45 protein-coding genes and 1 pseudogene are annotated in these 52,434 nt (G+C 70.5%); 27 read left to right on the top strand and 19 right to left on the bottom strand.

What is annotated here, in order from left to right; translation table 11 throughout:
* Positions 1 to 162: 162 nt before the first annotated feature.
* Together AIIKEEIJ_RS15710 and AIIKEEIJ_RS15715 are read right to left on the bottom strand one after the other, a co-directional pair.
* Entirely contained in the window at positions 163 to 3,021 is a 2,859-nt protein-coding gene (locus AIIKEEIJ_RS15710; protein WP_161996054.1) for a BTAD domain-containing putative transcriptional regulator, read from the bottom strand.
* Between the two features lie 48 nt (positions 3,022 to 3,069).
* Positions 3,070 to 3,687 (bottom strand): YrhK family protein, encoded by a 618-nt coding sequence (locus tag AIIKEEIJ_RS15715; RefSeq protein WP_006930360.1) that lies wholly within the window; start codon positions 3,685 to 3,687, stop codon positions 3,070 to 3,072.
* 157 nt (positions 3,688 to 3,844) lie between these two features.
* On the opposite strand from AIIKEEIJ_RS15715, the gene AIIKEEIJ_RS15720 reads away from it, so the two are divergent.
* On the top strand, positions 3,845 to 4,285 hold the full coding sequence (locus AIIKEEIJ_RS15720; protein WP_006947898.1) for an OsmC family protein: 441 nt from the start codon (positions 3,845 to 3,847) through the stop codon (positions 4,283 to 4,285).
* A 79-nt stretch (positions 4,286 to 4,364) separates the two neighbouring features.
* Here AIIKEEIJ_RS15720 and AIIKEEIJ_RS15725 read toward each other — a convergent pair whose 3' ends face one another.
* The 3 genes from AIIKEEIJ_RS15725 to AIIKEEIJ_RS15735 all read right to left on the bottom strand — a co-directional run bounded on the left by AIIKEEIJ_RS15725 (position 4,365) and on the right by AIIKEEIJ_RS15735 (position 7,617).
* The gene (locus AIIKEEIJ_RS15725; RefSeq protein ID WP_161996055.1) at positions 4,365 to 4,868 is read right to left on the bottom strand and encodes a DUF1990 family protein; all 504 of its coding nucleotides are present in this window, start codon (positions 4,866 to 4,868) and stop codon (positions 4,365 to 4,367) included.
* Between the two features lie 10 nt (positions 4,869 to 4,878).
* Positions 4,879 to 5,205 carry an antibiotic biosynthesis monooxygenase family protein gene (locus AIIKEEIJ_RS15730; protein ID WP_006947900.1) on the bottom strand — a complete coding sequence of 109 codons (327 nt, stop codon included), beginning with the start codon at positions 5,203 to 5,205 and terminating at the stop codon, positions 4,879 to 4,881.
* A gap of 126 nt (positions 5,206 to 5,331) precedes the next feature.
* Complete coding sequence (locus AIIKEEIJ_RS15735; protein ID WP_161996056.1) at positions 5,332 to 7,617, bottom strand: NACHT domain-containing protein; 2,286 nt, start codon at positions 7,615 to 7,617, stop codon at positions 5,332 to 5,334.
* 285 nt (positions 7,618 to 7,902) lie between these two features.
* On the opposite strand from AIIKEEIJ_RS15735, the gene AIIKEEIJ_RS15740 reads away from it, so the two are divergent.
* The 3 genes from AIIKEEIJ_RS15740 (at position 7,903) to AIIKEEIJ_RS15750 (ending at position 11,571) form a co-directional block, all read left to right on the top strand.
* Positions 7,903 to 8,880, top strand: coding sequence for an ISAs1 family transposase (locus AIIKEEIJ_RS15740; protein WP_238406422.1), 978 nt, complete (start codon positions 7,903 to 7,905; stop codon positions 8,878 to 8,880).
* Positions 8,881 to 8,962: 82 nt separating this feature from the next.
* The gene (locus AIIKEEIJ_RS15745) at positions 8,963 to 10,591 is read left to right on the top strand and encodes an IS1634 family transposase (RefSeq protein ID WP_161996057.1); all 1,629 of its coding nucleotides are present in this window, start codon (positions 8,963 to 8,965) and stop codon (positions 10,589 to 10,591) included.
* 239 nt (positions 10,592 to 10,830) lie between these two features.
* Positions 10,831 to 11,571, top strand: a complete 741-nt coding sequence (locus tag AIIKEEIJ_RS15750; protein ID WP_161996058.1) for an alpha/beta fold hydrolase — start codon at positions 10,831 to 10,833, stop codon at positions 11,569 to 11,571.
* Here AIIKEEIJ_RS15750 and AIIKEEIJ_RS15755 read toward each other — a convergent pair whose 3' ends face one another.
* Positions 11,572 to 12,462: an A/G-specific adenine glycosylase gene (locus AIIKEEIJ_RS15755; protein ID WP_006947902.1), complete on the bottom strand. Its 891-nt coding sequence runs from the start codon at positions 12,460 to 12,462 to the stop codon at positions 11,572 to 11,574. It abuts the gene before it with no gap.
* Between the two features lie 95 nt (positions 12,463 to 12,557).
* Here AIIKEEIJ_RS15755 and AIIKEEIJ_RS15760 point away from each other — a divergent pair, with 95 nt between their 5' ends.
* Both AIIKEEIJ_RS15760 and AIIKEEIJ_RS15765 read left to right on the top strand, forming a co-directional pair.
* Entirely contained in the window at positions 12,558 to 13,184 is a 627-nt protein-coding gene (locus tag AIIKEEIJ_RS15760; protein WP_006947904.1) for a carbonic anhydrase, read from the top strand.
* Positions 13,185 to 13,242: 58 nt separating this feature from the next.
* Complete coding sequence (locus AIIKEEIJ_RS15765; protein ID WP_161996059.1) at positions 13,243 to 14,004, top strand: hypothetical protein; 762 nt, start codon at positions 13,243 to 13,245, stop codon at positions 14,002 to 14,004.
* Between the two features lie 42 nt (positions 14,005 to 14,046).
* Here the strand turns inward: AIIKEEIJ_RS15765 and disA are convergent, their stop codons facing one another.
* A complete protein-coding gene (gene disA, locus AIIKEEIJ_RS15770; RefSeq protein ID WP_006947908.1) occupies positions 14,047 to 15,132 on the bottom strand; it encodes a DNA integrity scanning diadenylate cyclase DisA in 1,086 nt (361 codons plus the stop codon).
* A gap of 97 nt (positions 15,133 to 15,229) precedes the next feature.
* Between disA and AIIKEEIJ_RS15775 the strand changes: the two genes are divergently transcribed.
* Positions 15,230 to 15,790 carry a PaaI family thioesterase gene (locus AIIKEEIJ_RS15775; protein WP_006947909.1) on the top strand — a complete coding sequence of 187 codons (561 nt, stop codon included), beginning with the start codon at positions 15,230 to 15,232 and terminating at the stop codon, positions 15,788 to 15,790.
* Positions 15,791 to 15,799: 9 nt separating this feature from the next.
* Here the strand turns inward: AIIKEEIJ_RS15775 and dinB are convergent, their stop codons facing one another.
* From dinB to AIIKEEIJ_RS15790, 3 genes are all read right to left on the bottom strand, one after another.
* Positions 15,800 to 17,047: a DNA polymerase IV gene (dinB, locus tag AIIKEEIJ_RS15780; protein ID WP_161996060.1), complete on the bottom strand. Its 1,248-nt coding sequence runs from the start codon at positions 17,045 to 17,047 to the stop codon at positions 15,800 to 15,802.
* Between the two features lie 25 nt (positions 17,048 to 17,072).
* The gene (gene radA, locus AIIKEEIJ_RS15785) at positions 17,073 to 18,491 is read right to left on the bottom strand and encodes a DNA repair protein RadA (RefSeq protein WP_161996061.1); all 1,419 of its coding nucleotides are present in this window, start codon (positions 18,489 to 18,491) and stop codon (positions 17,073 to 17,075) included.
* A 92-nt stretch (positions 18,492 to 18,583) separates the two neighbouring features.
* Positions 18,584 to 19,222, bottom strand: coding sequence for a hypothetical protein (locus AIIKEEIJ_RS15790; protein ID WP_006947912.1), 639 nt, complete (start codon positions 19,220 to 19,222; stop codon positions 18,584 to 18,586).
* Between the two features lie 287 nt (positions 19,223 to 19,509).
* Between AIIKEEIJ_RS15790 and carD the strand changes: the two genes are divergently transcribed.
* The 6 genes from carD to AIIKEEIJ_RS15820 all read left to right on the top strand — a co-directional run bounded on the left by carD (position 19,510) and on the right by AIIKEEIJ_RS15820 (position 24,192).
* Positions 19,510 to 19,998, top strand: a complete 489-nt coding sequence (gene carD / locus AIIKEEIJ_RS15795) for an RNA polymerase-binding transcription factor CarD (RefSeq protein WP_003935974.1) — start codon at positions 19,510 to 19,512, stop codon at positions 19,996 to 19,998.
* A gap of 27 nt (positions 19,999 to 20,025) precedes the next feature.
* A complete protein-coding gene (gene ispD, locus AIIKEEIJ_RS15800; protein ID WP_006947915.1) occupies positions 20,026 to 20,718 on the top strand; it encodes a 2-C-methyl-D-erythritol 4-phosphate cytidylyltransferase in 693 nt (230 codons plus the stop codon).
* Positions 20,719 to 21,195, top strand: a complete 477-nt coding sequence (ispF, locus tag AIIKEEIJ_RS15805) for a 2-C-methyl-D-erythritol 2,4-cyclodiphosphate synthase (protein ID WP_029540770.1) — start codon at positions 20,719 to 20,721, stop codon at positions 21,193 to 21,195. It begins immediately after the preceding gene.
* A gap of 11 nt (positions 21,196 to 21,206) precedes the next feature.
* A complete protein-coding gene (gene cysS, locus AIIKEEIJ_RS15810) occupies positions 21,207 to 22,601 on the top strand; it encodes a cysteine--tRNA ligase (protein ID WP_161996062.1) in 1,395 nt (464 codons plus the stop codon).
* Positions 22,601 to 23,563, top strand: a complete 963-nt coding sequence (gene rlmB, locus AIIKEEIJ_RS15815) for a 23S rRNA (guanosine(2251)-2'-O)-methyltransferase RlmB (RefSeq protein ID WP_029540775.1) — start codon at positions 22,601 to 22,603, stop codon at positions 23,561 to 23,563. The genes cysS and rlmB overlap by 1 nt, the downstream gene beginning before the upstream one ends.
* A gap of 143 nt (positions 23,564 to 23,706) precedes the next feature.
* Complete coding sequence (locus AIIKEEIJ_RS15820; RefSeq protein WP_029540778.1) at positions 23,707 to 24,192, top strand: hypothetical protein; 486 nt, start codon at positions 23,707 to 23,709, stop codon at positions 24,190 to 24,192.
* 12 nt (positions 24,193 to 24,204) lie between these two features.
* Here AIIKEEIJ_RS15820 and AIIKEEIJ_RS15825 read toward each other — a convergent pair whose 3' ends face one another.
* Both AIIKEEIJ_RS15825 and AIIKEEIJ_RS15830 read right to left on the bottom strand, forming a co-directional pair.
* Complete coding sequence (locus AIIKEEIJ_RS15825; RefSeq protein ID WP_161996063.1) at positions 24,205 to 25,074, bottom strand: 5-oxoprolinase/urea amidolyase family protein; 870 nt, start codon at positions 25,072 to 25,074, stop codon at positions 24,205 to 24,207.
* A gap of 49 nt (positions 25,075 to 25,123) precedes the next feature.
* Positions 25,124 to 25,555 carry an STAS domain-containing protein gene (locus AIIKEEIJ_RS15830; RefSeq protein WP_029540784.1) on the bottom strand — a complete coding sequence of 144 codons (432 nt, stop codon included), beginning with the start codon at positions 25,553 to 25,555 and terminating at the stop codon, positions 25,124 to 25,126.
* 268 nt (positions 25,556 to 25,823) lie between these two features.
* Here AIIKEEIJ_RS15830 and AIIKEEIJ_RS15835 point away from each other — a divergent pair, with 268 nt between their 5' ends.
* Complete coding sequence (locus AIIKEEIJ_RS15835; RefSeq protein WP_006947935.1) at positions 25,824 to 27,089, top strand: MFS transporter; 1,266 nt, start codon at positions 25,824 to 25,826, stop codon at positions 27,087 to 27,089.
* Here the strand turns inward: AIIKEEIJ_RS15835 and AIIKEEIJ_RS15840 are convergent.
* From AIIKEEIJ_RS15840 to AIIKEEIJ_RS15855, 4 genes are all read right to left on the bottom strand, one after another.
* Positions 27,077 to 30,733, bottom strand: a complete 3,657-nt coding sequence (locus AIIKEEIJ_RS15840) for a hydantoinase B/oxoprolinase family protein (protein WP_102800432.1) — start codon at positions 30,731 to 30,733, stop codon at positions 27,077 to 27,079. The genes AIIKEEIJ_RS15835 and AIIKEEIJ_RS15840 overlap by 13 nt on opposite strands.
* Before the next feature lie 52 nt (positions 30,734 to 30,785).
* Complete coding sequence (locus AIIKEEIJ_RS15845; protein WP_006943426.1) at positions 30,786 to 31,700, bottom strand: metal ABC transporter permease; 915 nt, start codon at positions 31,698 to 31,700, stop codon at positions 30,786 to 30,788.
* Complete coding sequence (locus AIIKEEIJ_RS15850) at positions 31,697 to 32,509, bottom strand: metal ABC transporter ATP-binding protein (RefSeq protein ID WP_202917110.1); 813 nt, start codon at positions 32,507 to 32,509, stop codon at positions 31,697 to 31,699. The genes AIIKEEIJ_RS15845 and AIIKEEIJ_RS15850 overlap by 4 nt, the downstream gene beginning before the upstream one ends.
* Before the next feature lie 135 nt (positions 32,510 to 32,644).
* Positions 32,645 to 33,685, bottom strand: a complete 1,041-nt coding sequence (locus tag AIIKEEIJ_RS15855; RefSeq protein WP_006943424.1) for a metal ABC transporter solute-binding protein, Zn/Mn family — start codon at positions 33,683 to 33,685, stop codon at positions 32,645 to 32,647.
* Between the two features lie 156 nt (positions 33,686 to 33,841).
* Between AIIKEEIJ_RS15855 and AIIKEEIJ_RS15860 the strand changes: the two genes are divergently transcribed.
* Positions 33,842 to 34,951 (top strand): LacI family DNA-binding transcriptional regulator, encoded by a 1,110-nt coding sequence (locus AIIKEEIJ_RS15860; RefSeq protein ID WP_006943423.1) that lies wholly within the window; start codon positions 33,842 to 33,844, stop codon positions 34,949 to 34,951.
* Here the strand turns inward: AIIKEEIJ_RS15860 and otsB are convergent.
* The gene (gene otsB, locus AIIKEEIJ_RS15865) at positions 34,939 to 37,536 is read right to left on the bottom strand and encodes a trehalose-phosphatase (protein ID WP_029540798.1); all 2,598 of its coding nucleotides are present in this window, start codon (positions 37,534 to 37,536) and stop codon (positions 34,939 to 34,941) included. The two genes, AIIKEEIJ_RS15860 and otsB, sit on opposite strands and share 13 nt — an antisense overlap.
* Positions 37,537 to 37,630: 94 nt before the next feature.
* Positions 37,631 to 38,296: a cholesterol catabolism transcriptional regulator KstR gene (gene kstR, locus AIIKEEIJ_RS15870; RefSeq protein WP_006943416.1), complete on the bottom strand. Its 666-nt coding sequence runs from the start codon at positions 38,294 to 38,296 to the stop codon at positions 37,631 to 37,633.
* A 92-nt stretch (positions 38,297 to 38,388) separates the two neighbouring features.
* Between kstR and AIIKEEIJ_RS15875 the strand changes: the two genes are divergently transcribed.
* The 10 genes from AIIKEEIJ_RS15875 (at position 38,389) to AIIKEEIJ_RS15920 (ending at position 48,956) form a co-directional block, all read left to right on the top strand.
* On the top strand, positions 38,389 to 40,533 hold the full coding sequence (locus tag AIIKEEIJ_RS15875) for an acyl-CoA dehydrogenase family protein (RefSeq protein WP_161996064.1): 2,145 nt from the start codon (positions 38,389 to 38,391) through the stop codon (positions 40,531 to 40,533).
* Positions 40,534 to 40,598: 65 nt separating this feature from the next.
* On the top strand, positions 40,599 to 41,657 hold the full coding sequence (locus AIIKEEIJ_RS15880; protein ID WP_161996065.1) for an acyl-CoA dehydrogenase family protein: 1,059 nt from the start codon (positions 40,599 to 40,601) through the stop codon (positions 41,655 to 41,657).
* Positions 41,642 to 42,793, top strand: coding sequence for an acyl-CoA dehydrogenase family protein (locus tag AIIKEEIJ_RS15885; RefSeq protein ID WP_006943410.1), 1,152 nt, complete (start codon positions 41,642 to 41,644; stop codon positions 42,791 to 42,793). Before AIIKEEIJ_RS15880 ends, AIIKEEIJ_RS15885 begins: the two co-directional genes overlap by 16 nt.
* A gap of 14 nt (positions 42,794 to 42,807) precedes the next feature.
* On the top strand, positions 42,808 to 43,845 hold the full coding sequence (locus AIIKEEIJ_RS15890) for a bifunctional MaoC family dehydratase N-terminal/OB-fold nucleic acid binding domain-containing protein (RefSeq protein WP_037201386.1): 1,038 nt from the start codon (positions 42,808 to 42,810) through the stop codon (positions 43,843 to 43,845).
* Positions 43,842 to 44,249, top strand: a complete 408-nt coding sequence (locus AIIKEEIJ_RS15895) for a MaoC family dehydratase (protein WP_161996066.1) — start codon at positions 43,842 to 43,844, stop codon at positions 44,247 to 44,249. Before AIIKEEIJ_RS15890 ends, AIIKEEIJ_RS15895 begins: the two co-directional genes overlap by 4 nt.
* Positions 44,246 to 45,418: a thiolase C-terminal domain-containing protein gene (locus tag AIIKEEIJ_RS15900; RefSeq protein WP_161996067.1), complete on the top strand. Its 1,173-nt coding sequence runs from the start codon at positions 44,246 to 44,248 to the stop codon at positions 45,416 to 45,418. The genes AIIKEEIJ_RS15895 and AIIKEEIJ_RS15900 overlap by 4 nt, the downstream gene beginning before the upstream one ends.
* A gap of 81 nt (positions 45,419 to 45,499) precedes the next feature.
* Positions 45,500 to 46,219 (top strand): TetR/AcrR family transcriptional regulator, encoded by a 720-nt coding sequence (locus tag AIIKEEIJ_RS15905; protein ID WP_043797593.1) that lies wholly within the window; start codon positions 45,500 to 45,502, stop codon positions 46,217 to 46,219.
* Positions 46,220 to 46,276: 57 nt separating this feature from the next.
* On the top strand, positions 46,277 to 47,095 hold the full coding sequence (locus AIIKEEIJ_RS15910) for an SDR family oxidoreductase (protein WP_029540809.1): 819 nt from the start codon (positions 46,277 to 46,279) through the stop codon (positions 47,093 to 47,095).
* 77 nt (positions 47,096 to 47,172) lie between these two features.
* Positions 47,173 to 48,156, top strand: coding sequence for an ATP-binding cassette domain-containing protein (locus AIIKEEIJ_RS15915; RefSeq protein ID WP_161996068.1), 984 nt, complete (start codon positions 47,173 to 47,175; stop codon positions 48,154 to 48,156).
* Positions 48,153 to 48,956, top strand: coding sequence for an ABC transporter permease (locus tag AIIKEEIJ_RS15920; RefSeq protein ID WP_006943393.1), 804 nt, complete (start codon positions 48,153 to 48,155; stop codon positions 48,954 to 48,956). The genes AIIKEEIJ_RS15915 and AIIKEEIJ_RS15920 overlap by 4 nt, the downstream gene beginning before the upstream one ends.
* Positions 48,957 to 49,065: 109 nt before the next feature.
* On the opposite strand, the pseudogene AIIKEEIJ_RS15925 reads toward AIIKEEIJ_RS15920, so the two are convergent.
* Positions 49,066 to 49,419 (bottom strand): annotated as a pseudogene (locus AIIKEEIJ_RS15925) (pyruvate kinase alpha/beta domain-containing protein); the annotation flags it as partial.
* 135 nt (positions 49,420 to 49,554) lie between these two features.
* Between AIIKEEIJ_RS15925 and AIIKEEIJ_RS15930 the strand changes: the two are divergent.
* Both AIIKEEIJ_RS15930 and AIIKEEIJ_RS15935 read left to right on the top strand, forming a co-directional pair.
* Positions 49,555 to 51,162 carry a DASS family sodium-coupled anion symporter gene (locus AIIKEEIJ_RS15930; protein WP_161996069.1) on the top strand — a complete coding sequence of 536 codons (1,608 nt, stop codon included), beginning with the start codon at positions 49,555 to 49,557 and terminating at the stop codon, positions 51,160 to 51,162.
* 337 nt (positions 51,163 to 51,499) lie between these two features.
* On the top strand, positions 51,500 to 52,434 hold a 935-nt coding region (locus AIIKEEIJ_RS15935; protein ID WP_161996070.1), incomplete at its 3' end, for an HAD-IA family hydrolase.

A 52,434-nucleotide genomic window follows, 5' to 3' on the forward strand; every position in this document is an offset into this window, starting at 1 on the left:
CCGGCATGTTCACCGGGAACGAGCTCGAACGCCTCTACCGCGACGTGCGGTGCGGGGGATTCCACCCCGGCAACGACGCGCTCACCCACGAACTCGTCGGCAAGTCGCTGCTCGGCATTCTCGGCGAACAGCCCAGGTGGTGAGGTCGCGGCTCCCGGGCGGTCACAGCGCGCGGAGCGCATGCTCGGCGGCGGCCTCGCCGTCGAGCATCGCGCCGTGTCGTCGCGCCGCCTCGTACGCGTCGTCGCCGAGCGCGGCGCGCAGTCGCGCGCCGAGCTCGTCCAGGGCCACCTCGTCGGCGCCGAAGATGCGATGACCGGCTGCGGTCGCGCGCACGGCCCCCTCGAGCACCGCGGCGTCGCGGTAGCGGTCCAGGCGTTCGAGAAGCCCGGCGATCGAGCGCAGCATCGTCCACTGCGTCGACCACATCCCGGCGCGCCGCCAGTGCGGGATCAGGCGCCGGTACTCGTCGGCGGCGGCCGCCGGGTCACCGATCCGGGCGTCGATGGACGCCTTCGACGCGCCGGCGAGACCGGTCACGAACGAGGCGTTCGTCTGTTCCGCGATGTCCAGTGCCCGAGCGAAGCGCGCGCGGGCCCGTTCGACGTCGACTGCCAGGTCCGCCTCCCCGGCGCAGTGCCAGACATACGCGGCGTGCGGGGTGCGTGCGTCGGCGACCTCGGCGAGGAGGGCCTCGGCCTGCTCGACGGCGGCCGGGTCACCCGCATAGCCCAACGGCAGCAGCTCGGTGGCACGCGCCATGAGCCGCTGCGCCGGGTCGTTCGCGGCGGCCGCGGCGGCCCGCCGGTACCAGGCGGCGGCCTCGTCGAGATGCCCCTCGAACAACTCGTAGCTCCCGCGAACGGTCATCGCCTCCGCCGCCGGCTCGGTCTTCGCCCGCTCGACGGCGCGCAACGCAGCGGCGCTGAGCCGGCCCGTCTCGGCCACGTCGCCGGACATCCATGCCGCGTAGGCGGCCACCACCCGCACGCGCGCGGCGAACGGGCTCCGGCCCTCCGGATCGGCGTCGATCACCAGCCGCGCCCAGCCCAGCACGTCCGGTCGCAGCCGGAAGATCCCGTAGTCCAGCAGGGCATTGACGAGACGACCCGCGAGCGCGACCTCGTCGTGGTCGAGCAACCAGCCGAGCGCGCTGCGCAACTCCGGTACGGCGGCATCGATCTGCGCCAGGACCGGCTCGCCCGGCTGCAGCAGTCGTGAATCCGCCCGGTCGACCCAGTCGGCCAGGTGCCGGGCGTGCCGTTCCGCGACGAGGTCGACCCGGCCCTCGCGGGTGAGTTGTTCGGCGCCGAACGCCCGCAGCGTCTCGAGCAGCATGTACCGGCGGCCGGGTATCCGCAGCACCAGCGAGCGCTCCACGAGGTGTGTCAACGCCGCGGTGACCGTCCCCGGATCCGTGCCGCAGACCGCCGCGGCGTCGGCCGCGTCGAACGAGCCCGAGAACACCGACAGTTCCGCGAAGGTCCGCTGCAGATCCTCCGTGAGCAGCCCGAACGACCACGACACCGCCGCGGCCAGCGACCCGTGCCGCGGCGACGTGCGGTACCCCGACGCCAGCAGCTCGAAGCGGTGGTCCAGGCCCGCGGCGACCTCCGCGACCTCATGGGTGTGCAGGCACGCGGCTGCCAGCTCGATCGCCAACGGCAACCCGTCCAGGCGCCGCACGATCTCGGCGATGCAGGCGAGTTCTCGCCCGTCCGGCTCGAAGCCCGGGACGACGGCCCGCGCCCGCTCCTCGAACAACCGCACGGCCGGTGCGTCCTCGCCGTCGTACGACAGCGTCGGCACCTGGCGGACGTGCTCGCCTACGACTCGGAGCCGCTCCCGGCTCGTCGCCACGATCCGCACGTGCGCGCAGGTGGCGAGCAGGCGTTCGACGACAGCGGCGATCGGATCGAGCACGTGCTCACAGTTGTCGAGCAGCAGCACGAGCTCGGTGTCGCCCAGCACGTCGGCCACCCGCTCGGCGAGGGAGGTGCCGGGACGGGCGTCGATCCGCAGGGCGGCGGCGGCCACGTCGACCGCGGAGTCCGGGTCGGCAGTGGCCAATTCGCACAACACCACCGGCCGATCCGGTCGGGCGGCCCGGAGCCGGTGCCCGACCTCGAGGAGCAACCGGGTCTTGCCGACCCCGCCCGGACCGACCAGGGTCACCAGGCGCCCGGACTCCGCCAGCTCGGTCACCGCCACCGCCAGGGCGTCCCGGCCGATGAGCGACGTCGCCGGAACCGGCAACCGGCCCACCGGCGCCCACGCCCGGTCGGCGGCACCGGCGAGCAGTTCCGCGTGGTGAGCCGCCAGTGCCGGCGACGGTTCGATGCCCAGCTCGTCGCCGAGCAGCCGCCGGAAGTCGTCGTAGACCCGTAGCGCCTCGGCCCGGCGTCCGGTCGCCGCGAGCGCCGTCATCAGCAGCGCGCGCGGCCGTTCCCGCAGCGGCTGCGCGTCGGCGAGCGCCACCAGTTCGGCAACGAGGCCGTCGGTGTCGCCCCGTCCGAGCCGCACCTCGGCCCGGACCTCGTGGGCCCGGGAACGCAGCTCCTCCAGCCGCGTCGCCTCGGCCCGGGCCTCGTCCACCTCGTCGAGTTCGGGGTAGGCGGGGCCCTGCCAGCGCGCGAGCGCGGCGTCGATCTCGGCCGACACGCCCGCACCCCCCGTCGCCCCCGCGCTCAGGGCCACCACGAGCCGGTCGGCGTCGACCTCGACACCGGCCGGATCGAGCCGATAGCCCTCACCGACGGACTCGATCAGGCCGTCGGGCAGACCACGGCGAAGCCGGAACATGTGGTTCTGCAGGGCGGCGGCCGGATCCGCCGGTCGCCTGGACGGCCACAGGGCATCGACGGCGGAGTGCGCCGGCACCACCCGGCCCCGCCGGAGCACCAGCAGTGCCAGCAGGCGTCGCTGCAGCAGCCCGTCGGGAGTGATGTCGCGCCGATCCGCATCCAGCACGCGGAGCGGGCCGAGTACCTCGACTCGCGCCCGGTCGCCACCCGTGACCACGGAACCATTGGACCACTCCCGCCGGTCTCCTGCCGAGACCCGGGGCCTTCACGTGCGATGCGGTTCCGGCGGATCGGCGGGCCGCATCCACAGCGCCGCGACGAGGAAGCACACCGCCCCGACGAACGTGCCGAGGTCCGCGAGCCGCGGCGCGAGTGTTTCGCCGGCCGGATCGATGTGGGCGCCGACGGCCGAGGCGCCGAATGCGAGCGAACCGAGCATGTTCAGCCACGTGCTGCGCCAGTTGCGGGCGTGCGGATCCCACAGCGCATCGGTGTCGGTGGTGGCCACCACCGCCAGTGCGCTGCTGACGAGGAAGCACACCGACCCGACGGCGTCGGGCCGCCACACCAGGTTCCGCTCCTCCGACGCCGTCAGGCCGGCGACGAGCGCGAATCCGGTGCTCACGTTGAACGCGAGTGTGCCCGCCCACTGCACCGCGGCCGACCACCAGTCGTACCGGTCCACGCGCGTCGCCGCGGGCGGGCGGTGCGTCAGCAGCAGTTGCACGGTCGCTGCCGCGGTGAAGAACCACGAGCCCACGAAGTAGAGCAGATTCGAGGTGGCGGCGGGGAGGACGAGCACGCCGCCGGAACCGGCGGCGAACAGGGCGGAGCCGATGACGAACAGCCGCGACTCGCGGCGCAGCGTCGGCCGGGTGAACACACCCGCGAACCTAGCGGGCGCGGCCCGCCGCCGTGCAGCAGGGGCGGCCCGCCGCCGTGCAGAGGGGCGGCCCGCCGCCGTGCAGAACCGGAGCCGGGCCGCGCGACGTGGCGTAGGTTCGGCGGGGGAGGACACCCCACGACGAAGGGACCGATCGATGCCCACACGTACCGCTCGCACCGCCTGGAACGGTGGCCTGCAGGACGGCGCCGGACAAGTCGAACTCACCAGCTCCGGCCGCGCCACGTTCGACGTCTCGTTCCCCAAGCGGGCCGCCGAGGACGCCGGTGGCACCACCAGTCCGGAGGAGCTCATCGCCGCGGCACACTCGTCGTGCTACGCGATGCAGCTCTCGGCGCTGATCGCCGAGGCCGGCGGCACGCCGCAGAGCCTCGACGTCACGGCCGACGTCTCGCTCGGCCCCGACCCGGACGGCGGTTTCCGGCTCACCGGCATCAAGCTGACGGTGCGCGGCGAGGTCGACGGCCTCGATGCCGACGGGTTCGCGAAGGCCGCGCAGGGGGCCAAGGAGGGCTGCCCGGTCAGCAAGGCACTGACCGGGGTGGACATCACGCTCGACGCGGCACTCGAATCCTGAGCGATTCCACCACCGCGGGTGCGCACCCGCTGCGGCGACGACCGTGTCGTCCCCGGCACCCGCGCACCCGCGGTGTGGGTCACCGTCCGGCGAGCGCGTCGAGGTAGCGGCCCATCATCCACCGCTGAGCGAGCGGCAGGACCGGCGCGCCGAGGCGGGTGAACCATCGGCCGGGGCGGGAGACGGCGCTGATGTGGCCGAACACCGCGCCGTCGGGCCGTCGCTCGACGACGAACGCCTCCTCACCGCTGACGGGGTGACCGTCGAGGGTGCCGTACGCGAAACCGCGGCGATCCGGCTCGTCGACGACGTAGACCACGCGGCACCACGCATCCCAGCGCGCCGGACCGAACCGTGGATCCAGCCGTACCTCCAGCCCCGCCCGCGGCCGCGGAGTATTCGCATCGACGCGAAACCCCGCATGCCGCTGCATGTTCCAGCTTTCCAGTGCCCGAACGGCGGTGCGGAACGCGACGTCGCCCGAGCCGAGGCGGCGGGTGAGGTGCGCGTGCCGGAACCCTGCCGGAACCCTGCCGCGCGTGGCGCCGACGTGCGGGTAGTTGAACGAGCGCTGCGCGTTCACGGCGGCGCGCTCAGCCCTGATCGGTGTCCTCGCCGGCGGCCTTGACGTCGAGCACGACCTCGAATTCGAGCAGCGACGCCCCCGACGCGACCGGCCGCTTCGCCTCACCGGCGTGCGCCTGCCGGGCCGGGCCGTCCCGCCATGCCGCGAACGCCTCCTCCGACTCCCACTGGGTCACCACGAAGTAGCGCGTCTCGCCCTGCACCGGCCGCAGGAGCTGGAAACCGAGGAAGCCCGGCGAGTTCTCCACGGTGTGCGCGCGGTGCGCGAAGCGCGTCTCCAGTTCCGGGCCCGCGCCCTCGGGGACCTCGATTGCATTGATCTTCACCACTGCCATGGCGGCGAGCGTACCCGAAGTCACGCCCGCCAGGGCGCCGCTCATCCTCCTTCTTGTTCAATTCCGCTTAACGTATCTCCAAAAGAGCCTTGATGATTTGTTCGATTCGTGCAGCCATCCGTCAATTCAAGGATTAAGACGGAAATCGCCCGGCTTCTCCAATGCCTTCAGGACCTCCCCTCGTCTGCTCTTTACTGGTAAATACACAATATTTCGGCTTGATGAACTTCGGGTAACCAGACCGTCCGTCTGGAGAGCGGAAAGAACTTCTGGCACAAGCAACTGGCTAGCCTGGTCGAGGCCGCGTCGTAGAGCGCCTGCTTTTCTTCCAGATCCACGCTGGGCGTATATTTTCTTCAAGATTGTTAGGGCGACTCGAAGCCGGGGGTTGATATCGAGTTGCAGGATTCCGGCGGTAGTGCTTGACGTATTCGAGAACTCCTCGAATGTGCAGTCCTGAAAATTCTCCACCACCCAGGACGGGAGCGACGCGGCGCCTTCAATATATCCAAATATGCAGCTCTGGAAGTGTGAGAAGGTGGAACCTTCCTCGGCGGCCGAGATATCGAAATGCTGGATCAGGCAGTCTTTGTAAATAATATTGCCTGATATGGCATCTGAATTTGCCTCTAAGTGCTCAATCGCGACTCCCTCTATCGTATAGGTTTTTCGGGAATTGGGACTCGCCGAGTCGTCCAACTTGGAGGCGCATTGCAGAATATCGCACAGCACCGCATCGAATTGACCTTCATTCTGACGTTGGTCGGCAGTTTGAAGTACTTGTTTGAGGGGAATCCTTCTCTCTTCAAGTGCGAGTGCCGCTACCTCGGTGCCGAGTCGCCCTGCTGAGTAGAGCCAAGAGGAGACCCTCTTTAATGGATGGTCGTTGTAGTAGTTGGATATGTACTCCGCGAGATCTTCGCCGTAGGCAGTCTCAGCTAGGTTTGCATCGACGAAATAGCGCTCTTCGTTTGCACTTCCCGTAGTGCCTTCAACTGTTGCCAGTCCTGGAAGGCGAAGAAGCAGCTGAATTCCCTCCTCGTCCGGACGTCGGTTATTGACCGCGACGAACGCCTCCTCCATTAATGGCATTCCTATTGGACCGGTCGCGGTGCTCTGCTCCCTTACGAGTGTGGCAACTCGGGCGAGGATGCTCTTAATGACAGCGGGACGGACCGCTGTGAACATCCGGGCCTCGCGCTCGCAGATTGAGGTGAAAAAGAGGCGCCACGATTCGGCCTCGCCGGCGATCTCAGCGCCATCCTCCGGTATAAGACTCTGGCTAGAGACGAGGTAACCGATTAATAGAGGCCGTCCAGGTATCCACTCCGGGATATCTGCTCTCACGCCTGCTGCCCGCAGGTATTGAGTTATCTGTTCCTGTGAGAAGTCATGCAGAGTGAGGATTTCTGACATTGAATTGAATCCTAGGGTATCCATCATTTCCGACTTTGAGGAGAAGTAGTGCGCTCGCCCACAGACAGCGATTCCTGTTCCGTGGGGAGTTTCTTCCACAAGTCGTCGAATCGGCGCCAGCGCCTCCCAGCGGACATTTTTTAAATCGCCTGCACTGCCCATCCATCTAGTTGGAACAATTTCATCGAATCCATCAAGTAAGAGAACGCATGCTCCTGCGCGCCAGGCCGATATTAGGCTCCGATCGTTGCCGAATCCAATGTCCTCCGAGTGCCTACGTAGTATTTCCGCTGGGGATTTCAATCCAATGCAATCCCGAAGGTTTATGTGTACAGGGAAAGGGGTCAGCCGCTTTCTTCTAAAGTGCTCTTTCCGGATCAGCCGATATATCTCGCGTAAAGCGTGGCTTTTTCCTACGCCGAAATCTCCTACAATCAAAGCTCGCTTCCCGGCAATGAGTTGTTTGCTCAACTCTTCATTGGATAGACGTGTCCCTGTGCCTTCAAATTCGACCTTGACCGACTCTGATACCTGCGCGACTTCCGACGAGTAGGATGTGCTCCCAAACGTGGCGGCGTCGCGGCAACGTAGGTATTCATCGGAATTGCATAGTCTGTTCTGGAGTGTGGAGATGCTGATTGCATGAATATTTATTCCGCTTTGTTTTGATACCCGCTGAACAGTTGTCCTCTGTTCCGCTGTCGGCTCATGGCGAGTTACAAACCAACCGGTGGGTGCCTTATATCGGTGGTTAGGTTCATTGTGAAGGTCTTCAAGTATTTCTCGCAGCTTTTCCGCATCTTTCTCGGCCTTCGCCTTGCGGGTGTCCATTGTAAACTCGTACGCATTTATTGCGTCTTCGGATATGAAAAGGCCATCCCTTTCGCGACCCCTGTACATGACTGCGCCCTGTGTCTCGTTAGGGTTATGCAGTGAGCGTGCGAGTTTAAGTCCGCGCTCTTCAAATTCCTGAGGGCTCTCATGTGGGTCAATCATGGAAGGAGCTTCGCAGGTGGGCGATTGGTTCGCAATAGTCGAATTCGAGCGCGGGCGGCACGAGGGTCGGGATTTCTGGGCGCGTTGCTCCTTAGCGCAGAGAGAAGGATGGGCAGGGCCCCGGCAAAGTCGTGTGTTATGCCCGCTGATCTGCGGTTTCAGGGTGAGATGATGCTGGACGGCGAGCGTGGATTGGAGCGGGCACGACCGTCTCGGTGATGATTCAAGTTCCTACACCAGCACCACAACCAGGAACGAGTCGTGCCCGCAACCCCATCTTCTCCCATGCCCGTTCCGGTGCCGGACACCGGGATCCTCGAAGTCCTCGACCAGGTGCCCGATCCCCGGGCACGGCGCGGGGTCCGACACCGACTCGCGGCGATTCTGGCGGTGGCACTGTCCGCGGTGTGCGCGGGGGCGCGCTCGTTCACCGCGATCGCCGAATGGGTTCACGATGCGCCGGCCGAAGCACTGGGCCGGCTGGGGATCGAGGGCCGGCCGCCGTCGGAATCGACGATCCGCCGCACCCTCGCCCGCCTCGACGCCGCCGTGTTGGACCAGGTCATCGGTGCCTGGGCGTGGCTGCGGACCCGGGTGATCAACGGACGACGGGTGATCGCGGTGGACGGAAAGACGTTGCGGGGAGCGAAGGACACGGCCGGGCATCTGACACATCTGCTCGCCGCTCTCGACCAGGGCAGCGGGGTGGTGCTCGGGCAGGTCGAGGTCGGCACGAAGACGAACGAGATCCCGCCGATCACCGACTTGCTCGACCCTCTCGACCTCACCGATGTCGTGGTCACCGCGGACGCCCTGCACTGTCAGCGGGCCACCGCCGACTACATCGTGGGCCGCGGCGGGCACTACGTGTTCACCGTCAAGAACAACCAGCCCCTCCTGAAGGACAGGTTGAAAGTGTTGCCGTGGAACAAGATCCCTGCCTCCACCTCGACTCTCGGGCGTGGGCACGGGCGGCGTGAGCGGCGCACGATCAAGGCCACCGAAGTCGCCGCCGGTCTCGGCTTCCCGCACGCCACCCAGGTCCTGCAGGTCCGCCGCACCGTCACCAGGAAAAATGGTCGCAAGACCGTCGAGGTCGTCTACCTGATCACCTCCATGCCCATGACCGGTGCTGCTCCGTCGCAGGTCGCCGACTGGATCCGCGGGCACTGGGGCATCGAGAACCGCCTCCACTGGGTGCGTGACGTTACCTTCGACGAAGACCGCTCCACCCGAGTTGGCTCACGATTTCCAGGTGAATGACTACTCACGTCTGTGACCTGCGGGTTCTCGTCGGGATCGGCCTGATTTCACGCACTAACAGCGCGGGTTTTAGGCTCGGCGAGTGGCGTTCGTCAGGAAGGTGCGCACCAAGTCCGGGGCCACGGCCGTGCAGATCGCCCGATATGTGGGCGGCCGGCAGGAGATCGTCAAACACATCGGCTCCGCCCACACCGACCTCGAACTCGGAATGCTTCTCGAACGGGCCCGGGCCTGGCTCGAACCCGATCAACAGGCCCTCGACCTGGGCGTCACTCCGCAGGTTCCGATCGAGAATCCCCTGGTCACCGGGCAGAGTGCGCTGCTCGAGCCGGCACCCGGACCCGCGAAGGTCGATGCGCCGGGATGCACCGAATCGACCGGGTCGGTGCTGCTGCGCCAGGTGTTGACCGAGGTGTATGAGCAGCTCGGCTTCGGGATCGTCGACGATGCGGTGTTCCGCGATCTGGTGGTTGCCCGGATCGTCGAACCCGGGTCGAAACTCGACGCCGGCCGGGTCCTGCAGGATCTCGGCGCCGACCCGCCGAGCTACGCCACGATCAAACGGCACATGAAGCAGGTCATCACCGGCGCGTACCGCGACAGAATCGCCGAGCAGTGCTTCGCCCACGCCGCCGAAACGGGCGGTCTGAGCCTGTTGTTGTACGACGTGACGACCCTGTACTTCGAGGCCGAAAAGGAAGATGACCTGCGGGAAGTCGGGTACTCGAAGGAACGCCGGGTCGATCCGCAGATCGTCGTGGGGTTGCTGGTGGATCGCACCGGTTTCCCGCTCGAGATCGGATGCTACGAAGGCAACTCGGCCGAAACCCACACGATCGTGCCGATCGTGCGGCAGTTCCAAGCCCGCCACGATCTGGAGGGGGTCGAGATGGTCGTGGCCGCGGACGCCGGGATGCTGTCCGCGGCGAATCTGGTGGCGTTGGACCGGGCCGGGCTGAAGTTCATCGTCGGCTCGCGTGTCACGAAGGCACCCGGTGATCTTGCCTCGCATTTCCATTGGAACGGAAACGTTTTCAAGGACGGTCAGACCATCGACACGATCACGCCGCGGCACGGCCGCTCGATAGTGGACAACACCCGCAAACGCGCCGAACCCGTCTGGAACGAGGCCGAGCATCCGAATGCGTGGCGGGCGGTGTGGCAGTACTCGCGCAGCCGCGCCGCTCGTGACGAGAAGACCCTCAACGCGCAGGAAGCCCGCGCCCGGGCGGTGGTCGACGGAGACACCACCCCGAAATCCACGCGGTTCGTGACGGTGACCGCGAAGGGCCGGCGGCTGGATACAGCGTCGCTCGAGCGGGCGCGGATGCTCGTGGGCTTGAAGGGATATGTCACCAATCTTCCCGTATCGCTGATGGATCCGGTCGAGGTGATTGGCAAGTACCACGAGCTGTGGCATGTCGAGCAGTCGTTTCGGATGTCCAAGACGGACCTACGGGCACGGCCGATCTTTCACCGCACCAAGGACGCGATCGAGGCACACCTGACGGTCGTGTTCGCGGCGTTGGCCGTCTCGCGGGTGGTGCAGGAACGTAGTGGGCTCGCGATCGGCAAGGTCGTCAAGCTGTTGCGGCCGCTGCGATCGGCGACGATCGCGATCAACGGAACCCGGCACACCTTCCCACCCGAGGTCGACGCCGACATGCAGGCTCTGCTCGACCGGCTTTCGGGTCCTGAACTCACGCACTAACGAAATGAGCCAACTCGGGCTCCACTATCCGCACCGGCACCGGACCACAAGTCATGGCCACGATCCGGAACACCGTCGTCAGTGTCCTCCGCTTGGCCGGCCAGACCAGCATCGCCGCCGCCCTACGCCACCACAGCCGCAACCCGGACAGGCCTATCGACCTACTTCACACCATCTGACATGCAATACATGACTTTGCCGGGGCCCTGGAAGGATGGGGGGTCTTGTACCGTTGGTTTGTGTTGCACGACGAAGGTGGTTCCGGGCGGCCGATCCTGCTGCTGCACGGCCTGATGGGCAGCTCCCGCACGTGGCGCCGGCAGTTGCCGTGGCTGCGCGCGCACGGCCACGTCCACACCTTCGACGCCGCCGGCCACGGCCGTCCCGCCCCGGATCGGCTCACCACCGAGGCGTTCGTCGCAGACCTCGCCGCGCACCTCGACGGCATCGGTGAACCGCTGGTGGTGATCGGGCACTCGATGGGCGCCCTGCACGGGTGGTGCTTCGCCGCCGCGCACCCCGACCGGGTGGCCGCGCTCGTCGTCGAGGACATGGCCCCCGACTTCCGGGGCCGCACCGCGGCGGACTGGGCCGCGATGATCGCGCGGTGGCCGCAGCCGTTCCCGGACGAGGGGGCGGTCGTCGGCTACTTCGGCGACGTCGCCGGCCGGTACTTCCTCGACTCCTTCGAGCATCGGGCCGACGGCTGGTACCTGCACGGCGAGGTGGCCACCTTCCGCGACATCTCCGAGGAGTGGGGCGCCCGGCACTTCTGGGGCCAGTGGCGGTCGATCTCGGTGCCTGCCCTGCTCGTCGAGGGGGAGTTCACCATCACCCCGGAAGGACAAATGCGGCGGATGGCCGACGAGCACCCCGGGGCCCGGTACGCCCGGATTCCGGGCGCAGGGCACCTGGTGCACGACGAACGCCCCGACGAATACCGCGCCGAGGTCGAACGATTCCTCCGTACCCTCGCCTGATCACGCCTGGCCGGCGAGGCCTTCGCCGGCGAGCGCGAAACGTCCGTCGTCGGTCTGCTCCACGAGACCGTCCACGAGCAGCGAGTGCAGCGCCCGGTCGCGCTGCCCCGGATCCGTGAGCCACACCCGGTCCAGCACCGGCCGCTCGACCGGGACGTCGCTCTCGCGCAGTACGGCCATGAGCTTGCCCCGCACCTGACGGTCGGTGCCCGTGAACTTCTGCACCCGTCGCGGCGGGCCGTCGTGGGCCGGCCGGCCGGCCTCCACCCATGCGCACCGCGGCAGCGGGCACCGGGCGCAGTCGGGCGAGCGGGCCGTGCAGATGGTCGCACCGAGTTCCATCAGGGCTGCGGAGAACGTCGCCGCCCGCTCGCGGGTTCGCGGCAGGAGCAATTCGACGTCGGCCAGGTCCCGGGTGACCGACGGATTACCGGGTTCGGCGGCACCGTGCACCGCCCGCGCGACGACGCGACGGACGTTCGTGTCCACCACCGGGACGCGCCGGCCGTACGCGAAGCAGGCGACCGCCCGCGCCGTGTACGCGCCGATGCCCGGCAGCGACAGCAGCACGTCCACGTCGGCAGGGACCACGTCGCCGTGCTCGGTGGCCAGGACCCCGGCGCACTCGTGCAGCCGCAGCGCCCGGCGCGGATATCCGAGCCTGCCCCAGGCGCGCAGGACGTCGGCCTGGCTCGTCGCGGCCATCATCGACGGCACCGGCCACCGCTGCACCCACTCCAGCCAGATCGGTGCCACGCGGGCCACCGGCGTCTGCTGCAGCATCACCTCGCTCATCAGGATCTGCCACCCGGTGACGCCCTCCTCGCGCCACGGCAGATCCCTCGCCTCGGCGGCGTACCAGCGCAGCAGGGCGGTCGCGTCGACCGGCATCTCTCACATCCTCCCGTCCCGTTGTCGGCCCGATTTAGCCCCGCGGTAACTCCACCGAGCGGGATGCGTCACAGTAAGGGATGGATAATGCCCTTATGCCTAACTCCAACCCCATATCCGCGTGGAAGGCCCTGACCGAGGGTAACCAGCGGTTCGTCAGTGGTACCCCGCTGCACCCCAGCCAGGGCATCGACCACCGTGCCACCCTCGTCAACGAGCAGCACCCCATCGCGGTGCTCTTCGGATGCGGCGACTCGCGGGTGGCCGCCGAGATCATCTTCGACCAGGGCCTCGGCGACATGTTCGTCGTGCGCACCGCCGGACACGTGATCGACAGCGCGGTGCTCGGTTCGATCGAGTACGCGGTCGGCGTGCTGAACGTGCCGTTGATCGTCGTGCTCGGTCACGACAGCTGCGGCGCGGTCAAGGCCACCCTGGACGCCCTCGACAAGGGAGACATCCCGCCGGGATTCATCCGGGACATCGTCGAGCGCGTCGCGCCGTCGATTCTCATGGGCCGCAACGACGGGCTGTCCACGGTCGACGAGCTCGAGGGCCGCCACGTGGTGGAGACCGGGAAGCTGCTCAGCCAGCGGTCCCAGATCATCGCCGAGCGCATCGCCAAGGGACAGTGCGCCATCGCGGGCGTGACCTACAAGCTCTCCGACGGTCACGTCCAGTTGCAGGGACACGTCGGCGACATCGGTGTGACCGTCGACTGACGCGACACGCCGACTTCGGTGCGGCGACGCCTCGCCGGTGGCACATACCGTGTGAGGCGTGCTTGAACCGACCGGGCCGCTGCCCCCCGAGATCTACTGGCGTCGACGCGCGCTCGCCGTGGGTGTCGGCGCGGTCGTGCTCGCGCTCGTCGTGTGGCTCGTCCTGTCCCTGACCGGCGGGGGCGACGACCCCGAGCCCGACCCGGCGGCCGCCGGCGTCCTGACGTCCGAGACCAGCACCACCCGCACACCCACCAGCAGCACCGGGAGCGAGGAGGCCGACGGCGTCGCCGCCGTCGGCCCCGGCGGGTCCTCCGGAGGCTCCGATTCGGGGTCGTCGCAGTCGGGGTCGTCGCAGTCGAGCACGACGTCGGGGTCCGCCGGGTCCTCGAGTTCCGCGGCGGCGAGTGCGTCCGCCGTCGCGGCCGGGCAGTGCCCGGACCAGTCGCTCGCCGTGCGGGTGACCGCGGACCGGCCCAACTACCAGGTGGGCGAGGAGCCCGAGTTCACCATCGTCATCACGAACATCGGCACGGCCGCCTGCGAGCGCGACCTCGGCGCGGGCCTGCAGCAGGTGCTGGTCTACTCGCTCGACGGCAGCCGGCGGTTGTGGGCGAACACCGACTGCTTCCCCGAGTCCACCGCCGATGTGCGCAAGCTGGCCCCGGGTGACCAGGCCGCCTTCGCGGTGAAGTGGTCCGGAACGACCTCCGAGCCCGGTTGCCAGGCGCCGCGGGAGCGGGTTCCGGCCGGGGCCTACACGGTGGTCGGCCAGCTCGGGGGCCTGCGCAGCACGCCGGAGCCGTTCAACATCGCCTGACCGGCCGACACCGCCCGACCGGCGCGCCGCCGTGCTCGCGGATCAGTCGTACGGGCCGCTGATGGACGATTCCGCCAACCGCGACAGCCCTTCGCGGATGTAGCGGGCCCACAGCCCGCCGATGCCCTCCACGGACTGCAGGTCCGCCGCCGTCGCCGCCAGCAGGCCCTGCAGGCTCCCGAACGAGCCGACCAGCCGATGGATCTGCGACGACTGCAGCCGCGGCACCCGATGCAGCACGCGGTAACCGCGCGGACTCGTCGCCGCGTCCAGCGCCTCGATCGTGCCCGGATATCCGAACACGCGCGCCAACGTCGTCAGATCCAGCAGATCGACGTCGGTGAGCCGGTCCAGCGCGGCGAGGGTCTGCTCGACCGCGACGAGCTGCGGCGCCTCGGTGCCGGCCAGATAGTCCCGCACGATCAGCTGCCGGGCCAGGTCGTTGTCGCCCACCAGCTCCTCGAGCTGCAGTGCCAGCTGCCGCCCGTCGGTGCCCAGTTCGAGCACCTCCTGTTCGATCTCCACCGAGACGCGGCGCACCATCTCGAGCCGCTGCGCGACGGTGAGCGCGTCGCGCAGCGTCACGAAGTCCTCGATCTCCACCACCGACAGCTGCCGGGTGACCTCGTCCAGCCGCGACTTGTAGCGCTCGAGCGTCGCGACGGCCTGGTTGGCGCGGGAGAGAATGGTCGCCGAATCGTTGATCACGTGCCGCTGGCCGTCGACGTAGACGGTCACGATGCTCATCGACTGGCTCACCGACACCACCGGGTAGCCCGTCTGGATCGCGGTGCGCTCGGCGGCGCGGTGCCGCGTGCCGGATTCGACGGTGGGGATCCGGTGATCGGGTACCAGCTGCACGTTGGCCCTGACGATGCGGCCGCCGTCGGTGGACACCACGACCGCTCCGTCCATCTTCGACAGCTCCCGCAGCCGGGTGGGGGCGAACTCCACGTCCAGCTCGAAGCCGCCGTCGCACAGCGCTGCCACGTCGTCGTCGAACCCGAGAACGATCAGGCCTCCGGTGCGGCCGCGCAGGATGCGCTCGAGTCCGTCGCGCAGGGCGGTGCCGGGCGCGAGCCGGGCGATGGTCTCGCGCAGCGTCACGGACGGTGCCACATCGGTCATCGATGGATCCTTCCCGTGTCCGGCCGGTGCGGCGAACGTCACTTCGTGTCGGTCCGCCGGGTGGAGCCGACCGAACCGCCGACTAGATTACTGCCCCATGAGCGGTACCTGGACCCTGCCCGACGACCTCACCCTTCCCAAGCTTCCCGACGACCATCCCGGGGCAGGCGCGCCGATTCCGTCCCATTGGAGCAAGTGCTTCGGCTGCGGCGACGACCAGCCCGCGGGAATGGCGATGCAGTTCACGTTCGGCGAGGGTCTCGAGATCACCGGCATGCTCGACGTCGCGAACCGCTACCAGGGCGGTCCCGGCTTCATCCACGGCGGGATCCTGAGCACGGCGTTCGACGAGGCGCAGGGCATGGCATGCATGGTGCTGCGCCGGCCCGTCGTCACCGGCCACCTGCAGATCGACTTCGCCAAGCCTATCCCGCTCGGGTCGGTGCTCGAGCTGCGCGCCCGGATCGACGGGACGGTGCGCCGCAAGGTGTACACCAGCGCGGAGGCCCGCATCGTCGAGGGACCGTTCGCCGACCCGGACGTCGTCGTCGCGACGTCGCGCGGGTTGTTCCTCACCGTCGGCGCGCAGCACTTCGACAGGGCCAAGGACTTCGTCGACGGGATACCCAGGTCGCCGCACGGCACCTCGTCCGTGTAGCCGCCCCGGTCACTCCGGCAGGAGGGGCACGGCCGGGTGCGGACGCCGGCCGAGCAGCGAGGCCGACGTGAGCGCCCTCGTGCCGAACCGGCCGTGCACGTCGTCGAGCACGACGTCCAACGCGTGGCGGTCGACGGGCGGATGGCCGGCCGCCGCACCGTCGGAGGCCGGTTCGTCGAACGGCAGCTCGAGCTGTTCGGTGTCCGCGGAGTCGAGATTCGACACGGCCACGCCGATCAGGGTCAGCCCCCGATCGGCGACCAGCGGCCCCGCTTGCGCCAGCAGTTCCCGCGCGGCGCCGAGGACGACGTCCGTCCGGGCGGTGGGTCCGCGCAGCGTGTGCGACCGCGTCACCCGCGTGTAGTCGGCGAAGCGCAGGCGCAGCACCACGGTGCGACCGGGCCGCCCGGCCGCGCGCATGCGGCCGGTGACCCGTTCCACCAGCATCCGCAGCGTCCCGTCGACCTTCTCGGGATCGTGTCCGGCGGCGCTGCGGGGCCGGCCGAGGGCGTGCTGCGCGCCCATGGACCGGCGCCGGTGGTGGGGGCGGACCGGTCTCGGATCGTGCCCGTGGGCGAGCGCATGCAGGTGACGTCCCATGGACGTGCCGAGCAGGGCGACGAGCTCGACCTCGCTCTCCTGCGCCAGGTCGGCCACGCGACGGATGCCGTGCGCGTGCAGGGTCGCGGCGGTGACCTTGCCGACGCCCCACAGGCGTTCGACAGGCAGCGGGTGGAGGAACTCGAGTTCCCGGTCGGGAGGCACCACCAGCAGCCCGTCCGGCTTGGCGACGCCGCTCGCGACCTTCGCGAGGAACTTGGTCCGGGCCACCCCCACCGTGATCGGCAGCCCCACCTGTTCGGCGACGTCGCGCCGCAGCCGGGCCGCGATGTCGGCCGGGGTGCCGCCGATTCGCCACAGCCCGGCGACGTCGAGGAAGGCCTCGTCGATGGAAACGGCCTCGACGAGCGGCGTGGTCTGCTCGAATACCGTGAACACGGCGCGGCTGGCCTGCGCATACGCGTGCATGCGCGGAGGAACGACGATCGCCGCCGGGCACAGAGCGCGGGCGGCGCGCCCGGGCATGGCCGTCGCGACGCCGCAGGCCTTGGCCTCGTAACTTGCGGCGAGTACGACGCCACCCCCGCCCACGATCACGGGCCGGCCGCGCAGGCCCGGGTCGTCGCGCTGCTCGACGGATGCGTAGAACGAGTCGAGATCGGCGTGCAGGATGGTCGCGTGACCGGACACGAACACATGTTCGCATCCGGTTCCGACACGTCTACATGCCCAGCGCGGCGAGCGCCTGGCCGACGTTGCCGACCTCGATCGGATCCCCGGCGGAGGCCGGGGACCGCGACGTGCGGCCACCCACCGGGGCCGCCGCGGGTTCGTGCGGCACGATCGCGCGGGTGAATCCGAGCCGCCCCGCCTCCGCGATGCGCCGCCCGACCCCGGTGACCCGGCGGACCTCGCCGGCGAGGCCGACCTCGCCGAGCAGCACCGTGCCCGGCGGCAGAGGGCGCTCACGTGCGGCCGACGCGACCGCCAGGGCCAGGGCCAGGTCCGCGGCCGGATCGGTGATGCGCATGCCGCCGACGGTCGAGGCGTAGACGTCGCACTTGCCGAGCGGCAGCCGGCATCGCCGCTCGAGTACCGCCAGCACCATCGCGACCCGTGCCGCATCCAGGCCGCTGACCGCGCGCCGGGGTGCGGGGTTCTGCGTCGGCACCACCAGCGCCTGCAGTTCGCCGAGCAGCGGCCGCTTGCCGTCCATGGTGACGGTGACGGCCGTGCCGGCCACTTCCTCGGTCCGATGGTGCAGGAACAGGCCCGACGGGTCGCTGACACCGACGATGCCGCCCTCGGTCAGTTCGAAGCAGCCCACCTCGTCGGCGGCACCGAAGCGGTTCTTCACCCCCCGCACCATGCGCAGGGTGGAGTGCTTGTCGCCCTCGAAGTGCAGCACCACGTCGACCAGATGCTCGAGCGAACGCGGACCCGCCACCGCACCGTCCTTGGTGACGTGCCCGATGAGCAGCACCGGGACGCCGCTGGCCTTGGCGAGCGAGGTCAGCGCGCTGGTCACCGCCCGGACCTGGGTGACGCCGCCGGACACGCCCTCCACGTCGGCGGCGAGCATCGTCTGCACGGAGTCCACCACCAGCAGCGTCGGCTTGACCTGCTCGATGTGTCCGAAGATGGTCGCCAGATCCGACTCGGCGGCGAGGAAGACGCGTTCGTGCACCGAACCCGTGCGGTCGGCGCGCAACCGTACCTGTCCCGCCGATTCCTCCCCGGTGACGTAGAGGGCCCGGTCGTCGCTGCCGCGCCGCGCCCAGCGGTGGACCACCTCGAGCAGCAGGGTGGACTTGCCGACGCCGGGCTCCCCGGCGAGCAGCACCACCGAGCCGGGAACGACGCCGCCGCCGAGCACCCGGTCGAGTTCCTCGATGCCGGTGGGCTTCGCGTGGGTGGTCCGGCTGTCGACGAGGGTCAGCGGCGTGGCCGGGGTCGTGGGGAGAAGTGCCGCGGCCCCGGCGCGGGCGAGCGAGGTGCCGGGCCGCGACGCCATCGCGGCAGGCAGGGCCGGCGCCTCGTCCATCGAACCCCACGTCCCGCAGTCGGGGCAGCGGCCGACCCATTTCGCGACGGTGTGCCCGCAGTCGGTGCAGCGGTAGATCGACTTCGTCTTTGCCACCACGTCAGCCTAGGGCCGGGGGCCGACACGAGAACGGGGCCCGGGGCGAGCGGAGTGCTCGCCCCGGGCCCCGGGTGCCTCGGGGGTGCCGGTCAGTGACCCTCGCCCTCGACCGGCGACTTCTCGGAGACGTTGCGCTCGACGTCCGTGCCGGCGTCGACCGGGACCTGCATGGTGACGTCGCCGGCCTCGGCGAAGGTGAACGTGACCGGGATGGTCAGGCCGGGGCGCACGCCCTCCTTCAGTCCGGTGAGCTCGACCTGGGCCACGGACGGGGTGTCGGAGGACTCGGCGGCCTCGGCGGGACGCGGGGACTCGTCGGTCGCGGCTTCGGCGGTCGCGTCCTCGGCGAGGGTTTCGCCGGTCAGGCCGGCCGAGATCGAGGCCTGCGGCTCGATGCGCAGGCCGGACACGCCGGTGGCGGAGGACGCGAAGTCGGTGGTGATGCGGGTCAGCTCGTCGGGGGTGGTCTCGCTCAGGTTGACCACGGTGAAGCCGAGCGCGGCCTTGCCGCCGGGTTCGAGGCTGTACTCCTCGGAGTCCGGGTAGATCACGTGCACGTTGCGCAGCGCGATGTTTCCGAGCTCGGCGCTGTTGCCGTTGACCGCGGCCACCTGGGTGGCGGTCTGGCTGATCTGACCGGCGCCGCAGGCGGACAGCGTGAGCGCCGCACCCGCGGCCAGGGCGAGAGCGGTCGCGACTCGGCGAGTCGGCGCTTTGGGAGCAGTCACGGGTTGTCCTCCACTCGAGTAAGGCTCGCAATCCACTAGGCAGAGTAGTAGTCGAAGGGCGCCGAGTCTGCGCCGGGGGCAGAAGTCGGGGCTTTCGTCCCGCTCGGGCCGCGTCCGCGGGGCTGCGAAGGGCCGCTCCGGCTGGTGTGTCGAACATCACCGGATGCACGTAACCGGTTGGCTGTCAAGTCCTACGCGCACGCGTCTGTGCCCCTGACCTGCGCCGTTGATGAGAGCCGGACGTAAGCACGTGTTAAACTCGAAGAATCGAAAGGGGCACGGGACACATGATTTTCAAGGTCGGAGATACCGTCGTATACCCCCATCACGGTGCGGCGCTGATCGAAGCTATCGAAACGCGCACCATCAAGGGTGAGCAGAAGGAATATCTGGTTCTGAAAGTCGCCCAGGGCGACCTGACGGTTCGGGTACCTGCGGATAATGCAGAATACGTCGGCGTTCGCGACGTGGTCGGGCAAGAAGGCCTCGACAAGGTTTTCCAGGTGCTGCGCGCACCGCACACCGAAGAGCCGACCAACTGGTCGCGGCGGTACAAGGCCAACCTCGAGAAGTTGGCCTCCGGAGACGTGAACAAGGTCGCCGAGGTCGTGCGTGACCTGTGGCGGCGGGAGCAGGACCGCGGCCTGTCCGCAGGTGAGAAGCGGATGCTGGCCAAGGCGCGGCAGATCCTCGTCGGCGAGCTCGCGCTCGCGGAGGGCACGGACGACGTCAAGGCCGACAGCCTGCTCGACGAGGTGCTCGCCGCCGCTTCCTGAGCGGCCGCGCGAACTGCAGAATTACAGATGAGCGATCGCAACGGGCCGGTCGTCGGAATCATTCCGGCGGCCGGCCGTGGTGTACGTCTGGGCGAATCGCTGCCCAAGGCGTTCGTCGAACTCGACGGGCGCACGATGCTGGACCGGGCAGTGGAGGCCATGCTGGCCTCGGCGGTGGTCGACCGCGTGGTCGTGGTGGTGCCGCCGGAGCTGGTGGCGTCCGTCGCGGCCACGGCGCCGGCGCGGGTGTGCGTGGTGGCGGGCGGCGCGGAGCGCACCGATTCGGTGCGCGCCGGGCTGGCGGCGGCGGAGGACGCCGCCTACGTCCTGGTGCACGACGCCGCACGCGCCCTCACTCCGCCGCGGTTGTTCGCCCGGATCGTGGTGGAACTGCGCGGCGGACGGTCCGCGGTGATCCCCGTGCTGCCGGTCGCGGACACCGTCAAGAGCGTCGACCGCGACGGCCGTGTCACCGGCACCCCCGACCGGTCCGTCCTCCGGGCGGTACAGACCCCGCAGGGATTCGAGGCCGGCCTGCTGCGCCGCGCCAACGCCGGCGCCGGGGACGCGACCGACGACGCCGGTCTCGTCGAGCGCCTCGGCGAGGGCGTGTACACCGTCCCGGGCGAACCGCTCGCCTTCAAGATCACCACACCGCTCGATCTGGTCCTGGCCCGTGCCGTGCTCGCGGCCGGGGCCCCCGTCGGACAGGAGAGCTGAGTGCGCGTCGGGATCGGAACCGATGTCCATCCGATCGAGCCCGGACGGCCGTGCTGGCTGGCCGGTCTGCTGTTCGAGGACGCCGACGGGTGTGCGGGGCATTCGGACGGTGACGTCGCGGCCCACGCGCTGTGCGACGCCCTGCTCTCCGCGGCCGGCCTCGGCGACCTCGGTTCCGTCTTCGGCACCGGCCGGCCGGAGATGCACGGCGCGAGCGGTGCGGCCATGCTCGCCGAGGTGCGGCGCCTGCTCGACGGCGGGGGCTTCGCGATCGGGAATGCCGCCGTCCAGGTGATCGGGAACAGGCCCAGGATCGGTCCCCGCCGCGACGAGGCGCAGCGGGTGCTGTCCGAGGCGCTCGGGGCGCCGGTGTCGGTGTCGGCGACGACGACGGACGGCCTCGGCCTGACCGGGCGCGGCGAGGGCGTCGCGGCCGTCGCGACGGCACTCGTATTTTCGCGCGACGACGACCGGTAGGATGGCCGGTCGTGACCTTGCGCTTGTTCGACACCGAATCGCGGGCCGTGCGGGATTTCGTTCCGCTGGTCCCCGGCCGGGCTTCGGTGTACCTCTGTGGCGCGACGGTCCAGGGTGAGCCCCACATCGGTCATGTGCGCAGCGGCGTCGCCTTCGACGTGCTGCGGCGCTGGCTCACGGCGAAGGGCCTGGATGTCGCCTTTGTGAGAAACGTCACAGACATCGACGACAAGATTCTGCGCAAGGCCACCGAGGCGGGCCGGCCCTGGTGGGAGTGGAAGACGACCTACGAGCGGGCCTTCGCCCGCGCCTACGACCAACTCGGTGTGCTGCCGCCGTCGGTGGAGCCTCGCGCGACGGGTCACGTCACCCAGATGGTCGAGCTGATGCAGCGCCTGATCGACGCCGGGCACGCCTACGCGGCCGACGGGAACGTCTATTTCGACGTGCTCAGCTACCCCGAGTACGGCCGGCTGTCGGGCCACCGGATAGACGACGTCCATCAGGGGGAGAGCGCGGGCAGCGGCAAGCGGGATCCGCGGGACTTCACCCTGTGGAAGGCGGCGAAGCCGGGCGAGCCGTCGTGGCCGACGCCGTGGGGCCGCGGCCGCCCGGGCTGGCACCTCGAGTGCTCCGCGATGGCCGAGTACTACCTCGGCGAGTCCTTCGACATCCACTGCGGCGGAATGGATCTCGTCTTCCCGCACCACGAGAACGAGATCGCCCAGGCCAAGGCCGCCGGCGACGGGTTCGCGCGGTACTGGCTGCACAACGGCTGGGTCACGATGGGCGGCGAGAAGATGTCCAAGTCGCTCGGCAACGTGCTGTCCATCCCGAACGTGCTCGCCCGGGTGCGGCCCCAGGAGCTGCGGTACTACCTGGGCAGTGCCCACTACCGGTCCATGCTCGAATACTCCGACGCCGCGCTGCACGAGGCGGCGGCCGGGTACCGCGGCCTCGAGGCGTTCGTCCTCAAGACCCGGGACCGGGCCGGCGAGATCCCGGTAGGAACGTGGACCGAGGAGTTCGCCGCGGCGCTCGACGACGATCTCGGCGTCCCGAAGGCGCTCGCCGAGATCCACGGCCGGCGCAGCGAGGGCAACAAGGCGCTCGACGCCGGCGACCTGGACACCGCGGTGCACATCGCCGCGCAGGTACGCGCCATGCTCGGCATCCTGGGGGTGGACCCGCTCGACCCGCACTGGGCCGAGGTGGCCGGCCGCGACTCGGCGGCCCTCGAGGCCCTCGAGGTGCTGGTGGCTGCCGAACTCGACCGCCGGCAGGCGGCGCGGGCCGCGAAGAACTGGGCGCTCGCCGACGAGGTGCGCGATCGATTGACGGCGGCGGGCATCGAGGTGACCGATACGCCGAACGGACCCGAGTGGTCCCTGAAAGCAGGGCAGTGATGGCTGGAAATTCTCAGCGACGAGGTGCGGTCCGCAAGGGCGGCACCAAGAAGGGCCAGGTCGTCGGGTCCGGCGGGCAGCGCCGCCGCGGCCTCGAGGGCCGCGGTGCCACCCCCAAGGCCGAGGACCGGCCGTACCATCCCGCCGCGCGGCGCGCCCGCGCCGCGGCGAAGGCCGCCGACAAGCGCGGCCGCAGCACCGCCGGCCGCAAGGGCGAGGACGGGCCGGAGATGGTGCTCGGCCGCAACCCGGTCGTGGAGTGCCTGCGCGCGGATGTTCCCGCGACGGCGCTGTACGTCGCGGTCGGCGCCGAGGCGGACGAGCGCCTCAAGGAGGCCGTGCAGCGGGCCGGGGACGCGGGCATCTCGATCCTCGAGGTTCCGCGCGGCGAGCTCGACCGTCTCACCGCCAACGGCATGCACCAGGGCATCGGGTTGCAGGTCCCGCCGTACCGCTACGCCCATCCGGACGACCTGCTGGCCGTCGCCCACGACCACCACGAGCGGCCGCTGCTGGTGGCCCTCGACAACATCACCGATCCGCGGAACCTCGGCGCGGTGATCCGGTCGGTGGCCGCGTTCGGCGGGCACGGCGTGCTGATCCCGCAGCGGCGCAGCGCCGCGGTCACGGCGGTGGCGTGGCGGACCAGCGCGGGTGCCGCGGCGCGCCTCCCCGTCGCCCGGGCGACGAACCTGACGCGCACCCTCAAGGAGTGGCAGTCCCGGGGCGTCCGGGTCGTCGGGCTGGATGCGGGGGGCGACACCAGCCTCGACGAGTTCGACGGCACCGATCCGGTGGTGATTGTCGTCGGCTCCGAGGGCAAGGGACTGTCGCGCCTGGTCCGCGAGACGTGCGACTCGATCCTGTCGATCCCGATGGCCGGCGACGTGGAGTCGCTCAACGCGTCCGTCGCCGCCGGCGTCGTCCTCGCGGACATCGCGCGTCAGCGCCGCCTGCAGTAGTCCCGGATCCGCGCCGACGGTCGGCCGCGGCACCCATCGAGGTGGCGGCCGACCGGGGACCACGCGGCCGGATGTTCCGGGGAACGGTTCCGTCCCCGACTGCGTCGAATCGGGTAGAGCGATCGACCGCGGACGGGGGACACATGGCACATCGAACCGAATTCACCGGACGGATCGAGATCGATCCTCCGCTGAACCGGCAGGAGATCGACTTTCTCGTCGCGTTCGCCGGCCCGGCGAGTGGCCCGCACCGTTCGCCCGCCGACGGACTGCCCAGGCGGGGACGCCCGCTGTCGTGGTGCCAGTGGGTGCCCACCGCCGACGGCACCGCACTCGGCTGGAACGGCGGCGACTGCTTCTACTTCTACACGGAGTGGCTGGCCTACCTGATCGACACCTTCCTCTCGCGCCGGGCGCGGTTGCGCCGCGCGTCGCGGGGCCCGCGTGCGACGGTCCCGGCCGGATGCACGGGTTTCACGTTCGACCACGTGCTCGACGGCACGGTCGACGTCCGCACGCCGGCCGGCACGTTGCGACGAATCACCGTGCGGGACAATCGCGTCGAGGAACACCTCGTTGCGGGCCCGGGCCTCGCGGTCCGGTCGTCGAGCGATGCGGCGGTGTCCTGACCGGTCGCGGGGTCACCGCGTGAGGGTGGCGACGAACCGCACCCGGTGCCCCGGCTCGAGCTGCGCGGCGACGGGAAGATCGGCGGGCACGACGACGGCGATCACCGGGTGGTCGCCGACGACGGGATGGTCGGCCAGGAACAGGATGGGGTTGCCGTCCGGGGGAACCTGCACCGAGCCCGCGACGGTCGGCTCCGGGCGGTCGGTCCCGCCCCGCGCGAGACGCAGCCTGCCCGGGCCGTGCAACCGGATCCCGACGCGGTCCAGCTGCGGCGTCACGGTCCACGTCTCGTGCAGCAGCGCGTGCACCGAACCGGCGCTGAACACCTCGGAGTGCCGGCTCAGACGCACACGCAGCATCGCCGGATCCTCGATCGGGGCCGGCGGCGGGATCTGCTCCTCGATGGGCAGCTCGCCCGCCAGGGTGCCGACCGGGAGCCGGTCGCCGTCCCTGATCGGGGCGGGGCCGGTCCCGGTCAGGGTGTCGGTGGATCGGCTGCCGTGGGTCTCGGGCACGTCGATTCCGCCGCGCACCGCCAGGTACGAGCGCAGCCCCCTCGACGGGCTGCCCAGCGCCAGCACGTCACCGTCGTCCAGCTTCAGCATCGCGTAGTCGGCCTCGGGGTGGCCGTCGACGGTCACCGGCACGCGGGCGCCCGTCACCGCGACGACGTTCTCGCCGATGCTGCGCACGGTCAGCCCGCCGGCGGCGACCTCGAGGGTCGCGGCGGCGGGCTCGTTGCCGACCAGCCGGTTGGCGGCGTCGTGCGCCGCGCGGTCGGCGGCGCCGGACGTGCCCAGCCCGTGGTCCCCGTGTTCCGGCCGGCCGCGGTCCTGGACGGTGGTGAACATCCCGCTGTGGACGACTTCGAGCCCCTGCATGGGGAAATTGTCCCCGGAACCGCGGGGGTGCCGGGGGCGTCTTCGCGAATCAGCTCGCCGCGGAGCAGGGCGGTTCGACGGCGGTGACCAGCGGGCCGCCGGCCGGAACCAGGGAGCCGACGGCCGAATCGAGGTTGTCGTGCAGATTCAGGCGGGAGCGGACCCCGGCCGCGGCGATCGTCCGGCGGACGCGTCCTGCCGGGGCGACGACGGCGACGGTGCCGGGATGGGCGGAGGTCGCGCGCAGGAGGATCGTGAGGCCCACCGCGCCGAAGAAGGTGACGCCGCCCATGTCGGCGACGAGGGCACGGCCGCGATGGGCGTTGTCGAGCGCGGAGCGCAGCAGGTGCGCGGTGGTCATGTCGATCTCGCCGGCGACCGAGAGCACGGCGTATCCGGCACGTTCCGACAGGGTGGCTCCGAAGGCCGGCGACGGTGCGGGGGAATCGGACGGAGTCTCGGGAGTAGTGGGGTCGATCATCGGCACGAACCTTTCGCTCGGGATGTCTCGACGCCGTGGATCCGACGCTGTTTCGCAAAAGCAAGCATGTCGCAGTTCGATAACGGCCCAGGACCGCGCTCCATAGCGAAATGATCTCGAAAAGATAGCGATGAGATAACGGAGACGGGAAAGGCCTGGCAGAGGAGAGGACCGGACTGCGCGGAACCGGCCGCTTCGCCGCCCGAAAATCGCTCGTGCCGGCCGCCGTGCTCCTGCTAGCGTCGCGGCACCGCCTCCTCCCGAGTGAATGCCGACCGCCGTGACCACCCTCGACCTGACCACCCGCCGCTTCGCGCCGCTGATCCTCCTCAACGTCGCCACCCTGCTGTCCGCCACCGGCAACGGCATCGTAGTCGTCGCGCTGCCGTGGCTGGTGCTCGAGCAGACCGGCCGGGCCACCGACGCGGCGATCGTCGCGGGCGCGGCCACCGTGCCGCTGCTGCTGGCAAGCCTGCTCACCGGCACCGTCGTCGACCGGTTCGGCCGGCGGCGCACCGCCGTGGTCTCGGATGCCCTCTCGGCGCTGTCGGTCGCGACGATCCCCGTGCTCGCGGCCACCGTCGGACTCTCGGTGCCCCTGCTCGCCGCACTCGCGGCGCTCGGTGCCGTGTTCGACCCGGCGGGCATCTCGGCGCGGGAGTCGATGCTGCCGGCGGCGACCCGCGCCGCCGGGTGGTCGCTGGACCGTGTCAACAGCCTCTACGAGGCGAACTACAACCTCGCCTACCTGATCGGACCGGGTGTCGGCGGTGTCCTCATCGCGGCGGTCGGTCCCGAGAACACCCTGTGGGTGACGTCGGCGTGCTTCGTGCTCTCCCTCGTCACCGTCGCCTTCCTCCGGCTCGAGCACGCCGGCCGGCCCGACCGGGCCACCCGGCCCGCCTCGCTGTGGGCCGGCACCCTCGAGGGGCTGCGGTTCGTGTGGCGCGACCGGTTGCTGCGCACGCTCGCGCTGGTCGACATGGTCATCATGGCGCTGTTCCTGCCGATCGAGTCGGTGCTGCTGCCCGCCTACTTCACCGGCCTGGACGCACCCGCTCAGCTCGGCTGGGTGCTGATGTCGCTGAGCATCGGTGGCCTGGTGGGTGCCCTGGCCTACGGCGCCTTCGCACCGCGCCTGCGGCGCCGCACCCTGATGCTCGTCGCGGTCACGGTGCTGGGCGCGGCGACGACCGGCATGGCGTTCCTGCCGCCGCTGGGGGTCCTCGTGCTGCTGGGTGTCCTCATCGGCCTGGTGTTCGGCCCGGTGGGGCCGATCGGGAACTGGGCCATGCAGACCCGCAGCCCGGAGCACATGCGCGGCCGCGTCGTCGGTGTGATGACCTCGACCGCGTACGCGGCGGGCCCGGTCGGGATCCTGGTCGCCGGGCCCCTGATCGACGCGGCGGGTGTGCGGACGACGTTCTTCGCGTTGGCCGTGCCGATGATGTTCGTCGCCGCGGTGTGTTTCGCGCTGCCCGTCCTGCGGGAACTGGATCCCACCCCGGAGTCCCGTGCGGCCTACCGGCCGTAGCCGCCCCCGCCCGGCGTCTCGACCACGAGCACGTCACCGATCCCGACCTCGACGGAGTCGCAGCCGGCCATGTGGGTGACGGCGCCGTCGGCGCGCTCGATGCGGTTGCTGCCCAGCGCTCCCGGCTCGCCCCCGGCCATCCCGTACGGCGGCACGCGCCGGTGCCCGGAGAGTGTGCTGACGGTCATCGGCTCGAGGAACCGGAGCCGGCGCACGGCGCCGTCGCCGCCGCGCCACCGGCCGCCGCCCCCGCTGCCGTGACGAATCGTGAAGGCCTCCAGCAACACCGGAAGGCGCCACTCCAGTACCTCCGGATCGGTGAGCCGCGAGTTCGTCATGTGGGTCTGCACCACCGACGTCCCGTCGAACCCCTCGCCGGCGCCCGACCCGGAGCCGAGCGTCTCGTAGTACTGGTATCGCGCGTTGCCGAAGGTGACGTTGTTCATCGTGCCGGCGCCCTCGGCCTGCACCCGCAGCGCCGCGTAGAGCGCGCCGGTGACGGCCTGCGACGTCTCGACGTTGCCCGCGACGACGGCGGCGGGGAACTCGGGGGCGAGCATCGACCCGTCGGGGACGACGATGTGCAACGGACGCAGGCACCCGTCGTTGAGGGGGATGTCATCGGCGACGAGCGTGCGGAAGACGTACAGCGCCGCGGCCCGCGTGACGGACGAGGGCGCGTTGAAGTTCGACGCGAGTTGCGGTGACGTGCCGGTGAAGTCGATCGTCGCCGAGCGCGCCCGCCGGTCGACGGTGACCCGCACCGCGATCACCGCACCGGAGTCCATCTCGTAGCGGTACTCGCCGTCGTGGAGGCGGTCGACGACGCGGCGCACCTCCTCCTCGGCGTTGTCCTGCACGTGGCGCATGTAGGCCTGGACGACGTCGAGACCGAAGTGGTCGATCATCCGGCCCACCTCGACCACCCCGCGGGCGTTGGCCGCGATCTGTGCGCGCAGGTCCGCGAGGTTGGTGTCCGGGTTCCGGGACGGGTACGGGCCGCCGGTGAGCAGCGCGCGGGTGTCGGCCTCCCGGAAGGTTCCGTTCTCGACGAGCAGCCAGTTGTCGAACAGCACGCCCTCCTCGCGGATGTCGTGGCTGCCGGAGGGCATAGAACCCGGTGTCGATCCGCCTATTTCGGCGTGGTGACCGCGGGAGGCGACGAAGAAGAGGATGTGCTCGCCGGACCCGTCCGGCCCGGGGCCGAAGACCGGCGTGATCACCGTGACGTCCGGCAGGTGGGTACCGCCGTGGTACGGGTCGTTGACCGCGTACACGTCACCCGGCTTCATCGACCCGTGCCGGCGGCGCACCACCTCCTGCACGCTCGTGCCCATCGAGCCGAGATGGACGGGGATGTGTGGCGCGTTCGCGATCAGGTTTCCGTCCGGGTCGAACAGCGCGCACGAGAAGTCCAGGCGCTCCTTGATGTTCACCGACTGCGCGGTGGATTCGAGGGTGGTGCCCATCTGCTCGGCGATCGACATGAACAGGTTGTTGAAGATCTCGAGCATCACCGGGTCGGCGTGGGTGCTCACCGCGGTGTCGTCGTGGGCGTGCACCCGGGTGAGCACGAGATGGCCCTGCTCCGACATCGTCGCCGCCCAGCCGGCCTCGACGACGGTGGTCGAGTTGTCCTCCGCGACGATTGCCGGGCCGGCCACGGCGTCGCCGGGGGAGAGGTGTTCGCGGCGGTGCAGGGGGGCATCGCGCCACGCGCCGTCGACGAACATCCGGACGGTGCCGCGCGGCGGGCGGGTGGGCTCGGGTGCGCCGCTGTCGTCGCTGCGGCCGCGTCCGAGCCCGGACAGGTCGGGCCGGCGCGTCGCCCCGACGGCCTCGACCGCGACGGCATCGACGATCAGCGGACGGTCCATGAGGAAGGAGTAGGTGCGCCGGTGCACGGCCTCGAACTCCGCGGTCATCGTCGCCGGGTCGGCGAGCGCGACGGGCACGGACGTGTCGGTGCCGTCGTAGCGCAGGTGCGCCCGGAAGGCCACGTCGATGCGTTCGGGGGGCACGTCCTCGTCGAGCAGTTCCGCGCGCGCCGCGGCCTCGAGTTCGGCGGCGACGTCGCGCAGCCGCGGCATCGCCTCGGCGTTCAGTTCGACGACGACGGACTGCTCGCGCATCGCGGTGGTGTCCGCGAGACCCATGCCGAGCGCGGACAGGACACCGGCCAGCGGCGGCACGAGGACGGTCCGGATGCCGAGCGAGTCGGCCACCGCGCAGGCGTGCTGCCCGCCGGCGCCGCCGAAGGTCGTCAACGCGTACTCGGTGACGTCGTGTCCCTTCTGCACCGAGATGCGCTTGACGGCGTTGGCCATGTTCGCCACCGCGATCTGCAGGAAGCCGGCGGCGACCTCCTCGGGGCTGCGGTCGTCGCCGGTCGCCTCGCGGATCTCGGCGGCCAGGGCGGCGAACCGGGCCCGCACCGTCTCGTCGTCCAGCGGTTGGTCGCCGCCGGGACCGAACACGTGCGGGAAGTGCGCGGGCTGCACGCGGCCGAGCATGACGTTGGCGTCGGTGACGGTGAGCGGGCCGCCGCCGCGGTAGCAGGCCGGCCCGGGGTCGGCGCCGGCGGAATCGGGCCCCACCCGGTACCGGCTGCCGTCGAAGTGCAGGATCGAGCCGCCGCCGGCGGCGACGGTGTGGATGTCCATCATGGGGGCGCGCAACCGCACCCCGGCGACGACGGTGTGGAAGACGCGCTCGTATTCCCCGGCGAAGTGCGACACGTCCGTCGACGTTCCGCCCATGTCGAACCCGATCACCTTGTCGAACCCGGCCAGCGCCGACATCCGGCTCATGCCGACGATGCCCCCGGCAGGACCGGAGAGGATCGCGTCCTTGCCGCGGAAGTGCATCGCCTCGGTGAGCCCGCCGTTGGACTGCATGAACATCAGCCGCACGCCCGGCAGTTCCTCGGCCACGCGGTCCACGTAGTGGCGGAGCACGGGCGAGAGGTACGCGTCGACGACGGTGGTGTCGCCGCGCGGCACCAGCTTCATCAGCGGGCTGGCGACCGCGGACAGCGAGATCTGCCCGAAGCCGAGACGCTCGGCGAGCTCACCGATCGCGTGCTCGTGCTGCGGGTACAGGTGGCTGTGCATGCACACCACGGCGACGGAGTCGATGCCGTCGTCGCGCACCTGCCTCAGGTCCCGCTCGAGCCGGTCGAGGTCGGGGGCACGCAGCACCGTGCCGTCGGCCCGGATGCGTTCGTCGACCTCGAGCACCCGCTCGTACAGCAGCTCGGGCAGCACGATGTTGCGCTCGAAGATCCGCGGCCGGTTCTGGTAGCCGATGCGCAGCGCGTCCCGGAAACCGGCGGTGATCACCAGGGCGGTCCGGTCGCCCTTGCGCTCGAGCAGTGCGTTGGTCGCGACGGTGGTGCCCATGCGCACCTGCTCGACGAGGTCGGCGGTGACGGGTTCGCCGGCGGGCACCCCGAGCAGCTCCCGGATCCCGGCGACGGCCGCGTCCCGGTACCGGGACGGGTTCTCCGACAACAGCTTGTGGGTGACCAGGGCACCGTCGGGCCGGCGGGCGACGACATCGGTGAAGGTGCCGCCGCGGTCCACCCAGAACTCCCAGCGCCCGGGTGTCCGGTCTCGTTCGCTCGCCTGCTCCGCTGTCGCCATGACAGCAGGTTAGCCACCGCGTGCGGGACGGCCCAGACCGCCGCACCCGGGCTCAGGCGGTGACGGCCGCGGCCCTGTCCGGGGCCGGCGCGGGCGCTCTGCGTCCGGTGCCGCGCCGGGTGCGGGCCGCGCCGATTCCGCGGCACACGAGATAGATGACGAACGCGATCGCCGTGATGAACGCCGAGACCGGCACGCCGGGCGCGAGGGCGAGCAGGATCCCACCGACCGCGGAGACCTCCGCGAAGATCACGGCCAGCACCGTCGCGGCGAGCGGGCCGCCGGCCACCCGGGACGCCGCGGCGGCCGGGGTGATGAGCAGCGCCATCACCAGCAGGGCCCCGACGATCTGCACGCCGAGGGCGGCGGTGATTCCGACCAGCACGGCGAAGACGATGGACAGCGCCCGCACCGGCACCCCGCGCGCGGCGGCGACCTCGGGGTCGGTGCTGGCGAACAGCAGCGGGCGGTAGATGACCAGCATGGTGCCGATGACGCCGACGGCGCAGGCGGCGAGCAGCGCGATGCCCGTGCCACCCGGCGCGACGATCTGGCCGGTGAGGAGGGAGAACGCGGCGCCGGTGCGGCCGTCGTAGGCCCACAGCAACAGCACGGCCAGACCGAGCCCGAACGCCATGACGACGCCGATGACGGAATCGCGTTCACGGGCGCGGGTGCCGAGGACACCGAAGAGGATGGCCGCCACCACCGCCCCCAGCACGGCGCCGAGTCCGACGGAGACGCCGATGATCAGGGCCGCGGCGGCACCGGTGAGCGAGAGCTCGGAGGTGCCGTGCACGGAGAATGCCATCTGACGGCTGATCACCAGCGGCCCGATCACGCCCGCGAGCAGGCCGAGGATCGCGCCGGCCAGCAGGGCCTGCTGCACGAAGTCGTACTGGAGCAGGTCGACGGTGGCCTGCACGTCGAACATCCGGCCCATCGCGTCGGTGAACTTGCTGCTCAATGCTGATCCTCGTGATGGTCGTGGTGGACGCCCTCGCCGGGGCGCAGCCCGCCGGCGCTGCCGAGCGCGTCGATGGCGTCGCCGGTGCCGACGACGACGAGACGGCCGCGGATCTCGAGGACCTCGACGTCGGTGCGGTACAGCTCGGAGAGCACCTCGGAGGTCATCACCTCGGCGGGGGTGCCGATGCGGAACTGCCCGTCGACGAGATACAGCACGCGGTCCACCAGCGGCAGGATCGGGTTGATCTCGTGGGTGACGAACAGGACGGCGGTGCCGTGTTCGCGGCGACGACGGTCGATGAGGGACGACACGAGGTGCTGGTTGGCCAGGTCGAGACTGAGCAGCGGTTCGTCGCAGAGCATGACCCGCGGGTCGCCGACGAGGGCCTGCGCGATGCGCAGCCGCTGCTGTTCGCCGCCGGAGAGGGATCCGATCGGGGCGTTGGCGTAGGTTTCGGCGCCGACCTGCCGGATCGCGGCGTCGACGGCGCTGCGGCGGGTCTTCCAGTAGCGCAGGCCGGTGCCCCAGCGATGGCCGTCCACGCCGAGCCCGACGAGGTCGCGGCCGCGCAGGGGCACGCCCTCGTCGAGCGACTTCTGCTGCGGCACGTAGCCGACGTGCGAGTTGCCCGTGCGGGCGGGCGCGCCGGCGATCGTGGCGGTGCCACCGCTGAGGGGTAGCTGACCGAGCAGGACCTTCAGCAGCGTCGACTTGCCCGCCCCGTTGGGGCCGAGCACCGCGACGAACTCGCCGGGCTCGACGGTGAGATCGAGGCCCCGCCACAGGACGCGGTCGCCGAAGGCCATGCGGGCGTCGCGGAGCTCGACCGCGGCGGTGCGGCCGGCGGGCGTCGCGGGCGCGCTCGGTGCCGCGGCGGTGCCGCCCGGTGTGACGTCGGCCGGTGTGGTCACGGGAGTGATGTCCTTGCCCTGCTCGAAGGGTCAGCGGGCGGCGTCGAGGGCGGCGGCGAGCGCCTCGGCCGTCTGCTTCTGCCACTGAATGTAGTCCACGCCCGCGGGCAGGGTCTCCACAACTTCGACGACGGGGATGCCCGCGGATTCCGCGGTCGCCCGCATGTCGCGGCTGACCTTGTCCTCGGTCTGCGGGTTGTGGAGCAGGACGGCGACCTGCTTGTCGAGGAGCAGCTGGCGGGTCGCGGCGATCGCGGCGGGCGACGGGTCGGTGCCGTTCTCGACGGCGTTGGTGAAGTCGGCCGGCGTCCGGTCCTCGAGCTTCGCGGACGTGACGAGGTAGTAGCCGATGGATTCGGTCTGCGCGACGGGGGTGTTCGCGTGCGCGGCGGCGATCTCGGCGGTCACGTCGGTGACCTCGTGCAGCTGCGAGTGGAAGGCCTCGGCGTTGGCGCGGTAGGTGTCGGCCCCGGCCGGATCCAGTTCGGCCAGCCGGTCGGCGACGGTGTGCGCGACGGCGTCGGCGGCGGCCAGGTCGTACCAGACGTGCTCGTTGATGCCGCTGTGGTCGTGCCCGGCGTGCGCGTCGCCGTCCTCGGCGGCATGGGTCTCGCCCTCGTGGGTGTCGCCCTCGGGTGCGGTGCCGCCCGAGTGGTCGTGGCCGTCCTCGAGGTCGCTTCCGGTGCCGGACTCGAACAACGCGAGGGCGTCGACCGTGGCGGTGTCGGTTCCGGTGGACTCGAGGATGTCGTCGACGAACTGGTCGTAGCCGCCGCCGTTGTAGACGACGAGGGTGGCGTCGCTGATGGCGGCGGCGTCGGCGGGGCTGGCCTCGTACGAGTGCGGGTCGGCGGAGGGCTCGGTGATCAGCGACTGCACCTGGGCGCGGTCCCCGGCGACGGCCTGCGCGACCGAGCCCCACACGTTGGTGGACGCGACGATGCGGATCTCGCCGGAGCCGGTGCCCGCCCCGTCCCCCGAGTCGCTGCCGCAGGCGGCGAGGGTGAGCGCGGCGGCGCAGGTCAAGCCCACGGTCGCGGTGGCGGCGCGCATTCGGCGGGGCAGTCGCACGGTTCCATCTCCTGTGATCACGTTCGGCCGGAGGGCCGGGGAGGTCGCGGTTCCCACCTTATTGGAAACCGTTACCGTTCCACTTTAGCGGATGTCCGGATCTGCGCCCATCCGGCCCGATTCGTCGCTGCGGCGCGGACCCGCTACCGTCCGTTCATGCCCAGGTCTCGTCAGCCGCGTCCCCAGGCCACCCTGGCGTCGATCGCTGCCGAGCTGAAGATCTCCCGCACCACCGTCTCCAACGCCTACAACCGGCCGGACCAGCTGTCCGCCGAGCTTCGCGAGCAGATCCTCGAGGTCGCCAAGCGTCGCGGCTACGCCGGTCCGGACCCGATGGCCCGATCCCTGCGCACCCGCCGGGCCGGGGCCGTGGGCGTGCTGCTCACCGAGGCGCTGAGCTATTCGTTCCGGGACCCGGCCGCGATGAGCTTCCTGTCCGGCCTCTCCGAATCCTGCGAGGCCGCCGGCGAGGGCCTTCTGCTCATCCCCGCCGGACCGGAACGCGACGAGGAGGAGGCAGCGCAGGTCGTGCACGGCGCGGCGGTCGACGGCTTCGTCGTCTACTCGGTTCCGTCCGACGATCTGTATCTCGCCGCCGTCCTCGAACGGAACCTGCCCCTGGTGGTGTGCGACCAGCCCCGCGGCATCGCGAGCGCGCCCCTGGTCGGCATCGACGACCGAGGCGCGATGCGCCGGCTCGCCGAGCACCTCATCGCCCTCGGCCACCGCCGGATCGGGGTGCTGTGCATGCGACTCGGCCGCGACCGGCACGACGGTGTCGTCGACCCCGCCCGCTTCGAGTCCGACCGCTTCCACGTGCAGCACGAGCGGATCCTGGGCGTGCAGGAGGCCCTGCGCGCGGCCGGCCTCGACCCCGCGAGCCTCACGGTCGTCGAGCGCTACGCGCACACCGCGGAGGACGGCGCGTCCGCCGCCGCGCAGGCGCTGGCGGCGAACCCGGCGATCACCGCCCTGATGTGCACCACCGACGTCCTCGCGCTCGGCGCGCTGGCGTGGGCACGCAGCGCCGGCCTGGAGGTCCCCGGACGTTTGTCGATCACCGGCTTCGACGGGATCGGCGAGGCCCTGCGCGAGGGCGTGACCACCGTGCGCCAGCCTCAGGAGGAGAAGGGCCGGCGCACCGGCGCCCTGCTCATGGCCGCGCCGTCACACTCCGGGGTCGCGACGGTGGAAACCCTTGCGACGGAACTGCTCATCGGCCAGACCACCGGCGTGCACGACGAGACGTCGATCTACGCCGAGTGATCGACGACCGACAGCGTCCGATCCGCCTCCGCCGGCGCCGCCGCGAGCAGCTGGGCGCACCGCAGCAGCCCGAGGTGGCTGTACGCCTGGGGATGGTTGCCGAGTGACCGCTCCGCCACCGGGTCGTACTCCTCGCTGAGCAGCCCCGTGGGCCCCGCCGCGTCGACGAGCTGTGCGAACAGCGCCTCCGCCTGCGGACGGGCGCCGACGAGGAGATATGCCTCCACCAGCCACGCCGCGCACAGGTGGAAGCCGCCCTCGGTTCCGGGCAGGCCGTCGTCGTGCAGGTAGCGGTACACCGTCGAACCGCTGCGCAGCTCCGCCTCCGTCGCGACGACCGTCGCGTGGAACCGCGGGTCCTCGGGGTCGATGAGCCCGGACAGGCCGATGAACAGCGTCGCCGCGTCGAGATCGGTGCCGTCGTAGGCCGCGGTGTAGGAGCAGACGTCCTCGTTCCAGCCCTTCTCCAGCACCTCCTCCGCGATCTCCGCGCGCAGCCCGGCCCAGTTGTCGCCGGCGGTGCGCCCGAACTTCTCGGCCAGCGTCAGCGCGCGGTCCACGGTCAGCCAGCCCATGACCTTCGAGTACACGTGGTGGCGCGGGTTGTCGCGGATCTCCCAGATGCCGTGGTCGGGCTCGAACCAGCGGCATTCCACCGCGGTGACCATGGCACACACCAGCTCCCAGTCCCGGTCGGTGAGGGCCTGATCGTGCGGGACGCCGCGCTCCTCGCGGCGGTGCGCCAGCGCCGAGATCAGGTCCACGATCGGACCGAACACGTCGAGCTGGACCTGCTGGCTCGCGGCGTTGCCGACCCGGACGGGCCGGGAGCCGGCGTAGCCGGGCAGCGTGTCGATGACGGCCTCGGGCGGCAGCGCGCCGCCGGTCAGCGTGTACAGCGGGTGCAGGCGCTCGGGACCCGGCACGGTGTCGAGCACCCGGTGCACCCAGTCCAGATAGGCATCCGCCTCGGCGAGCGACCCGACGCTCACCAGGGCATGCGCGGTCAGGGCGGCGTCACGGAGCCAGCAGTAGCGGTAGTCCCAGTTGCGGACGCCGCCCATCTCCTCGGGCAGCGACGTGGTCGCGGCCGCCATGATGGATCCCGTCGGTGCGTGCACGAGGCCGCGCAGAGTCAGCGCCGACCGCTTCATCAGGTCCCGCTTGAGCGGCGGCAGGTCCAGGCCCGCCGCCCACTTCCACCAGTACTCCTCCGCGGACGCGCGCCGCTGCACCTCCGCGACGGGGTGTGGGCCGATATCATCGGTGCCGCAACGGAATTCGAGGATGATGTCGCTGTCGGACGGATCGACGACGGCGTGCGCGGTCTGATGGGCGCCGTCGGTGGTGATGTTCCACTCGACGCCGGGGGAGCGCAGCACGTACGGCTCGTTGAATCCGAGTACCCGCAGGCCGTCGGCCACGGGTTCGAGCCCGACCTGGCCCTGTCCGAACTCGGGGCGCGGCGCGAACGTGACCACCGCCTTGGCCTTGCCGGTGATGACCCGGGTCAGGTCGGTGCGGCCCGGTTCGACGTCGTGCGGAAGGTAGTCGATCACCGCGAGGCTCGCCCAGCGGGTCACCGCCGTCATGGTGCCGTCGATGTAGCGCTGGCTCAGGGGCAGGGCCTCCCGGCTCGGACCGATGGTGAAGTGCCCGGCCGGTTCGCCGCCGAGCAGATGCGCGAACACCGCCGCGGAATCCGGCTCGGGGTGACACAGCCACGTCACCGTTCCGTCCGGCGTCAGCAGCGCCTTCGAGCGCGGGCTCGCCAGCATCGTCAGCCGCTCGATCGGGCAGGCCTCCGCGCCAGAGAGCCACGTGCGGCGCTGGTCGAGCAGGAACGCCAGCGCGGCCGCGACGTCCTCGACCGTGCCGATCCGGTACTGGGCGGCGGTCTCGCCGTCCCCGACCTTGACGCCCACGTCCGGGCCGTGGAGGGAGGCGAAGGCCTTCTCGTCCGTCACGTCGTCGCCGAAGAAGACCGCGGCGCTCGCCGATTCCTGGTGCCGGATGATGTCCAGCGCGTGGCCCTTGTCGGTGGGCACGACCGCCAGCTCGATGACGGCCTTGCCCTCGGTGACCTGCACACCCGGGTGCCGGGCGAGGTCGCCGCGGACCAGCGACAGTGCCAGCTCGGCGTCGGCCGGGTCGGCGTTGCGCACGTGCAGCGCGGCACTGGCCGGCTTCGCCTCGACGTGCACGCCGTCGTAGCGGGCGGCGATCGCCTCGAGCTCGGCGACGATATCGCGCAGCAGCTGCCGGGCGTCGCTGTCGATGGCGTGGACGAAGCCGATGTCGAACTCCGAGCCGTGGCTGCCGACGAGCTGCACCTCGGCGGGCAGGCGGGACAGGGCCGCGAGATCCTTCAGGGCGCGACCGGAGATCACGGCTGCGGCCGTGGACGGCAGGCCGGCGAGCGCGCGCAGGGCGCGGACCGACTCGGCGTTCGGGAACGCCTTGTCCGGATCCGAGACGATCGGCGCGACGGTACCGTCGTAGTCGGAGGCCACGAGGAGCCGCGGGGTCCGCGCCAGCGCGACGAGGGCGCGGCGCAGGTCGATCGGGAGGTCTTGGGCGCTCACTCACTCAAAGGTAGGTGATCCGGCGCCCGGCGTCGTCTCCCCTGTCCGGTTCGGGACGTGTTTCCCGTTACAGTTCCGCTCCTCGCGGCGCAGGTCAGCCTTCCTGGACCGGAATCGAGGCCGGACGCTGCGATCCGTCGCCGAGCAGCAGTTCGACGGTCAGCTCCAGCCGGCGCGCGACGTCGGTCGCGGACGAGCGCCGCGTCAGCCACGCCACGAGGTTCGACAACCACACGTCGCTGATGACGCGGGCGATCGCCAGTTCCTCCTCGGTGGGCTCGCCCTCGTTCATCGCGCGGGCGAAGAGCCGGTCCATGAGCAGGCCGACCTGATCGACCTCGGCGGCGGCCGAGGCGTCGGCGAACATGAACGCCCGGGTCATGGCTTCGGTGAGCAGCGGGTCACGTTGCATCGCCTTCGTGATCAGGCTCAGGATCAGTTGCATCCGCTCGAGCGGCGTGTGGCCCGGGGGGATCTTGCCCTTGCCCTCGATGCGCGCGAACTCGCGGCCGAGGGCCGAGACGAGCAGGTGCACCTTCGAGGGGAAGTACCGGTACAGGGTGCCGACGGCCACGTCGGCCTTCTCGGCGACGGAGCGCATCTGTACGGCCTCGTACCCACCCTTGGAGGCGAGCGCCAGGGTGGCGTCGAGTATCCGCTTGCGCCGTTCCTTCTGGGCGTTGGAACTGAGATCGTCCTCGGTGAGGGCGGTCAGAGTTCCGCCGCCGCCGGTGGAACGTGAGCGGGACGATGTCGTCATCGAGATGTCTTCCTCTGCCTTGACTCTGAACCGGCTGTCATATTAGAACACGTTCTAGGCATCGTGTCATTCCCGAAAGGCGGAAACCCGCTGTGAGCATTGCCACCACCGAGGAACAGCAGGCCGCGCAGGCCTCTGTACAGGCCTGGGCGCGCGCCACAGCGCCGATCCAGAACCTACGCGAACGACCGGCGACCATGTGGCGGCCGGGGTGGGAATCGCTCGCCGACCTCGGAATCTTCGCCGTCGCCGTGCCCGAGGCCGCGGGCGGCGCCGGCGCCGGCGTCGTCGACCTGGCGACGATGCTCGAACAGGCTGCGCACCACCTCGCGACGGGCCCCGTCCTTCCCACCGCCCTGGCCGCGCTCGTCTTCGGCCGCGCCGCCGGCACCGACGGCGCCAAGTGGACGGAACTCCTGGCCGAGGGCACCCTGCCGACCGCCGTCGCATTGGACGGCGCGCTCACCGCGACGACCCGGGAGGGCGGGTACGACCTCGACGGCGACGCGGGTCCGGCGCTCGGCGGCGAGCCGGGCGTCGCGGTCCTGGTCCGCATCGGCACCGACGGCGGGACCGAACGCTGGGCGCTGCTCGACGCCGACACCCCCGGACTGAACCTCGAACCCCTCGACACCCTCGACAAGTCGCGGGCGCTCGCCCGCGTGCGGCTCGCCGGCGTCGCCGTCACCACCGACCGGGTCGTCTGCGTCCCGGCAGGCCTGGTGCGCGACCTCGCCGCCACGCTCGCCGCCGCCGAACTCGCCGGCGTCGCCGGCTGGGCCCTGGCCACGGCCGTCGAGTACGCCAAGATCCGCGAACAGTTCGGCAAGCCCATCGGCTCGTTCCAGGCGATCAAGCACCTGTGCGCCGAGATGCTCTGCCGTACCGAGAAGATCCGCGCGGCGGCCTGGGACGCCGCCGTGGCGGCCGACGCGGCCCCGCACGAACTGCCCCTGGCCGCGGCCGTCGCGACCGCCGTCGCCCTCGACGCCGCCGTGCAGAACGCCAAGGATGCCATCCAGGTGCTCGGTGGTATCGGCTTCACGTGGGAGCACGACGCCCACCTGTACCTGCGCCGCGCCGTCGTCACCCGTCAGCTGCTCGGCGGCTCCGCCGCGTGGCGGGCCCGGGTCGCCGGCCTCGCCCGCTCCGGCGCCCGCCGTCACCTCACCGTCGACCTGAGCGCCTTCGACGACGAACGCGTGCGCATCCGTGCCGAGATCGCGCAGCTCCTCGACCGGCCCGGACCGCAGCGGCGGGCCGCGCTCGCCGAGGCCGGGTTCCTGGCCCCGCACTGGCCGCCGCCGTACGGCCGGGGCGCGCACGCCGCGCAGCAGATCCTCATCGAGGAGGAACTCGCGGCCGCCGGCGTGGACCGGCCCGATCTGGTGATCGGGTGGTGGGCCGTGCCCACCATCCTCGAGCACGGCACCGCCGAGCAGATCGACCGCTTCGCCCTGCCGACCCTGCGCGGTGAGATCGTCTGGTGTCAGCTGTTCTCGGAGCCGGGCGCCGGATCCGACCTGGCGTCGCTGCGCACCGCCGCGGAGAAGGTCGACGGGGGCTGGCGCCTGCAGGGGCAGAAGGTGTGGACCTCGCTGGCCCAGGAGGCCGACTGGGCGATCTGCCTGGCTCGCACCGACCGCGACGCCCCGAAGCACAAGGGCATCACCTACTTCCTCGTCGACATGAAGTCCGCGGGCATCACCGTCTCGCCGCTTCGGGAGATCACCGGCGACGCGCTCTTCAACGAGGTGTTCCTCGACGGCGTGTTCGTCCCCGACGAGTGCGTCGTCGGCCCGCTCGGCGGCGGGTGGAAGCTCGCCCGCACCACGCTCGCCAACGAACGGGTCGCGATGAGCGGCGGATCCTCGCTGGGGAAGGCGGTCGAGCAACTGCTGGACCTGGTGGCACCCGGTGACCCGGTCGCCGAGGACCGGATCGGCGGGCTCGTCGCCGAGGCCACGGCCGGGTCGCTGCTCGAGCTGCGGACCACCCTCGCGCAGCTCGACGGTCAGGACCCCGGCCCGGCGTCGAGCGTGCGCAAGCTGATCGGCGTGCGGCAGCGCCAGGACACCGCGGAGCTCGCGATGGATCTCGCCGGTGCGGCCGGCTGGGTCGAGGGCCCCCTCGCGCGCGAGTTCCTCAACACGCGCTGCCTGACGATCGCCGGCGGCACCGAGCAGATCCTGCTCACCCTCGCGGCGGAGCGCCTGCTGGGCCTGCCGCGCGGCTGACGGGTGCTTCCACCCGCCCTGCCGAGGTGATACAACTAGAACACGTTCTAATCGAAGGTGGAAACGTGGACTTCGCTCGTGACGACACGCAGGAGGCCGTGGCCCAGGTCGCCGTCGACCTGCTCGCCCGCGACCTGAGGCCGGACGAACTGTGGCGCGCCCTCGCCGACGCCGACCTGCTCTCCCTCGCCCTGCCCGCGCGGCTCGGCGGTGACGACCTCGGCGTCGCCGAGGTCACCGCACTGCTCACCGAGATCGGGCGACGTGCCGCACCCGTCCCCGCCCTGGCCACCCTCGGCTTCGGTGTGCTGCCCGTCCGGATCCTCGCCGCCGACACGCAACAGGACGAGCTGCTCGCGGACGTCGCCGACGGCGCCGTCCTCACCGCCGCCCTCGCCGAGGTCGGCCGCGCCTTCCCGGCGTCCCCCGCCGCCACGGCGGTACCCGACGGCGAACGCCACGCCGTCACCGGGCACTTCGTCGGCGTGCCCTACGCGGCGACGTCGCGAAAGATCCTGGTGCCCACCGACGCCGGTGTGATCGCCGTCGAACCCACGGCGCCGGGCGTGACCCTGACCGAGAGCCCGTCGTCGGCCCGCGCCCCCGAGTGCTCCGTGCGGCTCGAGTCCGCGCCGGGCCTGCTCCTCGGCGACGGCGCCGACCCGGCCGCCGACGTCGCCGTCCTGTACCGCCTCGCCCTCGCCGCGGTCGGCGCCTACGCGGACGGACTGCTTTCGGGCGCAACGCAGCTCACCGCACAGCACGTGAGCACCCGGCACCAGTTCGGCAAGCCGCTCGCCGCCTTCCAGGCGGTGGCCCAGCAGATCGCCGACGTCTACGTCACCTCCCGCACCCTGCACGTCGCCGCGCTCGCCGCGGCCTGGCGGGTCGCGCAGGACGCCCGCAGCGCCGCCGCGGACGACGACCTCGACGTCACGGCGTACTGGATCGCCACGGAGCTGCCGCCCGCCGTGCGCGTGCTGCACCACCTGCACGGCGGTCTCGGCGTGGACGAGACCTATCCGCTGCATCGCTATTCCTCGACCGCAAAGGATCTGGCGCGCCTGCTCGGCGGCGCCTCGTACCGACTCGACCTCGTGGGGGCCCGGTGTTCATCGATCTGACCGACGAGCAGCGCGCGCTGCAGGCGGAACTGCGACGGTACTTCGCGGACCTGATCTCCCCCGAGGAGGCCGCGATCATGCGCACCGAGCGCCACGGCCCCACCTACCGGGAGGTCGTGCGCCGGATGGGCAAGGACGGCTGGCTCGGCGTCGGCTGGCCCGTCGAATTCGGCGGCCGCGGCTTCGGTGAGGTCGAGCAGCAGATCTTCGTCAACGAGGCCGTGCGCGCCGACGTGCCGCTGCCCAGTGTCACCCTGCAGACGGTCGGGCCGACCCTGCAGGTCTACGGAACCGAGGAACAGAAGCGGAAGTTCCTGCCCGCCATCCTCGCCGGCGAGGTCCACTTCGCGATCGGCTACTCCGAGCCCGACGCCGGGACCGACCTCGCCGCACTGCGCACCACGGCCGTGCGCGACGGCGACCACTACGTCGTGAACGGGCAGAAGATCTTCACCACCGGCGGCCACGACGCCGACTACGTCTGGCTTGCGGTGCGCACCGGCAGCGCCGACTCGAGGCACCGCGGCATCTCGATCCTCATCGTCGACACCAAGGACCCCGGCTTCGGCTGGACCCCCATCATCACCTGCGACGGCGCGCACCACGTCAACGCCACGTACTACAGCGACGTGCGCGTCCCGGTCGAGATGCTCGTCGGCGAGGAGAACGAGGGCTGGAGGCTGATCACCACCCAGCTCAATCACGAACGCGTCATGCTCGGCCCCGCCGGCCGCGTGGGCGGGCTCTACGACCGGGTGTTCGCCTGGGCCCGTTCCCGGGACCTGCTCGGCGAACCCGACGTGCGGCGCGGGCTCGGCGAGATCCACGCGACGTTCCGGCTCAACGAACTGCTCAACTGGCAGGTCGCCGCCAGCGAATCCGAGGCGGTCGACATCGCGGACGCGTCGGCCACCAAGGTGTTCGCCACCGAACGCATCCAGCGTGTCGGCCGGCTCGCGGAGGAGATGGTCGGCCGGTTCGGAGATCCCGGCGACCCGGAGACCGCCGACCTGCTGCGCTGGCTCGACATGCAGGTCAAGCGGAACCTGGTGATCACCTTCGGCGGCGGTGTCAACGAGGTGATGCGGGAACTGATCGCGACGGCGGGCCTGGCCATGCCCCGGGTCCCGCGGTGAAGGGGGACGTGTCGATGAGCGCCGCCGTGCCGTCCCCCCACGACGAGATCCGCGCGGCCGCCGAACGCGTCCGCGCCGACGGGCCGTCCAAGCCGCGTGCGGGCCGCGACCGGGTGAACCTGCCGCTGATCCGCAACTGGCTCGAGGCGATCGGCGACGAGAACCCGATCTACACAGACGAATCCGCCGCGATCGCGGCCGGGCACGGCGGCCTCGTCGCGCCACCCGCGATGGCGCAGGTGTGGACCATGCGCGGCCTCGGCGCCAAGCGCGAGGAGGACGATCCGCTCCGCCGGATGACGGAGATCCTCGACGAGGCGGGCTACACGTCGGTCGTCGCCACGAACTGCGATCAGGTCTACCACCGCTATCTGCGCCACGGCGAGGAGGTGACCATCGAGTCCACCCTCGAGGACCTCGCCGGACCGAAGAAGACCGGCCTCGGCGAGGGCTGGTTCTTCACCACCCGCAGCGTGTGGAAGGTCGGCGACGAGGTGGTCGCCGAAATGCTCTTCCGCATCCTCAAGTTCGCGCCGCCCCTCCGCGAGACCGGCCGAATGTCACATTCTGTCGATTCAACCGAACCGGTGTCACATTCGGCCCCGGCGGTTCCGGCGGACCTCGACCCCACCCGCATGCTGCGGCCGTCCGCGTCGCAGGACACGCGGTTCTTCTGGGACGGTGTCGCCGCGCACGAACTGCGTATCCAGCGGCGGCCCGACGGCACGCTGCAGCACCCGCCGGTGCCGGCGCTGTGGCTGGCCAAGGACGAGACGACCGACTACGTCGTCGCGTCGGGCCGCGGCACCGTCTTCAGCTACGTGGTGCACCACGCGCCGAAGGTGCCGGGGCGGACGGTGCCGTACGTCGTCGCCCTCGTCGAACTCGAGGAAGGCGTTCGTATGCTCGGCGAACTGCGCGGGGTGGACCCCGGCGACGTGCGCATCGGGACGCCGGTCGAGGCGATCTTTCTCGATTTCCCGGGCGACGACGAGACCGGCGGCGACCCCTGGACCCTGTACGCCTGGCAGCCGAGCGAGGAGCGCGCATGAACGCGGGAACGGTCACCGTCGGACAATCCTTGCCGCCGTTGACGATCCGGGCCGATCCGACGTTCGTCGTCTCGACGGCCTTGGCCACCAGGGACTTCCAGGACGTGCACCACGACCGCGACAAGGCGCAGCAGCGCGGGTCGAAGGACATCTTCGTCAACATCCTCACCGACACCGGGCTGGTGCAGCGCTATGTCACCGACTGGGCCGGTCCGCGCGCGGTGCTGAAGTCGGTCTCGCTGCGCCTGGGGGTGCCCTGGTACGCGTACGACTCGCTGACCCTGACCGGGACCGTCGCCGCCGTCGAGGACGACGGGCGCATCACCGTCGACATCGTCGGCAAGAACGGTCTGGGCGACCACATCACCGCGAAGGCCGTCCTCGAGATCGGAGGCTCCGCATGAGCGACCTGTCCCGCCGCGCCGCCATCGTCGGCATCGGCGCCACCGACTTCTCCAAGGACTCCGGCCGCAGCGAACTGCGCCTGGCCGCGGAGGCGGTGTGGGCGGCGCTGGCCGACGCCGGCCTGCGCCCGGCGGACGTCGACGGCCTGACCTCCTTCACGATGGACACCAACACCGAGATCGCCGTCGCACGAGCGGTGGGGATCCCGAGCCTGAAGTTCTTCTCCCGCGTCCACTACGGCGGCGGGGCGGCGTGTGCCACCGTGCAGCAGGCGGCGATGGCCGTCGCCACCGGCGTCGCGGACGTGGTGGTGATGTACCGGGCGTTCAACGAGCGCTCCGGGGCGCGGTACGGTCAGGTCAACACCGCGCTGTCCGCGCAGGTCAACTCCTCCGGCACCGACTACGCCTTCTCCTATCCGCACGGCCTGGGCACCCCCGCTTCGTTCGTGGCGATGGCCGCCCGGCGCTACATGCACGTCACCGGTGCCACCAGCGCGGACTTCGGGAAGGTCGCCGTCGCGGCCCGCAGGCACGCCGCGACGAATCCGCATGCCTTCTTCCACGGCAGGCCGATCACCCTCGACGACCACCAGAATTCGCGGTGGATCGCGGAACCGCTGCACCTGCTCGACTGCTGCCAGGAATCCGACGGCGGCGTCGCGCTCGTCGTCACCACGACCGAACGGGCGCGGGACCTGCCCCAGCCGCCGGCCGTGGTGGCGGGGGCCGCCCAGGGCAGCGGACCGGACCAGTACATCATGGCCAGCTACTACCGTGACGGCCTGACGGGGCTGCCCGAGATGAGCATCGTCGGCCGCCAACTGTGGGAGCAGTCCGGCCTCGGCCCGCAGGACGTGCAGACGGCGGTGCTCTACGACCACTTCACGCCGTACGTGCTCATGCAGCTCGAGGAACTCGGGTTCTGTGGGCCCGGCGAGGCGAAGGACTTCGTCGCCGACGGGGCGATCGAGCTCGGCGGCCGGCTGCCCCTCAACACCCACGGCGGCCAGCTCGGCGAGGCATACATCCACGGGATGAACGGCATCGCCGAGGGGGTGCGCCAGCTGCGCGGCACATCCGTCAATCAGGTTCCCGACGTGGAGAACGTACTGGTCACCGCGGGCACCGGCGTGCCGACGTCGGGACTGGTGCTGGCGAGGAGCTGAGGGCGGCGGTGTCCGCCCGGACCCGGGAGGACCCGGCCGGACATCACGGCCGGGAGCCGACCGGGACGGTATAAGTAGGACATGAATTCCGCCTCACACTCAGGCCGCGGCGACGCGGGCCGCGACGCCGACTGGGACGGACCGGCGCCGTCCATGGCGCCGGCGGACCTGCTGCACGACCCGCCGGTCACCCAGCGCGGGGCGCGCCGCCGCGCCGAGCTGATCGCGGCGGCCCGGGTCGTCTTCGAGCGGTCCGGGTTCCTCGACAGCAAGCTCACCGACATCACGCGTGAGGCGAAGTGCTCGACGGGGTCCTTCTACACCTACTTCAACAACAAGGAGGAGGTGTTCGCGGCCGTCCTCCAGGAGGCCCAGGAGGACATGCTGCACCCGGGGATGGGCCGGGCCGCGGGCACCGACGACCCGTACGCGGTGCTCGAGGCCAGCAACCGGGCGTACCTCGAGGCGTACCGCCGCAACGCCCGCCTCATGGTGCTGCTCGAGCAGGTCGCGAGCATCGATCCGCGCTTCCGCGAGCTGCGGCGCCGGCGCGGCGAGACTTTCATCCGGCGCAACGCGCGCAGCATCGCGGAGCTGCAGAAGCGCGGCATCGCCGATCCGGAACTCGATCCGATGCTCGCCTCGCGCGCGCTGTCGGGCATGGTCAGCCGCCTGGCCTACTCGACGCTCGCCCTCGGCGACGCCGAGCCGGTGGATTTCGACGTCCTGGTGACCACGCTGACGCGGCTGTGGGCCAATGCGCTGCGGATCCCGGAGCGCGCCGCCACGGCAACCACTTGAACTCGAGGTTTGATTCAACTAAACAGAGAGGCATCATCCCCGACGAGAGGAACGCCAGTGCACGTCGAAGGCAAGGTCGCCGTTGTCACCGGAGCCGGTAACGGGATCGGCGCCGCACTCGCTGCCCGGCTCGTCGCCGCGGGAGCGCGGGTGCTCGTCGCCGATCTCGACGGCGACGCCGCGCAGCGCGTGGCCCGCGAGCTCGATCCCGACGGCGCCGGTCTGGCCGTGGGCGTCGGCGCCGACGTCGCCGACCCCGACCGGATCCGGGAGATCGTCGACCGCGCCGAGGCCGACCTCGGTCCCGTCGCGCTGTACTTCGCCAATGCCGGAGTCGCCGGGGCAGCGGGGCTCGGCGCCGACGAGTCGGCCTGGGACCTCGCGCTCGACGTGAACCTGCGCGCGCACGTGCGGGCCGCGCAGCTGATGGTGCCGCGATGGCTCGAGCGCGGCGAGGGCTACTTCGTGAGCACCGCCTCCGCCGCCGGGCTGCTCACGCAGATCGGTTCGGCCACCTACTCGGCCACCAAGCACGCCGCCGTCGGATTCGCCGAATGGCTGTCGGTCACCTACGGCGACAAGGGAATCCGCGTCAGTTGCGTGTGCCCCATGGGGGTGAACACCCAGCTGCTGCACGAGGGGGAGACCTCCGGCGAGGGGCTGGGTGTGGCGGCCGCGCGGGCCGTCACCTCCGCGGGGGCGGTCCTCGAACCGGCCGACGTCGCGGAGGTGGTGCTCGCGGGGGTCGAGGCCGAGCAGTTCCTGATCCTGCCGCACCCCGAGGTCCTCGACATGTACCGGATGAAGGGCGCCGACTACGACCGCTGGCTCACCGGAATGCGGCGCTATCAGGAACGACTGCTGGCCGGTATCTGACGAGCCGGGAAAACCGCTCGAAACCTGTCGGAGGTCTGTAGCACACTGGGGCGCACATCCGACGACGGGGAGGACTCATGGCCGACGCCATAGTCGCCGAGGGGTTGATCAAGAGGTACGGACGGGTCACGGCCCTCGACGGAATCGATCTGCGAGTCCCGGAAGGGACGGTGACGGCGCTGCTCGGGCCCAACGGCGCCGGCAAGACGACCACGGTGCGGGTGCTCACCACCCTGCTCGTACCGGACGAGGGCCGGGCCACCGTGGCGGGACTCGACGTCGTCGCCGACGCGCGCGCTCTGCGTTCGCACATCGGCGCCTCGGGCCAGTACGCCGCGGTCGACGAGTATCTCACCGGGTTCGAGAATCTCGAAATGGTCGGTCGCCTCTACCATCTGGGTATCAAGCGCAGCCGCGAGCGGGCGCGTGAGCTGCTCGAGCAGTTCGACCTGGTCGAGGCCGGGGACCGTCCGGTCAAGGGCTACTCCGGCGGCATGCGGCGCCGGCTCGACCTCGCCGGTGCGCTGGTGGCGCAGCCACCCGTGCTGTTCCTGGACGAACCCACCACCGGGCTGGACCCGCGGGCCCGGCTCCAGCTGTGGGAGGTCATCGACCAGCTCGTCGCGCAGGGGACGACGCTGCTGCTCACCACCCAGTACATGGAGGAGGCGGAGCGGCTCGCAGACCGGATCGCGGTGATCGACCGGGGCGTCGTGATCGCCCGCGGCACCGCCGACGAACTCAAGAGCCTCGTGGGCGGGGAACGCATCGAGCTGGGGGTCGCGGACGCCGCCACGATCCCGACCGTGCGCCGCGAGCTCGACGACCTCGCGGTCGGCGAGATCCAGGCCGACGCGGGATCCGGTCGCGTCACCGTGCCGGTCAGCGACACCGGCTCGACAGGCAGCGGCGCCGATGTGCTGGCCATGGCGCTCGGCCGGCTGTCCGCGGCGGGCATCCGCGTCACCGATGTGGCGTTGCGCAAACCGACACTGGACGACGTGTTCCTCGCCCTCACCGGGCACGAGGCGGACGAGAAGATCGAGGAGGCGGTGGGATGAACACGGCTCAGATGATGGTGTCGGACGGGGTCACCATCGCCAAGCGCAACGTCATCAAGATCAAGCGCGTGCCCGACCTCATCGTCTTCACGATGCTCTCGCCGATCATGTTCGTGTTGCTGTTCGCGTACGTGTTCGGTAGCGCGATCCAGGTGCCGGGGATGTCCTACCGCGAGTTCCTCATCGCCGGCATCTTCACCCAGACGGTGATCTTCGGGGCGACCTGGACCGGTCTGGGCATGGTCGAGGACCTGCAGAAGGGCATCATCGACCGGTTCCGCTCGCTGCCCATGGCGCCGTCCGCGGTGCTGGTCGGCCGCACCTCCACCGACGTGCTCATCAACGTGCTCAGCCTGGTGGTGATGTCGCTGACGGGCCTGCTCGTCGGGTGGCGGATCCACTCGTCGTTCGGGGAAGCCCTTGCCGGATACGCGCTGCTGTTGTTGTTCGCCTACGCGCTGTCCTGGGTGATGGCGGTGGTGGGGATGTGGATCCGCACGCCGGAGGTGTTCAACAATGCGAGCTTCATGGTGATCTTCCCGTTGTCGTTCGTGGCCAACACGTTCGTCGACATCTCTTCGCTGCCCCCGGTGCTGCAGACGATCGCGGAATGGAACCCGGTGTCGGCCCTGACGCAGGCTGTGCGGGAGTTGTTCGGCAACACCAATCCGGCGATGCCCGTGTCGGACGCGTGGCCGCTGCAGAACCCGATCCTGGCGTCGCTGCTGTGGACGGCCGCGATGCTGATCGTGTTCGTGCCCTTCGCGATCCGTCGCTACCAGAAGGCCGTCAGCCGCTGAGGAACCCTGGTCGACGCGCTGGGGTCGCGCACGGGCCGCGGCCCCAGCCTTCGAACGCGCTACGCGGTGCTCGTGGCCGGACTGGTGCACTTGCCCCCCGACCTGATGGTCAGTGGGAGGTGTGGTCGTTGGTGCCGATGCGGTGGACGTGGATGAGGTCGGTCGAGCCGATGGTGTTCGGGGGTGATCCGGCGACGATGACGACGAGGTCGCCGTGCCGGTAGCGGTCGAGTCGGAGGAGGGCGGTGTCGACTTGGCGGATCATGTCGTCGGTGGTGCGGACGGGGTCGACGAGGAAGGTCTCGGTGCCCCACGTCAGGGCGAGTTGGTTGCGCACTTCGGGCAGCGGGGTGAAGGCCAGTAGTGGCAGCGGGGTGTGCAGGCGGGCGAGGCGGCGGACGGTGTCCCCGGATTGGGTGAACGCGACGAGGGCTTTCGCGTGCAATCGCTCCCCGATGTCGCGGCCGTCTCCCGGCGGACGCACCTCACGCCACCCGCACGCACCCTGATGGACTCGGAAAATCATGCCGCAGTACGACTAGCGCGCTCGGGGGATGGGTACTCCGTCCGTACCGATCCCTGTCGTGGGGAAGGGGCCATGACAGCTGAGAACCAGGGCGACCGAACCGACGTCGACAAGGCGTTGCTCGGGCACGCCACCTATCGCAGCCTCGGCGAACAGCGGCTCTCACCCGCCGAGGAGCGGTTCGAGAAGGGCCGCCGCACGATTGGGCTGTTTCTCGCGCCGCTGATCGCGATCGTCTTCCTCGCCCTGCCGATCGACATACCGCCGCAACAGCAGACGTTGGCCGGTGTGCTGCTCGGCGTCATCCTGCTGTGGGTGAGCGAGGCGATGCCGATCCCGATCACCGGACTGCTCGGTGTGGCGGTCGTGGTCTTTCTGGGGGTGGCACCGGCCGACGAAGTCCTCGCAGCGTTCGGGTCGTCGACGATCTTCACTTTCATCGGAGCGTTCATCCTCGCTCAGGCGATGCTCAAGCACGGCGTGGCGCGTCGGTTCGCGTTCCGCATCCTGACCCTGCCGCGTGTGGGCCAGTCCACCACCGGGGTGATCATCGCCTTCGGCGCGATCACGTGTGGGCTCTCGGCCTTCGTATCCAACACCGCGACCGTGGCGATGCTGCTGCCCACGGCGCTGGGCATCCTCGGCGTCATCGCGAAGCTCATGCAGAACCGCGGCGTCGTCGCACCCGACTTCGACCCGCTGCGCGTCCGGGTGGGCGCCGCGATCATGCTGATGCTCGCGTACGGAGCAAGCGTGGGCGGCCTGCTGACGCCGGTCGGGAGCCCACCCAACCTCATCGGACGCGGGCTCATCGAGGAGGCCACGGGGGAGCGGATCAGCTTCGGGCAGTGGATGGTGATCGCCATCCCGATCTGTCTGTCGATGTTCATCGCGCTCGCCGTCATCCTGCTGCGCCTGAACAAGCCGGAGATCCGACGTATCGAGGGCGTCGCCGACTACCTGGCGCAGCAGCGCGCGGAAATGGGTCCGCTGTCTCGTGCCGAGAAGAACACCCTCATCGCTTTCGGAGTCACGGTGACGCTGTGGATCCTGCCCGGTGTCGTCGCGGTGATCGCCGGCAACGACTCGGACCTCTACAGCACGATCAGCGACCGGCTCGACGAGGGCATGGTCGCGGTCTTCGGGGCGGCGTTGCTCTACCTTCTGCCGACCGATTGGGAGAATCGCGAGTTCACGCTGCGCTGGCGAGACGCAGCGGAGATCGACTGGGGCACGATCGTGCTGTTCGGCACCGGCATCATCTTCGGCTCCCTGCTCGCCGACACCGGCCTCGCCGAGACGATCGGCACATCCGTCGCGGACTCGCTGGGCCTGACGAGCGTCGTCGCCATCACGGTCTTCGCCGTCGTGCTGGCCATCGCCGTATCGGAGACGACGAGCAACACGGCGTCGGCGGCGGTCGTGGTGCCGATCGTGATTCCGGTGGCGGTGGCGGCCGGTGTCAACCCCTTCGTGCCGGCGCTCGCGGCCACGTTCGCTGCGTCGTTCGGCTTCATGCTTCCGGTCTCGACGCCGCAGAACGCCGTGGTCTACGGCTCCGGGGCCGTCCCGATCACCACGATGATTCGAAGCGGGGTGGTGTTCGACGTCGTGGGTGCGATCCTGATCATCGTTCTCCTGCCCTTGATGATCGCCCTGGTCGGCCTCGGCGCTGCATGATCGGCCACACCGTCGTCGCGAAAGGTCGATGTCCGGAGACTGCACGCGACGGGGGTGGTCATCGATGGCGCGATGCGGTTGCGGTTCGTGGGTGTAGTCGTCGGTGCGGTCGACGTGGATGCCATTGGCGTGCAGCCTCGGTAGGGCAGCGCTCGCACCTCGTTCAGGAGGCCGGGGTCGTCGTTGCCGAGGGAGGCGATCGCTGCGTGCCGCGGCCCTTCCACTCGAAAGAGCCTGAGTGAACGGCCCGGAGCGATGCCGGTCGCCGTGGGATAGTGGGCCTGTCGAGCGAGTACAGGGAGCAGGCCCACATGCACGAATCGACCGGGAGATGACGATGAGTGGACCGGTGATCGACCCCCGCCGTCACGACGCGGTGATCTTCGACCTCGACGGGGTGGTCACCGACACCGCGGCGGTCCACGCCGGGGCGTGGAAGGAACTCTTCGACCGGTATCTCTCGCGTCGTCCCGAACGCGACGGCGAGGAGCATCGCGAGTTCACCGACGAGGACTACCGCAAGTTCGTCGACGGCAAACCGCGCGTCGACGGCGTCGCCGATTTCCTTGCCTCGCGCGGCATCACGCTGCCGTGGGGGGACCCCGACGACGGCCCGGACGTCGAGACCGTGTGCGGGCTCGGTGCCCGCAAGGACGAGATGTTCCGCGAGCGGATCCACCGCGACGGTGTCCCGGTGTTCGAGTCCAGCGTCGATCTCGTGCGCCGGGTCCAGAGCCTCGGGCTGGGCACCGCGGTCGTCACCTCGAGCCGCAACTGCACGCTCGTGCTCGAGGCCGCCGGGCTCGCCGACCTGTTCGGCGTCCGGGTCGACGGCGTGGTCTCCGACGAACTCGGGTTGCCCGGCAAACCCGATCCGGCGGCCATGCTCGAGGCCGCCCACCGGCTCGGGGTCCACCCCGCCCGGTCCGTCGTCGTCGAGGACGCGGAGGCGGGCGTCGCCGCGGGCCGGCACGGCGGGTTCGGTCTCGTCGTCGGCGTGGACCGGGTCCATCATCGCGACGAACTGCGGCGCCGCGGCGCCGACGTGGTGGTCGACGACCTCGCCGAGCTGGCGGTGCGCACCGGCGACCGGCGCATGTCGGAGATCCCGGACGCGTTGGCGTCGCTCCAGCAGCTGACCGCCTTGCTCGGCACACGCCGGCCCGCCGTCTTCCTCGACTTCGACGGCACGCTGTCCGAGATTGTGAACGATCCCGCGGCCGCCACGCTGGTCGACGGTGCGGCGGCGGTGCTGTCTTCCCTGGCGAGCGA

The organism is Rhodococcus sp. YH1 (assembly GCF_009939605.1).
Lineage (GTDB): Bacteria > Actinomycetota > Actinomycetes > Mycobacteriales > Mycobacteriaceae > Rhodococcus > Rhodococcus aetherivorans.

Coding starts and splice junctions, on each gene's coding strand:
- AIIKEEIJ_RS15735 (WP_161996056.1), bottom strand. CDS start 7,617: ATGATTGACCCACATGAGAGCCCTCAGGAATTTGAAGAGCGCGGACTT.
- AIIKEEIJ_RS15760 (WP_006947904.1), top strand. CDS start 12,558: ATGCCTAACTCCAACCCCATATCCGCGTGGAAGGCCCTGACCGAGGGT.
- ispD (WP_006947915.1), top strand. CDS start 20,026: ATGAGCGATCGCAACGGGCCGGTCGTCGGAATCATTCCGGCGGCCGGC.
- AIIKEEIJ_RS15720 (WP_006947898.1), top strand. CDS start 3,845: ATGCCCACACGTACCGCTCGCACCGCCTGGAACGGTGGCCTGCAGGAC.
- AIIKEEIJ_RS15755 (WP_006947902.1), bottom strand. CDS start 12,462: ATGCCGGTCGACGCGACCGCCCTGCTGCGCTGGTACGCCGCCGAGGCG.
- kstR (WP_006943416.1), bottom strand. CDS start 38,296: ATGACGACATCGTCCCGCTCACGTTCCACCGGCGGCGGCGGAACTCTG.
- AIIKEEIJ_RS15930 (WP_161996069.1), top strand. CDS start 49,555: ATGACAGCTGAGAACCAGGGCGACCGAACCGACGTCGACAAGGCGTTG.
- carD (WP_003935974.1), top strand. CDS start 19,510: ATGATTTTCAAGGTCGGAGATACCGTCGTATACCCCCATCACGGTGCG.
- AIIKEEIJ_RS15860 (WP_006943423.1), top strand. CDS start 33,842: ATGCCCAGGTCTCGTCAGCCGCGTCCCCAGGCCACCCTGGCGTCGATC.
- AIIKEEIJ_RS15900 (WP_161996067.1), top strand. CDS start 44,246: ATGAGCGACCTGTCCCGCCGCGCCGCCATCGTCGGCATCGGCGCCACC.
- rlmB (WP_029540775.1), top strand. CDS start 22,601: ATGGCTGGAAATTCTCAGCGACGAGGTGCGGTCCGCAAGGGCGGCACC.
- AIIKEEIJ_RS15890 (WP_037201386.1), top strand. CDS start 42,808: ATGAGCGCCGCCGTGCCGTCCCCCCACGACGAGATCCGCGCGGCCGCC.
- AIIKEEIJ_RS15895 (WP_161996066.1), top strand. CDS start 43,842: ATGAACGCGGGAACGGTCACCGTCGGACAATCCTTGCCGCCGTTGACG.
- AIIKEEIJ_RS15905 (WP_043797593.1), top strand. CDS start 45,500: ATGAATTCCGCCTCACACTCAGGCCGCGGCGACGCGGGCCGCGACGCC.
- AIIKEEIJ_RS15825 (WP_161996063.1), bottom strand. CDS start 25,074: ATGCAGGGGCTCGAAGTCGTCCACAGCGGGATGTTCACCACCGTCCAG.
- AIIKEEIJ_RS15830 (WP_029540784.1), bottom strand. CDS start 25,555: ATGATCGACCCCACTACTCCCGAGACTCCGTCCGATTCCCCCGCACCG.
- AIIKEEIJ_RS15835 (WP_006947935.1), top strand. CDS start 25,824: ATGCCGACCGCCGTGACCACCCTCGACCTGACCACCCGCCGCTTCGCG.
- AIIKEEIJ_RS15915 (WP_161996068.1), top strand. CDS start 47,173: ATGGCCGACGCCATAGTCGCCGAGGGGTTGATCAAGAGGTACGGACGG.
- AIIKEEIJ_RS15920 (WP_006943393.1), top strand. CDS start 48,153: ATGAACACGGCTCAGATGATGGTGTCGGACGGGGTCACCATCGCCAAG.
- AIIKEEIJ_RS15850 (WP_202917110.1), bottom strand. CDS start 32,509: ATGGCCTTCGGCGACCGCGTCCTGTGGCGGGGCCTCGATCTCACCGTC.
- AIIKEEIJ_RS15775 (WP_006947909.1), top strand. CDS start 15,230: ATGAGCGGTACCTGGACCCTGCCCGACGACCTCACCCTTCCCAAGCTT.
- AIIKEEIJ_RS15740 (WP_238406422.1), top strand. CDS start 7,903: ATGCCCGTTCCGGTGCCGGACACCGGGATCCTCGAAGTCCTCGACCAG.
- AIIKEEIJ_RS15840 (WP_102800432.1), bottom strand. CDS start 30,733: ATGGCGACAGCGGAGCAGGCGAGCGAACGAGACCGGACACCCGGGCGC.
- disA (WP_006947908.1), bottom strand. CDS start 15,132: ATGACCGATGTGGCACCGTCCGTGACGCTGCGCGAGACCATCGCCCGG.
- AIIKEEIJ_RS15730 (WP_006947900.1), bottom strand. CDS start 5,205: ATGGCAGTGGTGAAGATCAATGCAATCGAGGTCCCCGAGGGCGCGGGC.
- AIIKEEIJ_RS15820 (WP_029540778.1), top strand. CDS start 23,707: ATGGCACATCGAACCGAATTCACCGGACGGATCGAGATCGATCCTCCG.